Annotated in this window: 46 protein-coding genes, 2 tRNA genes and 1 pseudogene; 8 read left to right on the forward strand and 41 right to left on the reverse strand. The window is 45.0% G+C overall.

What is annotated here, in order from left to right:
* Positions 1–204: 204 nt before the first annotated feature.
* The 8 genes from ACTNEW_RS12835 to tsaE all read right to left on the reverse strand — a co-directional run bounded on the left by ACTNEW_RS12835 (position 205) and on the right by tsaE (position 5,008).
* Positions 205–294: transfer RNA gene (locus tag ACTNEW_RS12835), tRNA-Ser, on the reverse strand.
* 130 nt (positions 295–424) lie between these two features.
* A tRNA-Ser gene (locus ACTNEW_RS12840) sits at positions 425–510 on the reverse strand.
* 137 nt (positions 511–647) lie between these two features.
* Positions 648–1,340: a 2-C-methyl-D-erythritol 4-phosphate cytidylyltransferase gene (ispD, locus tag ACTNEW_RS12845; RefSeq protein ID WP_441061694.1), complete on the reverse strand. Its 693-nt coding sequence runs from the start codon at positions 1,338–1,340 to the stop codon at positions 648–650.
* Positions 1,341–1,354: 14 nt separating this feature from the next.
* Positions 1,355–2,374, reverse strand: coding sequence for a tRNA (adenosine(37)-N6)-threonylcarbamoyltransferase complex transferase subunit TsaD (tsaD, locus tag ACTNEW_RS12850; protein WP_441061697.1), 1,020 nt, complete (start codon positions 2,372–2,374; stop codon positions 1,355–1,357).
* 7 nt (positions 2,375–2,381) lie between these two features.
* On the reverse strand, positions 2,382–3,293 hold the full coding sequence (locus tag ACTNEW_RS12855) for a ribonuclease Z (protein WP_441061699.1): 912 nt from the start codon (positions 3,291–3,293) through the stop codon (positions 2,382–2,384).
* 28 nt (positions 3,294–3,321) lie between these two features.
* Complete coding sequence (rimI, locus tag ACTNEW_RS12860; protein WP_441061702.1) at positions 3,322–3,759, reverse strand: ribosomal protein S18-alanine N-acetyltransferase; 438 nt, start codon at positions 3,757–3,759, stop codon at positions 3,322–3,324.
* Entirely contained in the window at positions 3,756–4,499 is a 744-nt protein-coding gene (gene tsaB / locus ACTNEW_RS12865; protein WP_441061705.1) for a tRNA (adenosine(37)-N6)-threonylcarbamoyltransferase complex dimerization subunit type 1 TsaB, read from the reverse strand. Before tsaB ends, rimI begins: the two co-directional genes overlap by 4 nt.
* A gap of 53 nt (positions 4,500–4,552) precedes the next feature.
* Positions 4,553–5,008: a tRNA (adenosine(37)-N6)-threonylcarbamoyltransferase complex ATPase subunit type 1 TsaE gene (tsaE, locus tag ACTNEW_RS12870; protein WP_441061708.1), complete on the reverse strand. Its 456-nt coding sequence runs from the start codon at positions 5,006–5,008 to the stop codon at positions 4,553–4,555.
* Positions 5,009–5,169: 161 nt separating this feature from the next.
* On the opposite strand from tsaE, the gene ACTNEW_RS12875 reads away from it, so the two are divergent.
* A complete protein-coding gene (locus ACTNEW_RS12875) occupies positions 5,170–5,688 on the forward strand; it encodes a peptidylprolyl isomerase (RefSeq protein ID WP_441061710.1) in 519 nt (172 codons plus the stop codon).
* A gap of 66 nt (positions 5,689–5,754) precedes the next feature.
* Here the strand turns inward: ACTNEW_RS12875 and ACTNEW_RS12880 are convergent, their stop codons facing one another.
* A complete protein-coding gene (locus tag ACTNEW_RS12880) occupies positions 5,755–6,411 on the reverse strand; it encodes a YigZ family protein (RefSeq protein ID WP_441061713.1) in 657 nt (218 codons plus the stop codon).
* A gap of 191 nt (positions 6,412–6,602) precedes the next feature.
* On the opposite strand from ACTNEW_RS12880, the gene ACTNEW_RS12885 reads away from it, so the two are divergent.
* Positions 6,603–9,176: a transglycosylase domain-containing protein gene (locus ACTNEW_RS12885; protein ID WP_441061716.1), complete on the forward strand. Its 2,574-nt coding sequence runs from the start codon at positions 6,603–6,605 to the stop codon at positions 9,174–9,176.
* 282 nt (positions 9,177–9,458) lie between these two features.
* Here the strand turns inward: ACTNEW_RS12885 and ACTNEW_RS12890 are convergent, their stop codons facing one another.
* The 4 genes from ACTNEW_RS12890 to ftsH form a co-directional block, all read right to left on the reverse strand.
* The gene (locus tag ACTNEW_RS12890) at positions 9,459–10,403 is read right to left on the reverse strand and encodes an ROK family glucokinase (protein WP_441061719.1); all 945 of its coding nucleotides are present in this window, start codon (positions 10,401–10,403) and stop codon (positions 9,459–9,461) included.
* Between the two features lie 26 nt (positions 10,404–10,429).
* The gene (hprK, locus tag ACTNEW_RS12895) at positions 10,430–11,362 is read right to left on the reverse strand and encodes an HPr(Ser) kinase/phosphatase (protein WP_441061722.1); all 933 of its coding nucleotides are present in this window, start codon (positions 11,360–11,362) and stop codon (positions 10,430–10,432) included.
* A 233-nt stretch (positions 11,363–11,595) separates the two neighbouring features.
* On the reverse strand, positions 11,596–13,455 hold the full coding sequence (uvrC, locus tag ACTNEW_RS12900; RefSeq protein ID WP_441061725.1) for an excinuclease ABC subunit UvrC: 1,860 nt from the start codon (positions 13,453–13,455) through the stop codon (positions 11,596–11,598).
* A 135-nt stretch (positions 13,456–13,590) separates the two neighbouring features.
* The gene (gene ftsH, locus ACTNEW_RS12905; RefSeq protein ID WP_441061728.1) at positions 13,591–15,723 is read right to left on the reverse strand and encodes an ATP-dependent zinc metalloprotease FtsH; all 2,133 of its coding nucleotides are present in this window, start codon (positions 15,721–15,723) and stop codon (positions 13,591–13,593) included.
* Positions 15,724–15,944: 221 nt separating this feature from the next.
* On the opposite strand from ftsH, the gene ACTNEW_RS12910 reads away from it, so the two are divergent.
* On the forward strand, positions 15,945–17,423 hold the full coding sequence (locus ACTNEW_RS12910; RefSeq protein WP_441061731.1) for a DUF1846 domain-containing protein: 1,479 nt from the start codon (positions 15,945–15,947) through the stop codon (positions 17,421–17,423).
* Here ACTNEW_RS12910 and ACTNEW_RS12915 read toward each other — a convergent pair.
* The 4 genes from ACTNEW_RS12915 to ACTNEW_RS12930 all read right to left on the reverse strand — a co-directional run bounded on the left by ACTNEW_RS12915 (position 17,329) and on the right by ACTNEW_RS12930 (position 19,965).
* Positions 17,329–17,634 carry a DUF6783 domain-containing protein gene (locus tag ACTNEW_RS12915; protein ID WP_441061734.1) on the reverse strand — a complete coding sequence of 102 codons (306 nt, stop codon included), beginning with the start codon at positions 17,632–17,634 and terminating at the stop codon, positions 17,329–17,331. The two genes, ACTNEW_RS12910 and ACTNEW_RS12915, sit on opposite strands and share 95 nt — an antisense overlap.
* Before the next feature lie 7 nt (positions 17,635–17,641).
* Positions 17,642–18,745 (reverse strand): phosphotransferase enzyme family protein, encoded by a 1,104-nt coding sequence (locus ACTNEW_RS12920; RefSeq protein WP_441061737.1) that lies wholly within the window; start codon positions 18,743–18,745, stop codon positions 17,642–17,644.
* A 3-nt stretch (positions 18,746–18,748) separates the two neighbouring features.
* Positions 18,749–19,678 (reverse strand): sugar phosphate nucleotidyltransferase, encoded by a 930-nt coding sequence (locus ACTNEW_RS12925; RefSeq protein ID WP_441061740.1) that lies wholly within the window; start codon positions 19,676–19,678, stop codon positions 18,749–18,751.
* 227 nt (positions 19,679–19,905) lie between these two features.
* Complete coding sequence (locus ACTNEW_RS12930) at positions 19,906–19,965, reverse strand: hypothetical protein (protein ID WP_441061810.1); 60 nt, start codon at positions 19,963–19,965, stop codon at positions 19,906–19,908.
* Positions 19,966–20,010: 45 nt separating this feature from the next.
* Here ACTNEW_RS12930 and ACTNEW_RS12935 point away from each other — a divergent pair, with 45 nt between their 5' ends.
* The gene (locus ACTNEW_RS12935; RefSeq protein WP_441061743.1) at positions 20,011–20,907 is read left to right on the forward strand and encodes an AraC family transcriptional regulator; all 897 of its coding nucleotides are present in this window, start codon (positions 20,011–20,013) and stop codon (positions 20,905–20,907) included.
* 36 nt (positions 20,908–20,943) lie between these two features.
* Here ACTNEW_RS12935 and ACTNEW_RS12940 read toward each other — a convergent pair.
* A pseudogene (locus ACTNEW_RS12940) lies at positions 20,944–21,272 on the reverse strand (YbaK/EbsC family protein).
* A gap of 247 nt (positions 21,273–21,519) precedes the next feature.
* Between ACTNEW_RS12940 and ACTNEW_RS12945 the strand changes: the two are divergent.
* Positions 21,520–22,293, forward strand: coding sequence for a DUF6062 family protein (locus ACTNEW_RS12945; RefSeq protein ID WP_441061746.1), 774 nt, complete (start codon positions 21,520–21,522; stop codon positions 22,291–22,293).
* Positions 22,294–22,469: 176 nt separating this feature from the next.
* On the opposite strand, the gene ACTNEW_RS12950 is transcribed toward ACTNEW_RS12945, so the two are convergent.
* From ACTNEW_RS12950 to yedE, 7 genes are all read right to left on the reverse strand, one after another.
* Positions 22,470–23,801, reverse strand: coding sequence for an ATP-binding protein (locus ACTNEW_RS12950; RefSeq protein WP_441061749.1), 1,332 nt, complete (start codon positions 23,799–23,801; stop codon positions 22,470–22,472).
* A gap of 1 nt (position 23,802) precedes the next feature.
* Entirely contained in the window at positions 23,803–24,474 is a 672-nt protein-coding gene (locus ACTNEW_RS12955; protein ID WP_441061751.1) for a response regulator transcription factor, read from the reverse strand.
* Between the two features lie 61 nt (positions 24,475–24,535).
* Complete coding sequence (locus ACTNEW_RS12960) at positions 24,536–26,305, reverse strand: Na/Pi cotransporter family protein (RefSeq protein ID WP_441061754.1); 1,770 nt, start codon at positions 26,303–26,305, stop codon at positions 24,536–24,538.
* A 239-nt stretch (positions 26,306–26,544) separates the two neighbouring features.
* Positions 26,545–27,045, reverse strand: a complete 501-nt coding sequence (locus ACTNEW_RS12965) for a GreA/GreB family elongation factor (RefSeq protein ID WP_441061756.1) — start codon at positions 27,043–27,045, stop codon at positions 26,545–26,547.
* 240 nt (positions 27,046–27,285) lie between these two features.
* Complete coding sequence (locus ACTNEW_RS12970) at positions 27,286–27,531, reverse strand: DUF3343 domain-containing protein (protein ID WP_441061759.1); 246 nt, start codon at positions 27,529–27,531, stop codon at positions 27,286–27,288.
* Entirely contained in the window at positions 27,528–27,734 is a 207-nt protein-coding gene (locus tag ACTNEW_RS12975) for a sulfurtransferase TusA family protein (RefSeq protein WP_441061761.1), read from the reverse strand. The genes ACTNEW_RS12970 and ACTNEW_RS12975 overlap by 4 nt, the downstream gene beginning before the upstream one ends.
* 94 nt (positions 27,735–27,828) lie before the next feature.
* Positions 27,829–28,908 (reverse strand): YedE family putative selenium transporter, encoded by a 1,080-nt coding sequence (gene yedE, locus ACTNEW_RS12980; RefSeq protein ID WP_441061764.1) that lies wholly within the window; start codon positions 28,906–28,908, stop codon positions 27,829–27,831.
* 265 nt (positions 28,909–29,173) lie between these two features.
* Between yedE and ACTNEW_RS12985 the strand changes: the two genes are divergently transcribed.
* Positions 29,174–30,469 (forward strand): aminotransferase class V-fold PLP-dependent enzyme, encoded by a 1,296-nt coding sequence (locus ACTNEW_RS12985; protein WP_441061767.1) that lies wholly within the window; start codon positions 29,174–29,176, stop codon positions 30,467–30,469.
* Positions 30,459–31,373: a selenium metabolism-associated LysR family transcriptional regulator gene (locus ACTNEW_RS12990; protein WP_441061770.1), complete on the forward strand. Its 915-nt coding sequence runs from the start codon at positions 30,459–30,461 to the stop codon at positions 31,371–31,373. Before ACTNEW_RS12985 ends, ACTNEW_RS12990 begins: the two co-directional genes overlap by 11 nt.
* A gap of 5 nt (positions 31,374–31,378) precedes the next feature.
* Here the strand turns inward: ACTNEW_RS12990 and pyk are convergent, their stop codons facing one another.
* The 16 genes from pyk to ACTNEW_RS13070 form a co-directional block, all read right to left on the reverse strand.
* Positions 31,379–32,791, reverse strand: coding sequence for a pyruvate kinase (pyk, locus tag ACTNEW_RS12995; protein ID WP_441061773.1), 1,413 nt, complete (start codon positions 32,789–32,791; stop codon positions 31,379–31,381).
* A 226-nt stretch (positions 32,792–33,017) separates the two neighbouring features.
* Positions 33,018–34,724 (reverse strand): acetyl-CoA carboxylase carboxyltransferase subunit alpha, encoded by a 1,707-nt coding sequence (locus ACTNEW_RS13000; protein WP_441061813.1) that lies wholly within the window; start codon positions 34,722–34,724, stop codon positions 33,018–33,020.
* A gap of 77 nt (positions 34,725–34,801) precedes the next feature.
* Positions 34,802–36,148, reverse strand: coding sequence for an acetyl-CoA carboxylase biotin carboxylase subunit (locus ACTNEW_RS13005; RefSeq protein ID WP_441061776.1), 1,347 nt, complete (start codon positions 36,146–36,148; stop codon positions 34,802–34,804).
* 10 nt (positions 36,149–36,158) lie between these two features.
* Positions 36,159–36,587, reverse strand: coding sequence for a 3-hydroxyacyl-ACP dehydratase FabZ (fabZ, locus tag ACTNEW_RS13010; RefSeq protein WP_441061779.1), 429 nt, complete (start codon positions 36,585–36,587; stop codon positions 36,159–36,161).
* 20 nt (positions 36,588–36,607) lie between these two features.
* On the reverse strand, positions 36,608–37,078 hold the full coding sequence (accB, locus tag ACTNEW_RS13015) for an acetyl-CoA carboxylase biotin carboxyl carrier protein (RefSeq protein WP_441061782.1): 471 nt from the start codon (positions 37,076–37,078) through the stop codon (positions 36,608–36,610).
* A 59-nt stretch (positions 37,079–37,137) separates the two neighbouring features.
* Positions 37,138–38,376 (reverse strand): beta-ketoacyl-ACP synthase II, encoded by a 1,239-nt coding sequence (gene fabF / locus ACTNEW_RS13020; RefSeq protein WP_441061785.1) that lies wholly within the window; start codon positions 38,374–38,376, stop codon positions 37,138–37,140.
* A gap of 64 nt (positions 38,377–38,440) precedes the next feature.
* Positions 38,441–39,181, reverse strand: coding sequence for a 3-oxoacyl-[acyl-carrier-protein] reductase (fabG, locus tag ACTNEW_RS13025; RefSeq protein WP_441061787.1), 741 nt, complete (start codon positions 39,179–39,181; stop codon positions 38,441–38,443).
* Positions 39,178–40,116: an ACP S-malonyltransferase gene (gene fabD / locus ACTNEW_RS13030; protein ID WP_441061788.1), complete on the reverse strand. Its 939-nt coding sequence runs from the start codon at positions 40,114–40,116 to the stop codon at positions 39,178–39,180. Before fabD ends, fabG begins: the two co-directional genes overlap by 4 nt.
* A complete protein-coding gene (fabK, locus tag ACTNEW_RS13035) occupies positions 40,109–41,080 on the reverse strand; it encodes an enoyl-[acyl-carrier-protein] reductase FabK (RefSeq protein ID WP_441061816.1) in 972 nt (323 codons plus the stop codon). Before fabK ends, fabD begins: the two co-directional genes overlap by 8 nt.
* Before the next feature lie 67 nt (positions 41,081–41,147).
* Positions 41,148–41,372, reverse strand: coding sequence for an acyl carrier protein (gene acpP / locus ACTNEW_RS13040; RefSeq protein ID WP_441061790.1), 225 nt, complete (start codon positions 41,370–41,372; stop codon positions 41,148–41,150).
* Between the two features lie 63 nt (positions 41,373–41,435).
* A complete protein-coding gene (locus tag ACTNEW_RS13045) occupies positions 41,436–42,407 on the reverse strand; it encodes a beta-ketoacyl-ACP synthase III (RefSeq protein WP_441061791.1) in 972 nt (323 codons plus the stop codon).
* Between the two features lie 299 nt (positions 42,408–42,706).
* Positions 42,707–44,458, reverse strand: a complete 1,752-nt coding sequence (gene ilvD, locus ACTNEW_RS13050; RefSeq protein WP_441061793.1) for a dihydroxy-acid dehydratase — start codon at positions 44,456–44,458, stop codon at positions 42,707–42,709.
* Positions 44,459–44,540: 82 nt separating this feature from the next.
* Positions 44,541–45,902 carry a GntP family permease gene (locus ACTNEW_RS13055; protein WP_441061795.1) on the reverse strand — a complete coding sequence of 454 codons (1,362 nt, stop codon included), beginning with the start codon at positions 45,900–45,902 and terminating at the stop codon, positions 44,541–44,543.
* Between the two features lie 269 nt (positions 45,903–46,171).
* Positions 46,172–46,897 carry a FadR/GntR family transcriptional regulator gene (locus ACTNEW_RS13060; RefSeq protein ID WP_441061798.1) on the reverse strand — a complete coding sequence of 242 codons (726 nt, stop codon included), beginning with the start codon at positions 46,895–46,897 and terminating at the stop codon, positions 46,172–46,174.
* Positions 46,898–47,650: 753 nt separating this feature from the next.
* Positions 47,651–48,676: a PfkB family carbohydrate kinase gene (locus ACTNEW_RS13065; protein ID WP_441061801.1), complete on the reverse strand. Its 1,026-nt coding sequence runs from the start codon at positions 48,674–48,676 to the stop codon at positions 47,651–47,653.
* Positions 48,677–48,678: 2 nt separating this feature from the next.
* Positions 48,679–49,320: a bifunctional 4-hydroxy-2-oxoglutarate aldolase/2-dehydro-3-deoxy-phosphogluconate aldolase gene (locus ACTNEW_RS13070; protein WP_441061804.1), complete on the reverse strand. Its 642-nt coding sequence runs from the start codon at positions 49,318–49,320 to the stop codon at positions 48,679–48,681.
* Between the two features lie 435 nt (positions 49,321–49,755).
* Here ACTNEW_RS13070 and ACTNEW_RS13075 point away from each other — a divergent pair, with 435 nt between their 5' ends.
* A complete protein-coding gene (locus tag ACTNEW_RS13075; protein ID WP_441061807.1) occupies positions 49,756–50,523 on the forward strand; it encodes an IclR family transcriptional regulator in 768 nt (255 codons plus the stop codon).
* The last annotated feature ends 173 nt before the right edge of the window (positions 50,524–50,696 follow it).

The following is a 50,696-nucleotide window of genomic DNA, read 5'->3' on the forward strand; positions in this document are numbered from 1 at the left end:
GATAACTACTAGCTATCTCTCGTTTTTACTGTTTTTGGTTCATCGAACCGTTCTTTTGAATGTAAAGAATTTTCGAGAATCGTATGTGTTTCACTGTTTAGTTATCAAGGTTTTCTGTCTTGCGACAGCTTCTAAATGTTACCACATCTTTCGATGTTTGTCAACATCTTTTTTTATTTTTTTCAAGTTTTTCCAAACTCGAAACGGAGAAGGAGGGATTTGAACCCTCGCGCCGCTATTAACGACCTACTCCCTTTCCAGGGGAGCCCCTTCGGCCAGCTTGGGTACTTCTCCAAATTGCCCTACTTACGCAGTTTTGTTTCATTCGTTTTCGCGAACTCAACAGCACTTATTGTAAATCATACATTTTCTTTTGTCAAGCACTTTTTTTGATTTTTTTCAATCTTTTTTCGTACCAGACAAACGGAGAGAGTGGGATTCGAACCCACGCGCCCTTGCGGACAAACGGTTTTCAAGACCGCCTCGTTATGACCACTTCGATATCTCTCCAGATGCGTCTTAAATGTCGCCAAAAAAGCGCATCACTGTCAGTGCAAGAAATATTCTACCATCATTTTTTTGTCATGTCAACAAGATTTTTTCTTTTTTTATATATTTTTCTTTTCAAACACACTCTATTCTAAAAACTATTCCAAAAAGGATTCTGCGACGACAAGATCCTCGGGTGTTGTAATCTTTATATTCTGATAAGAGCCTTCTGCCAGTCTGACACGGACCCCCGTTTCCTGTTCAACAACCATGGCATCGTCTGTAATGGCAGACATATCTTTTTTCCGGATACTTTCATGCGCATCACGAATCAGTCTGTAAGAAAAAATCTGCGGCGTCTGTATCGTCCACACATTTTTCCTGTCCGGTGTTTCTTTTACAAATCCATCCTCATCCGCAATTTTAACGGTATCTTTGGATGGCATTCCAATTACGCAGGCACCAGTTTCCTGCACTCCTGTCAGTCCCCGCTCCAGAATTTCTTCTGATATAAACGGTCTTGCTCCGTCATGGATAAAAACATATTCACATTCTCCACACGCGAGAAGTCCCGCATACACTGAATCATATCGTTCTTTTCCGCCGGCAATGATACCTGTCACTTTGGAAAATCCATATTTTTTAACAATTTCACTTCTGCAATAGGAAACTGCATTTTCTGATGTCACAAGAACAATTTCCCCAATCAGCGGGCTGTCCTGAAAGCATTTCAGAGAATAATAAAGAACCGGATACCCTTTTATCTCCAGAAACTGTTTCTGTATACTGCTGTTCATCCGTTTTCCCTGTCCGGCAGCCAGGACGATCGCCGTACATTTTTTATCTGCCATAGTTTTATCTCCGTTTATCGTTCACCCAATTTCAGATTTGGAACCGCATTCAGATCCCATCCATGCCGGGTACCCTTGATAAATTCATAATAGGCCGCCACGCCGATCATTGCCGCATTATCTGTACAGAAAATCGGTGACGGATGATAAAAATAATATTTCCGTTTCTCACATGCGTTTTTCATAGCTTCCCGAAGTGTTCCGTTCGATGCCACTCCGCCCGCAATTGCAATTTTATTCATTCTGTAATCCTTCGCAGCCATCATCGTATGCTCTACCAGCACATCCACAACCGCTTTCTGGAAAGAGGCAGCCAGATCAGCACGATTCACTTCTTCCCCTTTCATCTTCGCGTTATTCAGGTAATTCAGCACCGCAGACTTCACGCCGCTGAAACTGAAATCATAAGGACAGTCTCCAATCTTTGCCCGTGGAAACTCAATGGCATCCGGATTTCCTTCTTTTGATAATTTATCAATTTTCGGTCCACCGGGATAACCAAGACCAATGGCTCTGGCTACTTTATCAAAAGCCTCCCCCGCAGCATCGTCCCGTGTACGCCCGAGGATTTCAAATTCTCCGTAATCTTTTACAATTACAAGATGTGTATGTCCTCCGGAAACGATCAGACACAAAAACGGAGGTTCCAGATCCGGATTCTCTATATAATTGGCAGATACATGCCCTTCAATATGATGCACACCAACCAGAGGCAGTTTCTTCGCGTATGCAATTGCCTTTGCCTCAGCAACGCCTACAAGAAGCGCCCCTACCAGTCCCGGGCCATAGGTAACTCCGATCGCATCCAGATCATCCAGAGTTACTCCGGCCGTATCCAGTGCTTCCTCGATTACCTGATTAATCTTTTCAATATGTTTGCGCGACGCAATTTCCGGCACAACTCCTCCATATAACTTATGGAGCTCTATCTGAGATGAAATCACATTTGACAAAATCGTCCTTCCATTTTTGACAACAGAAGCAGCTGTTTCATCACAGGAACTCTCAATTGCCAGAATCAAAGTATCCTTCATGTCCGTATCACTCCTCTTCAAAATTCAATTCCACACTCTTTCCGTCTTTTCCGGCATATGCATCAGGAAAAATACTTCTCACACTTTCCATATAGTCATCCGGTCTGATCAGGGAGGGGCTGTAATGCGTAAGCCACATTTCACGCACACCGGCATCCCTCGCAAGTACTGCCGCCTCTTTGAATGTCATATGCTTATAGCCTTTGGCCTTGTCAGCCTTATCCTCTTCTCCATACATTCCTTCACAGATAAAAAGGTCAGACCCTGCTGCGTTGCGAAGAATGGATTCTGTCGGTCTGGTGTCTGTCGAATAAGTGAGTTTGATTCCTTTTCGCTGAGGCCCCAGCACCATATCCGGAGTGTAGACCCGTCCGTCTTCTTCCACTGTCTCTCCTTTCTGCAGCGGGTTCCAGAATTTCAGCGGAATTTCCTGTTCTCTTGCTCTTTCCGGTGAAAATTTCCCTTTGCGCAGAATTTCCAGCGTATATCCATAGCAAAGTACATTGTGATTCACTTTAAACGCTGTAATACGGTAGCCATTCAGTTCCAGAACTTCTTCCGGCTTTGTAATTTCGATAAACTTCAGTTCAAAAGGCAGTTCCGGTGCAATAATACGCAGGGCATTCACCACACGTTCCAGACCTTTTGGTCCCACAAGTGTCAGAGGTTCTGTCCGGTCCGCGTTTCCCATAGAAAGCAGAAGCCCTGGCAGTCCGCTGATATGATCTCCATGATAATGTGTAAAGCAGATCACATCAATCGGCTTAAATGTCCAGCCTTTTTCCCGGATTGCAACCTGTGTTCCTTCTCCGCAGTCAATCAGAAGACTGCTTCCATTGTATCGGGTCATCAATGCCGTCAGCCATCTTCTTGGCAAAGGCATCATGCCCCCTGTTCCCAACAAACAAACATCTAACATACGATTCTGATTCCTCCTGATAGCCTTTTTACTGCGGATGTCTGGTCATAAGAAGCGCATCTTCCACAGGATCCGTATAATAATTCCTGCGAATCCCATCTCTGGCAAATCCATTTCGTTCATACAGACGGATGGCCGTTTCATTACCGGAACGGACTTCCAGATGAATCGTCGTCACTCCCATACCGTCTGCCAGTCTGATCAGGCTTTCCATGAGAAAATTCCCGATTCCTTCTTTCTGCCTGTCCCGGCGAACAGCCACATTGGTCACATCACCTTCATCCAGAACCATCAGCAGCCCGCAATAGGCGAGAATACGGCCTTTTTCTTCCACCACAAGAAACATCGCATCATCTCTTGTAAGAAATGTGAAATATCCTTCTCTGGTCCATGGTACAGCAAACAGATCCTGTTCAATTTCCATCACCTGATCCAGATCGTCTACCACCATTTCCCGAAGTATCATAAAGCAGCCTCCCCGTCACGGTTTCCTGCTGCCTCTGCAGCCTTTTCCCTCTGTGCACGTTCCCGTTCCGCCTGAGATACCCTGAGATAATCCGGACAATGTTCCATCGCAGTCTCTGTTTTTCCTTCTTTATAATATTCCAGACCAAGAGCGGCAACTGCTGCTGCTCTCTGTTTATTCACATGGGCCGGTGCAAATGAAAACGGCACCTGCAGTGTTTCTGAGATCACCTGGCGGAATACAGGCACGCCATCCCCCAGAAATGTCACTGGTTCTCCCATTTCATTCAGCATCTCCAGAAGTTCCGTGACAGCCCCTGCCCACTGGCTTTTCAGAACAGACAGTCTGTGATTCTCAAATCGGTAGATTCCTGTATATACCTGATTTCTCCGGGCATCCATAATGGGACAGATCAGCCCTCCAGCATCATACAGATTATAAGCCAGCGCATCCACTGTCGGTACCGGAATCAACGGTTTCTTAAGAGCAAGCCCCAGTCCCTTGGCTGTAGCAGAACCGATACGCAGGCCTGTAAATGATCCCGGACCGGCTGCAACAGCAATGGCGTCTACTGTATCCATATCAAGTTCTGTCATTTTTACAATCTCATCCAGCATGGGAAGCAGCGTCTGAGAATGTGTTTTTTTGTAATTTACGGTATATTCCGCCAGAAGTGTGTCATCCTCCACAACAGCAACCGATGCCACAATTCCGGAACTGTCCAGTGCTAATATTTTCATTTTTTCCTCTTTCCTGACGCACTTGCTGCGTCAATAATGGTAGATTTGGAAGTTCACTTCCAAACTTGACCTCCAAAATCATCATCCAGACCTTCAATTATAATCCTACGGTAGTCAAACCCCTGTTCCAGATCTTTTTCTATAGTAACCCGTATCAGCTTCTCCGGAAGAATCTCCTCAATCAGATTTGCCCACTCGATCAGACAGATTCCCTCTCCAAAAAAATAATCGTCATAACCGATTTCTTCCATCTCTTCAATATCACCGATACGATATACATCAAAATGATAAAATGGCAGTCTTCCCCCTTCATATACCTGAATAATAGTAAATGTAGGACTGCTGATGGGTTCCGTAATATCGAGACCGGCCGCAACTCCCTGGGTAAAAACAGTCTTTCCCACGCCAAGGTCACCTGTCAATGTATAAATCTGTCCGGGTCTGGCACATCTTCCGACCTTCTCGCCCAATGCAAATGTTTCTTCTGCAGTTCTCGTTTCTATGATCATGTTTTCCCTTTCCTTATATATAAAAGCGTTACTGTTCATCACAAAGCAGACAGCAACCCCAAAACAACATCCTGTTACCTTTTTCTTGCAGAATTGTTCTTCGCATATTATAATAGAGCGAACAGAGAAAAACAATACTTTTTGAAAAGGAGACTGAAAATATGGCAAACCCAATCGTTACAATCACTATGGAAAACGGCGATGTCATCAAGGCAGAACTGTATCCGGAAATTGCCCCAAATACAGTAAATAACTTCATCAGCCTTGTGAACAAAGGCTTTTATAATGGTCTGATCTTCCATCGTGTCATCAATGGCTTCATGATCCAGGGCGGATGCCCGGACGGAACAGGTATGGGCGGTCCGGGATATTCCATCAAGGGTGAATTCTCCAAGAACAGATTCAAAAATGATCTGAAACATACCCCGGGCGTACTTTCCATGGCAAGAGCCATGAATCCGAATTCTGCAGGAAGCCAGTTCTTTATCATGCACAAAGCCGCTCCGCATCTTGACGGAAGCTACGCTGCATTCGGCAAAGTCATCGAAGGTATGGATGTAGTAGACCGCATTGCAGAAGAAGATACTGATTACAGAGACAAACCGCTTGACGAACAGAAAATGAAATCTGTAACTGTAGAAACCTTTGGTACCGAATACCCGGAACCGGAGAAGTGCTGAGTTTCTTCTGGTTTTCTGACATGCACAGAAACATTCAGGGTGCCCTCTTTCCGGAGGGCACCCCTTTTATTTTTCAAATATATGTACTTCCCCGTCAAGAACTGCAAAATACAGATCCTTTTCTTTCTGCATACGCGCCCGGCCGTTCGTACCTTCTGTGATCGCTTTCCGGACAGCTTCTATCTCATCTGCCGGTACAAGAAGCTTCATCACCACTTTATCCGTATATTCAGAATCCAGAACAGGCAGTTTTCGTTCTCCTGCAATGTACTGAATCTTACCGATTCCCGTATAATCTGTCGTAACTTCCAGTGATATTCCGTATTTTTTCTGAATGATCCTGCTGTTTTTCAACCCTTCCTGTACAGCTTTGGAATAAGCACGCACCAGTCCGCCGGTACCAAGAAGAATTCCACCAAAATAACGTGTCACCACAACAGCCACATTATAAATATCTTCTCCAAGAATCACATCGAGCATAGGTCTTCCGGCAGTACCGGACGGTTCTCCGTCGTCACTGCATCTGGTATATTCCCTGTTCATTCCCACAGAGTACACATAACAGTTGTGACGTGCATCCCAGTATTTTTTTTTCATTTCCTCTATAAAAGTCAGCGCCTCTTCTTCCGACTCCACAAGCCTGACTGTTGCGATAAATCTGGATTTTTTTTCTACAATTTCTGCGGTACCGCCTTCCAGTAATGTCTTATAACTTTCCAACATAAACCTCTGCCTCCGGTATCTTTATTTTTCTATTGTACATTTTGCGCATCGCTTCTGTCAATCCCGGATTATTTCCTGGATCATATGAATCACCCCGGATTATTTCCGAAGAATATGTGAAGTTTTTATTTTTTGCTTTATTTACTAATGGAGATTTGTTATAATAGAACGGACTATAAAGGAGGAATATCATGAATTACGGAAAAAAAGCGGTCTCAAAGAAGCGGAACGCCCTCATTTCCAGTTCATCCATGATGGGAAAGCGGGCACATGTTTCGTTTATCAGAGTTTTATTCATATCCCTGATCACCTTATGTGTGGTTGTCGCATGTCTTGGATTTGGCGCACTCCGGGGTGTCATAGATAATGCACCAGACGTGGACGATGTGGACATTATGCCCCTTGGTTACGCAAGCTTCCTGTATGATGATCAGGGCAATCAGATCCGCAAGCTGGCAGCGCCTGATTCCAATCGTCTGCCGGTATCCATTGAACAGATTCCGGTCGATCTGCAGCATGCGGTTGTTGCTATTGAGGACGAAAGGTTTTATGAACATAATGGTATTGATGTCAAGGGTATGCTTCGTGCACTCGTGCGAAACATCTCTTCGGGCGGACTCTCCGAAGGTGCAAGTACCATTACGCAGCAGCTTCTGAAAAACAATGTATTTACCAACTGGACAGAAGAATCCACCTGGCTGGAACGTTTTACCCGTAAAATTCAGGAACAGTATCTTGCCGTCCAGATTGAAGAAAAAATCAATAACAAGGACGTCATCCTTGAGAACTATCTGAATACGATTAACCTTGGTGCCGGGTCCTATGGTGTCCAGGCGGCTGCACGCCAGTACTTCAATAAGGATGTATGGGATCTCACCCTCTCGGAATGTGCTACGCTGGCAGGTATCACCCAGAATCCAAGCCGCTACAATCCGATCGATAATCCCAAGGATAATGCCAAGCGAAGAAAAGAAGTTCTGGATCACATGCTGGAGCAGGGCTATATCACGCAGGCACAGTATGACGAAGCACTGAATGATGATGTTTATACCAGAATCAGTGCTGCCCAGGAGGCAACCTCCAACGAACGGAAACAGGTATATTCCTATTTCGAAGACGAACTGATCGATCAGGTAATCAATGACCTGATGAATATCAAAGGATATACCAAAACTCAGGCACGCAACATGCTCTACAGCGGCGGTCTCAAGATTTACACTACACAGGATCCGTACATCCAGAGTATTCTGGACGAAGAATATGCAAATCCTGATAATTATCCAGCTACTGTACAGTATCTTTTGGATTATGCTCTGACTGTTCATGATGCGGACGGCAACGAAGTCAACTACAGCAAAGAAATGATGAGGCTTTACTTCCAGAACGAAGATCCGTCATTTGATCTTCTTTTCGATTCTCCGGAAGAAGGACAGGCTTATGTTGACCGGTACAAAGAAAATATTCTCGCCAACGGCGGTTCTGTTGTTGCGGAGAATATCAGTTTCGCACCGCAGCCACAGTCTTCCATGAGTGTCATTGATCAGTACACCGGTTATGTAAAAGCAATCATCGGCGGACGCGGTGAGAAAACCGCCAGTCTTACGCTGAACCGTGCTACAGACAGTACACGTCAGCCAGGTTCCACATTCAAGATTCTGTCCACCTATGCACCGGCTCTGAACGAAAAGGGTATGACGCTGGCTACCACATTTGAGGATGAAGAATACTTCTACCCAAGCGGAGCTCCTGTGAACAATGCTTCCAGAACTTATGGAGGAACTACTACCATCCGCAGGGCAATCCAGAATTCCATCAACGTTGTTGCAGTCAAATGTCTCGAACAGGTGACTCCGGAACTTGGTCTTGATTATCTGGACAACTTCGGATTTACCACTCTTGCACATGGAACGGAAGCAGACCGGGATTCTCAGGGAAATGTATGGAGTGATGCAAATCTTCCCACAGCTCTCGGCGGTATCACACATGGTGTAACCAACGTAGAACTCTGTGCTGCCTATGCATCCATTGCCAACGGCGGAAATTATATCAAACCGATTTACTATACCAAGATTCTTGATCATAACGGCAATGTATTGATTGAAAACACGTCAGCAGAACGTTCCGTACTGAAAGATTCTACTGCATGGCTTCTTACAAACGCCATGGAAGATGTTGTAAGATATGGTACCGGTACTGCCTGCCAGCTTGCCAATATGCCGGTTGCAGGTAAAACAGGTACAACGGAAGAATATAACGACCTCTGGTTCGTGGGATATACCCCGTATTATACCTGTGCCGTATGGTCCGGATACGACGATAATGAAAAACTTCCAGATTACGCCCGTGACTTCCATAAGAGCCTCTGGAGAAAAGTCATGACCCGCATTCATGAGGGTCTGGAATATATGGAATTCCCGCAGCCTGCAAGTGTGGAGAGCATCAGTGTCTGCGAAGAAACAGGTCTTCTTCCGAGAGATGGCTGTCCTGTTATCACGGAATATTTCGATATCGGAACAGAACCTTCTGAATATTGTGACCAGCACTTCTACGAAGTAGAGGAGGAATACAATTATGACGAAGAAACGCTGGAACCGACCCCGACACCGGAAGGCGAATATCCAGAGGAAGTAATCGAAAACGGTGATGATGATAACGGCGAAGACACCGGCGGCGATGATTATGAAGGCGGCGACGGATACGATGACTGGAGCGAAGAAACCGGTGAATGGGACGAAGAAACCGGTCAGTATTATTACTACTATTAAAAGAAAGACGTATTTATAAACAAATATTTATAAACAAAAAGATGCTTCTCAAAAATGACATGAATCTTTATCTGCTGGTCATCCAGTAAAAAATGTGTGTCATATGAGAAGCATCTTTTTTATTTCATTTCTTGACTGTCAGAAATGAATTGGTTTCTGACAGTAATCTCACACTGCTATGTATTCTATCTGTTACAGTTATTCCTGTTGCTGCATTTATTTCTGTTGTTACAGTTATTTATGTTATTACATTTATTCCTGTTATTGCAGTCTTTCCCGTATTTATTCATCCTCAAGCACTAAGCGTGCAGATCCGTAAATACCGGCATCATTTCCAAGCTGGGCAATCACGATCGGAGTATCCTTGCAGGCGGTAAATGCATATTTTCTGTAGTATTTCTGGATGCAGTCGATCAGAGGCTGTCCGGCTCTCGATACACCGCCGCCCACAACAATTGTTTCCGGATCAACTACGCAGGAGAAAATAGCAAGCGCACCGCCCAGCTCATCTCCAACCTTTTCCATTACACGGACTGCCAGTGCATCCCCGGCTTTGAATGCATCCAGGACAGTCTTTGCAGAAACATGTTCTCTGCCGCGAAGCACGCTGGCATCACTGGATGCAGCCAGTTCTTTCTGAGCCACACGCACAATACCTGTAGCAGATGCCACCTGTTCCAGACAACCCTTATTGCCGCAGTTGCATGCTTCTGTTTCTTCATGATCCATACATGCATGTCCTACTTCACCGCCGGCACCATGATGTCCGGATACGATTTTTCCATGAACGATGATGCCGCCGCCAACTCCTGTTCCCAGAGTTACCATCACAACATTCTTTGCACCTTCTGCGGCACCCTTCCACGCTTCGCCAAGAGCAGCTACATTGGCGTCATTGCCTGCTTTTGCCTTTAAACCGGTAAGTTCACTGAGCTGTTTTGCAACAGGCGTGAATCCCCAGTAAAGATTGACTGCGCAGATAGCCTCTCCATTTTCATTGATCGGTCCGGGAATACCAATTCCGACACCCTCTACATCGTCTTTTGCAATATTGCGTTCCTGCAGTTTATCCAGAATCGTTTTTGCCACATCCGGAAGGATTTCCTTACCGTTGTCCTCCGTTCTGGTTGGAATCTCCCATTTTTCTACTAATGTTCCTTCTGTACGGAACAGACCGCACTTAACAGTGGTACCTCCTACATCAATTCCAAAGCAATAGGTTTTCATCTTTTTTATTTCCTTTCTGTTTGTATTTACTCTGTACGTTTTCTGGCTATATTCGCCTGTACACGTTTATAAAGCTCTTCTGCCGCATTGTATCCCATCTTCTTCTGTCTGTGATTGACAGCTGCAGACTCAACGATAATAGCCAGGTTTCTGCCCGGACGAATCGGAAGTGAATGGCACACGATCTTATTTCCAAGGTATTCTGTATATTCCTCATGAAGGCCGAGACGGTCATATTCCTTATCCCGATCCCACTCTTCTAGCTTGATCACCAGATCAACAGACTGGGTATCCTTGACACTTTCTACACCGAACAACGTCTTTACATCTATGATACCAATACCTCGCAGTTCAATAAAATGACGGGTAATATCAGGAGCAGAACCAACCAGTGTTACGTCACTTACCTTACGGAGTTCTACAACATCATCACTTACAAGACGATGTCCACGCTTGATCAGCTCCAGTGCGGCCTCACTCTTACCGATACCGCTCTCACCAGTGATCAGAACACCCTCACCGTAAACATCCACAAGAACGCCATGAATAGAAATACACGGCGCCAGCTGAACACCAAGCCAGCGGATAATCTCAGCCATCAGACTGGAAGTCGTTCTGTCTGTCGCAAATGTCGGTACATTATATTTCAGTGCCAGATCAATCATCCCCTGAGAAGGTCTTGTCATTGTACTGAATATTACACAGGGAATTTTGCCGGATATAAAACGCTCATACTTGAATGTCCGCTCTTCTTCACTGAGCTGCATCAAATACGTAAACTCTACATAACCGATGATCTGTACACGTTCATTTGCAAAGTGTTCCAGGTAGCCGGTAAGCTGCAACGCAGGACGGTTGATTTCTGCAGTCATGACGCGCATTCCGCTCAGGTCAATTTCAGGAGTCAGATTCGTAAGGTTCAGCTCCTGCATCATTTTAGTCAATTCTACACCCTTCATATGCATATCTCCTTTATCAATATACGCAGCATGTTTTATCATGCCGGACACATCAGTTTCGAAATAACTGCATCACATCATTTGCAAACCAATATACCGGCAATTATTTTTATTATACCAAATCCCCCTCCAAACTGCAATGAATGAGAAAGATTTTACCTGTTTCCTCTGACACATGGATATTATCCCATTTCTCTTCCGAGCCTATTCCCGCTCTCTCTCTGAAAGAAAAGTTATTCCTCTTCTTTTCTGGAATGAAAGAATTCATAAACCTGTCGGGCACTTGCCGCATTCATGGATTCAGTCTCTGCAAGTTCCTCCAGAGATGCATCACGGATATTTTCCAGAGATTTAAACCGCCGCATCAGTGCCTTCCGTCTCGTATCTCCGATTCCGGGAATATCATCCAGAAGAGAATGCACCTGTTCTTTGCTGCGCAGAGAACGGTGATATTCAATAGCAAAACGGTGCGCTTCATCCTGTATCCTTGTAATCAGACGGAATCCTTCTCCTGAAGTATCAATAGAAATTTCCTCATCCTGAAAATACAGTCCTCTGGTACGGTGATGATCATCTTTTACCATACCGCAGACAGGAATCTGAAGTCCCAGTTTCTCCAGAACACGCAGAGCAACATGAACCTGCCCCTTTCCGCCATCCATCAGAATGAGATCCGGAAGTTTTGCAAAGCTGTCAAATTCTCCATTGCTCTCATGGGTAAAACGTCTGGTCAGAACTTCTTCCATGCTCGCATAGTCATTAGGGCCCTGCACCCATTTAATCTTAAATTTCCGGTAATCACTGCGTTTAGGACGGCCTTTTTCGTAAACCACCATAGAACCGACGGATTCAAATCCGCTGATATTGGAAATATCATAAGCCTCCATTCGTTCAAGCCCCTTCAGGCCCAGCCACTGTTCCACTTCCTTCACTGCCCCGATGGTTCTGCCTTCTTCCCTGCGGATCCGCTCGCGGTCTTTGCTCAGAACCATTTTTGCATTTTCTTCCGCAAGCTCCACAAGCTTTTCTTTCGTTCCTTTTTTGGGTACACGAATATGAACTCTCTGTTTTCTCCGGGTACTCAGCCACTCTTCGATAATCGGAGCATCCTCAATTTCTTTCTGCAGGATAATTTCTCTGGGAATAAACGGTGTTCCCGCATAAAACTGCTTCAGAAAGCTGGAAAGCACCTGTTCTTTCGTATCTCCCCGGGCTACCCGGAGATAAAAATGATCTCTGCCGATCAGTTTGCCATCCCGCACAAAGAAAACCTGTACCACCGCGTCCTGTTCACGCAGATCCAGACTTTCATCCATGGCTGCAGCAATGATATCGCGGTCCTCTTCCCCATAACCGGTAATTTTCTGCTTTTCTCCTATCTTTCGGATGCTCTGGATCAGATTCCGGTATTCGATTGCTTCCTCAAACCGCATATCATCCGAAGCCTGCTGCATTTTTTCCGTCAGCTCATCCACGGTTTCCTTTACATCACCATTGAGAAATCGGATGACGTTTTGAATATTCTTTTTGTACTCTTCACTGGAAATCCGACCCTGACAGGGTGCTGTACACTGTTTCATATGATAATAAAGGCATGGCCGGTCTTTCCCGGTGTCTCTGGGAAGCACACGGTTGCAGGAACGTACCTGATACAGCTTACGCACAAGCTCTATAACATCTTTTACCGCTCCCACACTGGTATAGGGACCAAAATAGCGGTTCTTATCCTTCTTCATTCTTCGCGCAAACAAAACACGGGGAAATGCCTCCTGAACCGTGACTTTGATAAACGGATAACTCTTGTCATCTTTCAGCATCGTATTGTATTTTGGCCGATGTTCTTTGATAAGATTGGATTCCAGAACCAGAGCTTCCAGTTCAGAATCCGTGATAATATATTCAAAACGGGAAATATGGGTGACCATCTGTTCAATTTTCGGTCCCTTGTTGCGGCTCGACTGAAAATACTGACGTACCCGGTTTTTGAGACTGATGGCTTTTCCAACATAAATAATCTCATCCGCTTCATCATGCATGATATACACACCAGGCTTGGCAGGAAGCTTTTTCAGTTCTTCTTCAATGTTGAACATTGCTTGGCTCCTTTCCACAGCTGAAACAATTTCTCACGCAGGAAAATCCGTATATGCAGATATCCTGCAGCAGGAAAATCATCTTTTTCAGCTGCTACAAATGTGCCCCGGAGTATGGTCTCCGGGGCTGATTTATTAATCATGATCCTGTGTTTCTGCTGTTTCCTGTTCCGGCATGGTTTTCTGTATTTCCACAGATTCCTCTCCCGGTAAATAATTCTCCATTTCTGCTGTCTTTTCTTCCACTGAAGTTTCCTGATTCTGTTCCGCGTCCTGGAAATCCTGAATCTTATCAGGAAGAGCCTTTTTCTGCTCTTCTGCCGGATTCTTTTCTTCCATAGCGTTTTCTTCCGGCAGATCCTCAAGATTCTCAGGAACCTCACGTCCGCTTTCTACTGCACGGAATATTTTCATAAATTCCTTGCCGGTGATGGTTTCTTTTCTGATCAGGTATTCCGCAATCTTATCAAGGGAATTGCGATGAGCGGAAAGAAGATTCTTTGCCTCTTCATAAGAGGCATGCAGCAGTTTCATCACTTCGTGATCCACCTCTGTGGCGGTATCGTCTCCGCAATTGAGAACCGCATGTCCGCTGAGATACTGGTCTTCCTGTGTGGCAAGTCCCATCAGTCCGAATTTCTCCGACATACCATACTGCGTGATCATGGCACGGGCAACCTTCGTTGCCTGCTCAATATCATTGGCCGCACCGGTAGTTACTGTGTCAAACACAATCTCCTCAGCCGCTCTTCCGCCCAGATATCCTACCAGCATTGCTTCCAGTTCTTTCTTGGTATTCAAAAATTTCTCTTCTTCCGGAACATGCATGACATAACCAAGCGCACCCATGGTACGGGGAACAATCGTAATTTTCTGGACAGGCTCCGCATCCTTCTGAAGAGCACTGACAAGGGCATGTCCCACTTCATGATAGGAAACGATTCTGCGCTCCTGTGTGCTTAAAATACGGTCTTTTTTCTCTTTGCCCACAAGCACCACTTCCACAGATTCCAGAAGGTCTTTCTGTGATACCGCTTTTCTTCCATTCTTTACCGCCAGAATAGCGGCTTCATTAATCATATTGGCAAGGTCAGATCCAACTGCTCCCGACGTTGCCAGAGCGATGGCATCAAAATCCACGGTATCATCCAGCAGTACATTCTTGGCATGGACTTTCAGAATGTCCACTCGGCCTTTCAGATCCGGTCGGTCTACGATCACGCGGCGGTCAAAACGTCCCGGACGCAGAAGTGCAGGATCAAGAACCTCCGGACGGTTGGTCGCCGCAAGAATCAGAAGTCCCTTGGAGGTATCAAAACCATCCATTTCCGCAAGAAGCTGATTCAGGGTCTGTTCCCGTTCATCGTTGCCGCCTCCGTAGCGGGAATCACGGCTCTTGCCGATTGCATCGATTTCATCAATAAATACGATACATGGCGCGTTTTTCTTGGCTTCCTCAAACAGATCTCTTACACGGGAAGCTCCCACACCGACAAACATCTCCACAAATTCCGAACCGGACAGGGAAAAGAACGGTACATGCGCTTCTCCCGCAACTGCCTTGGCCAGAAGAGTTTTTCCTGTTCCGGGAGGTCCCACAAGAAGCGCACCCTTTGGAAGTTTCGCACCAATTGTGGTATATTTCCCGGGATTGTGGAGAAAATCCACCACTTCCTGAAGAGATTCCTTGGCTTCATCCTGTCCTGCAACATCCTTGAAAGTAATTCCGGTTTCTTTCTGCACGTAAGCCTTGGCACGGCTCTTTCCTACGCCCATCATTCCGCCGCCTTTATTCATTCGGCGCATCAGGAACATCAGCATGACAAAAAGTACCACCGTCGGAAGAAGCACACTTATGATCATTGCCAGGAATTCTCCCATTGCATCCGGCTGCTCGTATTTAAAAACAATATCTTTTCCTTCCAGTCTTTTGGTCAGATCCGACTCGTCTTCCATCTGGTTGGTATAGTAAGTCATATCCGGATAAGCGGAATACTGCGCTCTCGGCACGATAGTCAGTGTACCGGACTGCAGTGTGACTTCCTTAATCTGATCCTTATCCACCATCTCAATAAATTTATCGTAGGTAATCTCGCTGGAGTTGTCCTGCAGCATATTGGTGAACAGGCTCAGGCATACCAGCGTAACCAGAAGGCAGATCAGAAATGCCAGAATGGACTGATGGTTTTTATTGGAACCCTGTCTGTTATTGGGATTCTGATTGTCAGGACGTTTGCCATTCGGTTGGTTGTCCATATGATTATCCATTATTTTCCTCCTCTTGTTATCCATTTCCGGATCATACCGGAAATACTGCACGAATTTCGCGCATAACTATTTCTTATTATAATGAGATTTTTCATATAAATCAACCGCCATATAAAAAAAACAATACCACAACTTCAGATTTTGTAGTATACTAGAAAAATAGTATGTACAATGTTCTAAAACAGCTTATGATTAATGATGAGGGAAAGGAACAATGACAAATGAAAATTGGATTTGATAATGAAAAGTATCTTAAAATGCAGTCTCAGCACATTCGTGAACGCATCAGCCAGTTCGGCAATAAACTTTATCTGGAATTTGGCGGCAAATTATTCGATGATTACCATGCATCCCGCGTACTTCCCGGATTTGAACCGGACAGTAAGCTGCGCATGCTGATGCAGCTCAGTGACCAGGCAGAAATCGTAATCGTGATCAGTGCCTCAGATATTGACAAAAATAAAATGCGCAGTGACCTTGGCATTACTTATGATATGGATGTCCTTCGCCTGATCGATGAATTTACAGAACGCGGACTTTATGTGGGAAGCGTATGTATTACCCGTTATGCGGGACAGGAAAGTGCCGACCTTTTCAAAAACCGTCTGGAAAAAATGGGAATCCGTGTATATCTTCATTATTCCATTCCCGGCTATCCCAGCAACACTTCCCTGATCGTCAGTGATGAAGGTTACGGAAGAAATGAATATATCGAAACTTCGCGTCCTCTGGTCGTGATCACAGCTCCGGGACCGGGAAGCGGAAAGATGGCCACCTGTCTGTCCCAGCTTTATCATGAATACAAACGCGGAATCAGTGCCGGCTATGCAAAATTTGAAACATTCCCCATCTGGAATATTCCGCTGAAACACCCGGTCAACCTGGCATACGAAGCTGCAACCGCAGATCTGAATGACGTCAATATGATTGACCCGTTCCATCTGGAGGCTTACGGAGAAACAACCGTCAATTACAACCGTGATGTAGAGATTTTCCCGGTTCTGCAGGCAATGTTCGAAAAGATCATCGGCGAATGCCCGTACAAATCCCCGACTGATATGGGAGTCAACATGGCCGGCAACTGTATAATCGATGACGAAGCCTGCAGAGAAGCTTCCCGCCAGGAGATCATCCGCAGATACTATAAGAGCATGAATGCTCTCGTTTCCGGCACCGGTACGGAAGAAGAAGCTTACAAAATCGAACTTCTTCTGAAACAGGCTCACGCATCTGTGGAAGACCGTCGTGTTGTTCCGGCATGTCTTGCCAAAGCAGAAGAAACCGGAGCTCCGGCTGCTGCTCTGGAAATGCCTGACAACAGCATTGTCTACGGCAAAACTTCCGAGCTCCTCGGAGCATCTTCCGCCCTGCTTCTGAACGCACTGAAAGAGCTTGCCGGTATCCCTCACGAGCATCATGTCATCTCCCCGGATGCCATCCGCCCGATTCAGGAGCTGAAAACGCAATACCTCGGAAGCAAAAATCCACGCCTGCATTCTGACGAGACCCTGATTGCTCTTTCTGTAAGTGCCGCAAGCAATCCGGAAGCGCGTCTTGCTCTGGAACAGCTTCCCCGCCTGAAGGGCTGCCAGGCACATACTTCTGTCATGCTGTCTTCCGTGGATATTCTGGAATTCCGTAAACTTGGCATTGAACTGACCTGCGAACCCAGATTTGAGAAAGAAAAGAAATACCAGTAAGGAGTTCATAACCACCCGTTAAAAACATGCGCTGCCAAGCGCACTGAAAACAAAAGCTGCTGTAAAATGGTACCGTCTCTTTTTGAAACGTTTTCCATTTACAGCAGCTTTTTGATGCCGTAGAGCGTGTCTGAAAATTGCTTTCTGACAGATGTGCGTCACAATTTGCAGGAAATTTGTGATTCGATGCACTGCCTCCACTAACTGACATCCTGCGGTCAGTTTTTATACTTCTCCACAATTACCTTCATCTGCGGCATTTTTTCTTCCATGTCCTTTACCAGTTTGAACTGTGTTCTGGCGCGGTCCAGATTCTGCCCATCCCTGTGGATTTTGAAATAATGGTCACCTTCCAGATAATCAGCAAGAAAACGCATACCGCACTCAAAAGTCATCATCACAGCACCCATTGGCAGCATCTCAAGTTCCAGATCTGTCAGTACTCCGCCGCATCCCTCAATAAAACCTTTCGTATAAATTTCATAAAGATGCAGATCACAGGAGACTTTGGAAAGATCACGTTCATCCTCCTGCGCGGTACTTGCACCAAATCGGATGGAATCACCGAAATCATTGACAGAAAGTCCTGGCATTACGGTATCCAGATCGATTACACAAATGGCCTTTCCAGTTGCATCATCAATCATGATATTATTTAGTTTTGTATCATTGTGGGTAACTCGAAGAGGAAGCTTCCCACTGTTCTGAAGATCACAGAGAACATGGGTCAGAGATTCCCGTTCCTGCACAAAACGGATTTCTTCCTGTACCTCTGCAGCCCTGCCGCAGACATCCGCCTTTACAGCCGCCTGAAAATTTTTAAACCGATCCGGTGTATTGTGGAAATTCACAATCGTTTCATGAAGAGTTTCCGCCGGATAATCCGCCAGAAGTCTCTGGAAATGTCCAAAAGCCACTGCACTCTGATAAAAATCATTCTCATCCTCCACCATATCAAAACAGGTGGCATTTTCAATAAAATAATAAGCTCTCCAGTATTCGTCTTCGGAATCCACATAATAGGGCTTTCCGTCTTTTGTTTTTATAAGATTCAGCGTCTCTCTTGTCACGTCACCGCCGTTTTCCAGAATTTTCTTTCTCAGCCAGCCAGTCACACCACTGATATTTTCCATCAGTTCCACAGGCTTCGTGAAAATTCTTTTATTCATTCTCTGGAGAATAAACCGGTAGTCTCCTCCTTCTGTATGAAAGGTCAGAAGGTATGTATCATTGATGTGACCGTGTCCGTATGGGATACAATCCATCATAGTTCCCGGGAACTGAAAACTGCCAATGACTTCCTGTAAGATTCCACCTGTCATCTTTTATTTTTCCTCCCATAAATTCTGTGGATACAGTCCTTCATCTTTCAGTTTCTGAATGGCACTGACAACCACAGGCTTATCTTCTTTGTAAGTGACTCCATACCATTTGTCCATGGATTTCAGAACTTTTACTGTTGCTTTCTTTTCGCCCAGAAGTTCATCTACTACAAATGGCAGGAAATATTCGCATTTCAGAGGATTCTGTCTCAGATTCTGATCCAGAAATGCCGAAAAACGATCTTTCAGCTCTTTCAGAATGCTTGCGGAAAATCCCCACATATTCATGGACACGGTACTTCCTTCCGGGATTTCCACCCATGTCGCACCATCGTCTTCCGTATACTGTGCCTTGCCATCCCTTTTTTCGATATGTGTACGCTCGTTGATTTTTACAAGATGGCCTTCCTCATCTGTTACACACACGCCACGGGCCACATGACCATTCTCCGTCAGTGTGTTTTCCAGTTTATAGCCAACCATCATATATTTATAGCAGTTTTCTTCATCATCGTTCTGTGAAAGGAAATCATAAGCCATCTGAAAAGCGTGTCTTCCATAATAATCATCTGCATTGATCACGGCGAAAGCTCCATCGATCTCGTCAATACAGCTCAGTACCGCATGTCCGGTTCCCCATGGTTTCACGCGGCCTTCCGGAACCTCATATCCCTCCGGAAGATTATAAAGATCCTGGAATACATAGGAAACTTCCAGCTGTCTGCTCAAACGGTCGCCGATTGCTTCCTTAAAATCAGCCTCGTTTTCTTTTTTGATAATGAAAATGACTTTTTCAAATCCTGCCTTCACTGCATCATATACAGAAAAATCCATGATAATATGACCTTCTTTGTCCACCGGATCAATCTGCTTGAGTCCTCCGTAACGGCTTCCCATACCTGCTGCCATTACAACTAATACTGGTTTTTTCATAGTACCAAGTACCTCCTTTTCTATTTCCATTCTAACACTTTTCGGGGTTTAGTATTTGCACAATCGTACACTCCTTTTATACAAATGTACAAATTCGATCTTATTCCATTTTACATAAGGGAGCCTGCTGCACGGATCATCAGAAACATTCCCAAATGATTTGTGAATCGATTTACCTGAGCATGTTTGCTCTGGTTTTTTTTTAATCTTTGATATATAATAATGTATTAACCCTTATTTTTCGATGTACCAGAGCGTGTTTGAAAATTCATTCCCGTCATATGCACGCTCTAACCTTTTATTATGATTCAGTTTTTTGCGAGGAAACACCCATGCCATACGAAAGCATATGTCTGGAGAAATCCATTGACATTCATAAACTATATTCCATTCACTATTTTGAATACCGAAATGATTTTCACTTTGCGGGAGAACAGCATGATTTCTGGGAATTCCAGTGTGTAGATAAGGGAGAAGCCCTGGTACAGACCGATGAGGGAACTCACCTTCTGAACCGCGGACAGATTATTTTTCACAAACCAAATGAATTTCATACGCTTCATGCAACCGGCAAAACCGCCCCAAACATCGTGGTGGTTTCTTTTGACTGCCATTCACCGGCCATGAATTTCCTTGAAAACAGGATTTTGACGCTTTCTGATACGGAGCGGACTCTGATGGGAATGCTCATCGCCGAGGCCAGGCGCTGTATTGCCTCCCCTCTCGATGATCCCTATCTCGCAAAAATGAAGAAGCGTTCCGACTGTCTCTTCGGATCTCAGCAGCTGGTAATGGGATATCTGGAACAGCTCCTGATCAGCATGATCCGCAGACTTACTGTTCCGCAGCTTACTGCCCCCGCAAACAGCCTTGGCAGTCCCAAGAGCCATTCCGATCTCTACAACAAAATTATTTGTTATCTGGAAGATCATATCCGGGAATACGTTTCCATTGAGGATATCTGTCACGATAATCTGATCGGGCGTTCCCAGCTCCAAAAACTGTTCCGGGAATATCAGCAGTGCGGCGTGATTGAATTTTTTTCCAAAATGAAAATCGAATACGCCAAACAGCTCATACGGGAAAACCAGATGAATTTCACCCAGATTTCTGACTTTCTGGGTTACTCTTCCATCCACTATTTCTCCCGTCAGTTTAAAAAAATATCCGGGATGACTCCCTCAGAATACGCCTCTTCCATCAAGGCATTATCCGAACGCAAAGAGTGATTTTTCCGGGTGGTTGTGGTTTATACTAGAGGGTGTTTATTCCTCAATGCACCAGTTTTTACACACATCCACCCAGCCAAGACTGCCGGAATATTTCTCCAGTTCTTCCATATTCAGCTCGATCGCGCTGTTGCTGCTGCCTGCGGCCGGAAATACCGTGTCAAAGCGCTTCAGGGAAATATCCAGATATACAGAAACACCGGCTGATCTTCCACTTTAAAGGAAAGTGTCTTGGCGATTCGTGCAGGCTCACATCCCACCGCATGTGCCGCAAGTTCCACGGTCGCGGAAGACTCCTGAAACTCCACAATTCTCTCTTCCATATTGTATTTTCTGAAATATTCTCTTACCTGTACAATTCCCATCTTTTCCTCTTTCCTGACGCACTTGCTGCGTCAATAATGGTAGATTTGGAAGTTCACTTCCAAACTTACTCCTCGTCTCTTTCTCCATAAACAGTAACAAATAGTAACATTATATCATTTGCTTCTCTTTCATGCACTATCTTTTTAAAGCGATTTGTGTTATCCTAATGGTATCATATTACTATTCACAGCAACTCAGGAAGCAGCAATTCCTGCTGCACAGAAATGAAAATCTGGAGGGTTTCAAATGAAAGAAAAACTGTACACCATTCCTCTGATGGATGCGTTTAAAGCAGACGGAGAATGTCCTTTCTGCTACGTAGAACGCAAGCTGGAGGAACATACGCTGGACTTTGTTCTTGGTCCCGGTGCATCCTATATGGAAGATGATGTCCGTGCGGAAACAGACGCTATGGGCTTTTGCCGCACCCATTTCAAAAAGCTGTACGATTATGGCAACCGGCTCGGCACTGGCCTGATTCTGAAAACACATTTCAAAAAACTGAATCAGGAGCTCGACGAACAGATTAAAATGTTTGCTCCATCACGTGTCTCCATCATGGACAAGCTGAAAAAATCCAAAAATACAGAAAATGCCGCCCGCACTTCCATCGGTGCCTGGGCAGCCTCCACAAAAGAAAAATGTTATATCTGTGATTTTTACAAAAAAACTTATCAGCGCTACCTGGATACCTTTTTTGACATGTACCGCAAAAATCCGGAATTCCAGGAGCTGTTCCGAAGCTGCAAAGGATTCTGTATTCCTCATTTCGGAGAACTTGCCGACGAGGCCGACCGTGTGCTTTCTGACAAAGAGAAAAAGCAGTTCTACGAGGTCCTGTTCCCTCTGATGAAGGAAAACATGCAGCGGCTTTACGAGGATCTCGACTGGTTCTGTGATAAGTTTGACTATCGATATAAGGATGCAGACTGGAAAAACTCCAAAGACGCTCTGCCCCGCGGGATGCAGAAGGCTGCAGGTGGTTTTCCTGCCGATCCTCCATACACTTCCGACCGCTGAAATTCCCGGGCAAATTGCCCGGGAATTTATATACTGATATAAAAAGAATCCTGCTTTGCAGGATTCTCCGCCTGCGGCGGATTGCTTTAGCAATATATTTCCTCTCCGCCGCAGTGCAATTCCACCCGGAGGGCTTTTTAATATTATAGGAAAATGCGAAGTATTTTCCTGTAATATTAAAAAATCAATTCCATAATCGTCCCTTGTCCGGGTTCACTGGTAAGCTTTATCTCTGCATGATGCAGTGCAGCTCCGTGCTTCACAATCGATAGTCCAAGCCCTGTACCTCCGGTCTGGCGGGAATGGCTTTTATCCACACGGTAAAATCTCTCAAAAACACGTTTCTGTTCATTCGAAGGAATCCCAATTCCATTATCTTCCACCCGGCAGCATACATGCCCTCTCTTTTTCCCTACAAAGATGTTTACCTTACCACCCTCATTGGTATATCTCACTGCATTATCCGCCACATTATAAATCATCTCGTACAGCACCTGACGCACCCCATTTACCACCTGTGCGTCACCATCCAGACTGATGGAAATCTTCTTTTTATCTGCGGAAGCTTTCAGATGAGAGATCACATCCTCCGCCAGCTCATAAAGATTCACCGTTTCAAAATCCATCTCCGTATTCTTCTCATCCAGCCGGGAAAGCTGAATAATATCAGCTACCATTGAGCTGAGACGGCTGGCTTCATGAAAAATACGCCCGGCAAAATCAGATACCTTCTCCTGGGGAACCATTCCGTTCATCATCAGCTCTGCATAACCGGAAATCGACATCAGAGGTGTCTTCAATTCATGAGATACATTCGCAGAAAACTCTCTGCGCATTGCTTCCGCCTCTTTCAGCTCTTTTACCTGCTGGATAATCTGTTTGTTCTGCTGATCTACACGCACCAGAAGAGGACGCAATTCCTCATAGCATACATTCTTCAGCGGCTGCTCCAGATCCAGTTCATTGATCGGTTTGATCAGCTCTCTGGTCTGTTTCTGCACCAGAAAAAAGGCCAGAACAAGTATCACAACAATCAGAAGTCCCAGCAGTGTAAAACTAGACAGCATTGTATGAAAAACGCTGTCTGTCGTTCTTGCCACTCTCAGAATGCTGCCGTCATCCAGCTGTACTGCATAATAAAATGTCTGTTCCGAAAAGGTATCGGAAAATCTCACCAGTTCCCCGCTACCCTCTTTTTTTGCCTGTATAAATTCAGGACGGTTGCTGTGATTTTCCAGTGAGGACGGAGATTTCACGGAATCAAAAAGGACATTTCCCCCGGAATCTGCCAGTGTAATTCTGGTATCCGTAAAATCCCCAACCTCCTGTGTAAGATAGGCTTCTCCGCATGTTCTGATACCGGCACTGATATAGTCTGCTTCCGACCTCACATCCTGTTTCATACTGCTGTTGAATTTATCATACATAACAAAACTGGCTGCAAAAAAAGTCAGCAGTACAGACAGGATCACAAGAAAACTTCCATAATTCATGATTTTCTGTTTCATGTCATCCTCCTATCCGATAACCCACACCACGCACCGTTTCGATATAATTACCGGCATCTCCCAGCTTTTGCCGCAGAGTCCGTACATGAACATCCACCGTTCTCGTTTCCCCGTCAAAATCATATCCCCAGATGCGGCAGAGAATCTGGTTTCTTGTCATGACCATTCCCTTGTTCTCCAGAAGATACTGCAAAAGTTCAAATTCCTTGCGGGTAAGTTCGATTTTTACATCTTTATAACGTACCTCGTGCCTTCCGATCATCAGGTACAGATCCTGATACTGCAGCATCCTGTCCTCGTTTTTTTTCTGCCCGCATCTGCGCAGAACTGCCTTGACTCTCGCTACAAATTCCATCATACCAAAAGGCTTAGTTATATAATCATCCGCCCCGGCTTCCAGTCCACGGACTTTATCAAATTCCGCTTCTTTTGCAGTCACCATAATAACCGGAATTTCTCTGGTGGAAACATCATTTTTCAGTTTTTCCAGAATGGAATAACCATCCTCACCGGGAAGCATAATGTCCAGAAGAATCAGCTCCGGGGATTCTTTTTTGAGAGAATCCCACAGTTCTTTGCCATCAACGATTCCTTTTGCAGTGAACCCTGTTGTCTCCAATGTATATACCAGCAATTCCCGGATATTTCTCTCGTCTTCCACGCAATAAATCATGATTGTTCTCCTTCCCGGAGCGTATCCATTAACCACTCAGCCTCCTGCAGTCATGCTGCTTTTACGGCAGGACATACTGCTTGCGAACCTCTTCCAGTTCACGATAAAAGTACTCATCCTCCGCACTTTTTACCACATCCAGATGACTGTGTGTGTCATACAGGTCTTCCCTGACCTGAGTAATACATACCCCGATATTGGAACAGTGATCTGCCACTCGTTCCAGATTTGTAGTGATATCTGAAAGAACAAACCCCATCTCAATGGTACAGACTCCATCCTGCAGACGCTGTACATGACGATATTTCAATTCCTTGCACAGTTCATCGATCCGTTCTTCCAGAGGCTCGATTTTCTCTGCCAGTTTTACGTCCTGTCTGTCAAATACATTATAGGTCAGCTGCACAATATCTTCCACCGCCTGAGACAATACACCAAGTTCTTCCATGGCTTTCTGAGAAAAACCCGCACCCTTCTCATACAATTCTCTTGCGGATTCCATAATATTGACCGCATGATCTGATATACGTTCAAAATCTCCGATACAATGGAGCATAATCGCCACACTGTGACTGTCATTTTCGGACAGATCCTTATGGCTTAATTTCACCAGATAGGTACCCAGTTCATCCTCATAACGGTCTACCTTGGACTCCATTTTATCCACCCGTTCCGCCATTTCTTCCTCATAATTTCCCACCAGACTCAAGGCCAGGCGCAGAGACTGATGAGATTCTTTTGCCATGCGTCTTGCTGCATTTCGTCCCTGTTCCACAGCAAAAGCCGGTTTTTCCAGAAAACGGGATTCCAGAATCATGAACTCCTGATCTTCCAGAGACGCTGCCATATCTTCTTTTGAATCACGTATGGTAAGGCAGGCAAGTTTTTCCAGAAGACCGGCAAACGGAAGCCAGATCAGGGTTGCTGTTACATTAAATACACTGTGAATCACTGCCACCTGTGCAGGATTTACCGCTTCATTCAGGAAGTCAAAATGAATGATTCCATTCAGCGTATAGAATACAGCCATAAATACAACTGTGCCAATCAGGTTAAAATACAGATGCACCATTGCGGCACGTTTTGCATTCTTCTTTGCTCCGATGGAGGACAGAAGTGCAGTCACACAAGTACCGATATTCTGACCCATAATGATCGGAAGAGCCACGCTGTACCGCACTGCTCCTGTCACACAAAGTGCCTGCAGAATACCTACGGAAGCGGAAGATGACTGGATTACCGCTGTCAGAATCGTACCTGCCAGCATACCCAGAAGCGGATTGGAAAATTTCAGCAGGATATTGGTAAATTCCGGAACATTTGCCAGTGGTTTTACGGCACCGCTCATGGACTCCATACCAAACATCAGAACCGCAAAGCCAACCAGAATCGTTCCGATATCTTTCTTTCTCGGACTCTTTGTAAACATCAGGAAAATGATACCGATCATTGCCAGAATCGGAGAAAAGGAACTCGGTTTCAAAAGACGCAGAAAGAAATTACTGCTCTCGATTCCCGCAAGACTCAAGATCCAGGAAGTCGCAGTCGTACCGATATTTGCTCCCATAATGATACCAATCGCCTGGGATAGTTTCATGATTCCGGAGTTTACAAATCCGACAACCATAACGGTTGTTGCAGATGACGACTGAATAACAGCGGTCACAGCGGCTCCCAGCAAAACAGCTTTGATGCGGTTAGAGGTGAGGTTCTCCAGAATCCGTTCCAGCTTGCCGCCGGATACTTTGGCGAGTCCGTCTCCCATAATCTGCATTCCATACAGGAACATGGCAAGACCGCCGAACAGGGTCAAAAAACTGAAAAAATCCATGATTTCGCTCCTTTACATATTTTTTCTTATTCATATAATTCATTTTATTCTAGAAAAAGTATGTAAAGTTTTCCCCTGCCCTATGTTAAATCTATGTAAAATCAGGCGAAAATGTCTGATTTTCTTCATTCATATAGGAGCAAAAACATCTGCCCCATGATTTTTTCCGCAAACTATCTTTTTTATATTACAGGAAAATGCAAAGCACATTCCTGTAATATAAAAAAGTCTCTCCCGGATCAGAAGCCCCGGATGTCTTCATCTTCAGAACCAGTCTTATCAATTGCACGGATTTTCAGGTAGTAGCTGTAATGATCGTTTACCTTTACTTCCACCCGGTCACCCACTTTATGTCCTTTCAGCGCTTTGCCGATTGGAGATTCAATACTCACACGGTTTTCCAGGGAATTTCCGCGTATGGATGTTACCAGTTTGTACTTTTCTACTTCTCCATCCTCTTCAAATTCCACTTCCACAATATCGTCCATACCCACCTCTCCTGCTTTGGATGTATCGGCCACGATATCTGCTGTTTTCAGCATTCTCTCCAGATAACGGATACGGCTTTCGTTCTGGTTTTTATGTTTTTTAGCAGCATAGTATTCAAAGTTTTCACTGAGATCCCCCTGTGCGCGGGCTTCTTTTACGGCCTCGATTGCTTCCTTGCGGACGACCAGTTTGCGATATTCGATTTCCTGTTCTATTTTTTCCACATCTTTTTGTGTCAGTTTTTCTCCCATATAGTGATTGCTCCTTCTGTCTTTTCTTCGTTATTTTTCAGTTTGTGGGAAAGCAATTTCCAAACACATTCTAGTCTATATTTTATTCGAAGAAATGTCAATTATTATACATTTGGTTCTACATAGACAACTACAGCTATACATGGAATCCCAAATGTTCTAACAGGAAAATGCGGAGCACTTTCCTGTAATATGAAAAAGAAGCGGGATTACTCTCGCTTCTTTTTCATTCAAATTCTTTCACTCTTCTGCTTCATAGATCTGTACAAAACGGCCGCCTTCTGTGCGGACGATCTGCTCTATTTCCTCGTTTTTCTCCGGAAAATCCTGTTCTCCTGGTGCCTGAAATTTCACACAGGTTCCGCAGGAAGAACTGAGACTTCTGGGAACCGGCATGATCACTGCCGGCAAACCACAGGAAACACATGCTTTTTTGAAACAGACCGCGCCAAAATGCGAATAAAATGTAGCAATATATTCGTTCATTTCTTCAGTTTCAGGAGATAATCTTCTCCCTGTTCTGTCGCATTTACCTGGTAACCCTGGTGGGCTGCAAAGCGTGTGACATTTTCTTTAGCCGTCACATTATCCACCAGTACTTCATATTCTTTCTCACCGGATGCGAGTGCATTTTTTGTCATAATTACCGGTTCCGGACATGAAAGACCTCTTGCATCAATTGTTTTCATAAACATTCTCCTTATGTAACAACTTGTCAAATAACTTCAACAGCAGCGTCTTTTATTCTTTTCTTATGATCTTCTCATGCTATTTTACGTTTTCTCATGCTTCCTTTTTCCCGGAATTCAATGCCGCGATCACACATACCACAACAAAACCGATCACAACTGCAATTTTTCCATTCGCAGTCGGTCCATCTGCGGAAGAAGCAAGACCAAAGTTATGCGCAATAGCTGCACCTGTCATCAGGCCAAATACAGCTACAGCGGAATCCGTATTTCCCTCTCCTGCAAGTACCAGCTGACGAAGAGGACATCCGCCAAGAAGCACGCATCCAAAACCTGCCAGCATCATTCCAAGAGCATTCCATAATCCGTCTGTATGTGCAACTGCCTGTCCGGTAAATCCCAGATGGAAATAGGTATTTCCGGTCACTGCACTCAGAATCAGATTTCCGACAAATGCGCTGATCAGAATTGCTGCAAAACCGATCAGAAGCTTGTATTCTCTGAATAATACGGCATCACGGATACCGCCAACCATACAGAGACGTGTTTTCTGAGCCAATGCTCCTACGATCAGGCCTGCTGCCAGTGAGATCACAATTGCCGCATGTTTCGCACCGGGACCTCCGTCCGGTTCTGTAAAGTGGATAAATGCAGGTGCTGCAAGCAGAAGTACCAACAGCACAATTTCCACAACCGGGAAAAGAGCGCCTTCTGTTTTCTGCATTTTGTAGGAACGTTTCAGCGTATAACCTCTTTTCAGGAAAAATACGCCGGCAAGAATTCCGGCAACGAATCCCACAAGTCCGAAAACTGCATTCAGATCACCGCCGGCAAGGCGAAGAATCATACGGAACGGACAGCCCAAAAACATGAGACAGCCGATCATCACAAACATTCCAAGCACAAAACGTGTGACAGGAGCACTTCCTCCTCTTGGTTTAAATTCTTTGTTTACCAGTGCAAGAATGCAGGATCCCAGTACCAGACCGATAATCTCCGGACGGATGTACTGAACTGCTGCTGCAGAATGCAGTCCAAGTGCACCGGAAGTATCACGCAGGAAACATGCGATGCAGAAGCCCATATTTGCCGGATTTCCAAAAAATACAAGAGCTGCTGCAATCAGTCCGATGACCACACCGGCACCTGCAATGACTGTTTTTTCGTTTTTCATTCGTAACCCTTCCTTTCTCTTAGAAAATACCCGGAAACATTGTCCCGGGACTTTATAGTAATCATATCATTCTGGACCGGATTCTTCCAATAATTTATAGATTATTTTCGATAATATTTATAGATTTTATCAATAAATATTGGTATAATAACTTTTATAACTCGCTTTTGAAACCGATCTAATATTTGGAAACCAGTCATGTATTTATCGTGGGTTATACAAGTATCCTTCGATTATAAATATCACTTAAGAACGGAGCAGCATCATGAAAAAAATTTATCTTGATCAGGCAAGTACTTCTTTTCCCAAGGCACCCTCTGCAGCGGATATGGTTTACCAGTATCTAAGCGGATTTGCTGTAAATGTAAACCGGGGAGGGTATGAAACCGCCTATTCCGTGGAGGAACAGATTTACGATACCAGAGAGCAGCTTTGCCGGCTGTTCCATTTTAAGGACTGCAGAAATGTCATTTTTACCGGTAATATTACCGCCAGTCTGAATATTCTTCTCAAAGGGCTGCTTAAAAACGGAGACCATGTACTGGTATCTGCCATGGAGCACAATGCTGTCATGCGTCCTCTGACACAGCTTCTCTCCCACGGAGTCACGTTTGACCGTATTCCCTGCGGGACTGATGGAAGCATGGATCCGGAATCTGTCGAAAGTCTGATTCGTCCCAACACCAAAGTTCTTGTCTGTCTTCATGCTTCCAATGTGTGCGGCACCATCCTTCCTGTCCGTGAAATCGGACACCTCTGCCGTAAACATGGTATCTTTTTTATTCTTGACACGGCTCAGACTGCAGGAATCCTTCCTGTTGATATGGAGAAAATGAACATTGACGCTCTGGCTTTCACCGGACATAAAGGACTTCGCGGTCCTCAGGGAATCGGCGGTTTTCTGATCCGTCCGGAGCTGGCACAGCTGGTCGAACCTCTGCTCAGCGGAGGAACCGGAAGTATCTCACATACCGAAGAAATTCCCGCTTTTCTGCCTGACCGTTTCGAGCCGGGCACACCGAACATCCCGGGAATCCTTGGACTTCATGCCGCACTAAACGATCTGGAGAACAGTTCCAAGAATGATTTTTTCGAGATTTCCATGGAGAACAATTCTGGAAAAAATCTCTTCCAGCGTTCTATAAAAAACAGTTCCACAGATGATCTTTTCCAGAGTTCTATGGAACAAATTTTCCGGAAAGAAATGCATCTGACACAGTATTTCCTGGACGGAATCACACGCATGGATCCTGAGGAAAAAGAGATAAGAATCATCGGAAAAAAAGATACAAACGGGCGCTGTGCCGTGGTATCTCTGCAGACTCTGAATCTTGATATGGCGCAGGCTGCTTTTGAGCTGGACAGCAATTATGGAATCATGACCAGAGTCGGACTTCACTGCGCACCAAACGCACACAAGACACTGGGGACTTATCCTGCCGGAACCATCCGTTTTTCCTTCGGACAGGACAATACGGAAGAAGAATTGGACACCGCCCTTCATGCCCTGGCAGAAATTACGGGATGTCCGTATAAGGGAGAAAACCATCATGGAATTTAAACAATTGGAAGCATTTGTTGCAGTCGTGGAATACAACAGTTTTTCTGAAGCGGCACGCCATCTTTATCTGACACAGCCCACGATCAGCGCCCATATCCGTTCTCTGGAGACAGAACTCAATTCCCGCCTGATCATCCGCACTACTAAGAAAATTACAGTTACCACAAGAGGATATCAGCTTTATGACTGTGCGATTCAGATGCTGAACATGCGCAATCATCTGGTAGAAGAATTTACCGGAACCCGCAAAAAAATCATTGATATCGGTGTCTCCACAATCCCATCCTCCTACCTGCTTCCAGAGCTTTTGTGTGCCTTCGGGAAGGAGGCAGAGGACGTGTTTTTTCACTCCTGGCAGTCGGACAGCATGGGAGCGATTCAAAAAGTTCTGGACGGAAGTGTGGACCTGAGTCTGGTCGGCCAGGAAATTGACGAAGAATCCTGCTGTTTCATTCCCTTCTGCCAGGATTCTCTTGTCATTGCTACGCCAGTCAATGATCATTTTCTTGCCCGGAAAAACAACGAAATCTCTCTCGACAACCAAACCTTCCTCGAGGAATTTCTGAAGGAGCCTTTTATTCTCCGGGAAAACGGTTCCGGTACCCGCAAGGAAATTGATGTATTTCTGGAAGATCACGGCATTTCTTCTTCTCAGCTGAACGTGGTTGCCCGTATGAACGATCTGGAGTCTATCAAAAAGTCCATTGTCAACGGTCTGGGGATTTCCATCCTTTCTGCCCGTTCCGTTACAGATCTGCAAAAAACAAGGCAGATTCTCGTTTTTCCATTAGGAGAATCTGCCCGAAAGCGTACCTTTTCTATTGTTTACAGCAAAAACAGAATTCTGAAACCGCATGTAAAGCAGTTTATCAAATTCGTACAGGAATTTTACAAAATCCACTGATTTCCTTATATAGTTTCAATCTTGATCGTGTTGGTATTTCCTGTTTTTCCATTAATCTGACCGCCAGTGAGAACGAGACTGTCACCTTTTTTCAGTCCAAAAATCTTCTTTGCGCAGTAAACACCGTGATAGAACATCACATCCTGGGAATTGAACTCTTCGCTGAGGACCGGTGTCACAGCCCAGCTCAGATTCAGTTTGCGCCATACTTTTTCGGAGGTCGTCATGCCCATAATGTCTACCGGACAGCGGAAACGGCTGACCATACGGGCGGTCATACCGCTTAAGGAACTTACCACGATGCATTTGGCATTTACGTCAATTGCCATGGCACAGGTTCCATGGGAAATGGCATCCAGATTGCTGTGAATTTTATACTCATTGGTTCTGAACCACTCGGTGTAATCAATTCGCTGCTCGGTAAATTCTGCAATTTCAGCCATGTTCTTCACTGCTGCTACCGGGTAATCACCTGCAGCAGATTCTCCGGAAAGCATGACTGCGGAGGTTCCATCATAAACCGCGTTGGCAACGTCAGAAATCTCTGCACGGGTAGGACGCGGATTATGGATCATAGACTCCAGCATCTCTGTTGCAGTAATGACGCGCTTGCCCATCATACGGCATTTGCGGATCAGATATTTCTGTACGGAAGGCACTTCCACAAACGGAATCTCCACGCCAAGGTCACCGCGGGCTACCATAATACCATCTGCCAGAGAACAGATATCATCAATATTTTCCACGCCGGAACGGTTCTCGATCTTGGCGATAATATCAATATCTTTGCCTCCGTTTTCATCAAGGAAATCACGGATATCTTTCATATCCTGCTTCGTGGATACAAAAGAAGCGGCAACAAAATCCACATCATTTTCGATACCGAACAGCAGGTCTTCTTTATCCTGTTCACTGAGGAAATCGTTGGTCATCAGACGATTGGGGAAGTTCATACTCTTTCTGTCAGACAGCACACCGCCTGCGATTACCTTGCATACGGCATTGGTTCCTTCCAGGCTCTGTACCTCAAAAATCACCAGTCCATTATTGACCAGGATGGTATCGCCAACCTTCAGATCTTCGATCAGATGTTTATAAGTAACGGAAACCCTTGTCTGATCACCTACGATATCATCTGTCGTAAACGTAAAAGTGTCTCCGTCTGCAAGTTCAATTTTTTTATTTTCAAAAGTTTTAATCCTGTATTCCGGGCCTTTGGTATCCAGCATGATCGCAATCGGAAGATTGAGTTTTTTGCGGACTTTTTTGATCAGGTCGATCTTAATCTGATGCTCCTCATGCGTACCGTGGGAAAAATTCAGTCTGGCAATATTCATACCGGCTTTGCACATTTGTGTCAATGTCTCTTCATTATCACTGGCAGGTCCAATGGTACAGATAATTTTTGTCTTGCGCATATGTTCCCTCCTTGTATTGTTCTGTTTTTATTCTAACACATTTCTGCTTAAATTACAGCAGTATTTTGTCAAGTAAATGTTAAAAACGCTGTAAGTTTTATCCATATTTTTTTCGATGACTACGTCTTCTTATACAGATATCACAAATCAAAAAAATCGTTAAATGATATCACACTATTCCATCAAAAAGGAGCCTCCTGTTCAAAAGAGACTCCAAAAAAATCATTTACATTTTACGAAAACGTTCATATTTGTGCTGTGCCAGAGCTTCGCCGCTCATAGACTGATATTCACTTAAGAATGCCTGAATTCCCAGTTCCAGTTTTTCCGCAGTTTCGACCAGATTCTCCTTTGTCAGAAACTCCTCTTCCCGGATTACCTGTTCTACGATTCCAAGCGACTTCAGATCTGCGGCTGTAAGCTTCATAACTTTTGCCGCTTCTTTGGCTTTTTTGCTGTCTTTCCAAAGAATAGACGCAAATCCTTCCGGAGAAAGAATCGAATAAATCGAATGCTCCATCATCCAGACTTCATCTGCCACAGCCAGCGCAAGGGCACCTCCGCTTCCGCCCTCACCGATGACTACAGAAAGAATCGGAACCTTCAGAGCCGAAAGTTCATAAAGATTTCTGGCAATTGCTTCTCCCTGTCCTCTCTCTTCTGCCTCAAGTCCGCAGAACGCTCCCGGAGTATCCACAAAACAAATCACAGGACGGCCAAATTTTTCAGCCTGCTTCATCAGACGGAGAGATTTACGGTATCCTTCCGGAGAAACCATACCGAAATTATGAGCAATGTTTTCCTTAGTTCCGTGTCCTTTTTCCTGTACGATCACCGTCACAGGCTGCCCCTGAAAGAACGCAATTCCGCCAATCACTGCCCTGTCATCCCCGTAATAACGGTCTCCATGCATCTCCACAAAATCTGTAAAAAGATACTGAATATAATCGCTTCCTGTAGGCCGTTCCTTATCCCTGGCAAGCTGTACATGCTCCCAGGCAGACATTTCCTGCAGCGGTTTTTCCGGCTGAAATGCCTGATCCAGAAGTTCTCTGCATTTCTCGTGCGGCAGTGTATTTACCGTCTTCTTTTGATGCATTTTCAGGACCTTACCAAGGACTTCTCTCTGCTGTTCCCGCTCCACAATTCCGTCAATAAAGCCATGCTCCAGAAGAAATTCTGATCTCTGGAAGCCTTTCGGCAATTTCTGCCCAATCGTCTGCTCAATGACTCTTGGACCTGCAAATCCGATCAGCGCATTCGGCTCTGCCAGAATAATGTCACCAAGCATGGCAAAGCTTGCCGTCACCCCGCCTGTAGTCGGATCTGTAAGAACACTGATGTACAAAAGTCCTGCATCACTGTGACGCTTCAGTGCTGCCGATGTCTTTGCCATCTGCATCAGGGAAACAATCCCTTCCTGCATTCTGGCTCCACCTGAACAGGCATAAAGAATCACCGGAAGTCTTTCCTCTGTGGCTCGTTCCACAGCCCGGGTGATTTTTTCTCCCACAGCCTCTCCCATGCTGGCCATCAGAAAACGTCCGTCACAGATTCCAAGAACAACCGGGATCCCGTTGATCGCAGCTTTTCCCGTAAGGACTGCCTCATTGAGTTTCGTTTTTTCCTGGAGTACTTTCACTTTTTCTTCATATCCGCGAAACTGAAGCGGATTGTCAGACACCACATCACTGTCCCATTCCTGAAAGCTGTTCTGATCTGCGATCATTTCCACTCTGCGGCGGGCATGCACACGGAAATAATTGCAGCAGTGAGGACAAATATAATAATTATTTCTGACCTCTTCCACAAAAACTGCTGCTTTGCAGGCATTACATTTTTTCAGAAGACCATCCGGTACTTCCGGGCGATCGGAATCTCCGGATTTCACCGGCTTTGTCACTGTTTTTTTAAACATATGCTGAAATTTCATTTCCATATACCCCATTCTTCTCATGAACTGTGCAGCCGGATTCTGCATCTGCAGCAGACCGCATTACCGTCATCATCCTACTCTGCAGAAGAGAACCCGCTGAGAAATTCGATGTCAAAATCCCCTGACTGATAGACAGGATCACTGATGATTTCAAACTGAAAATCCACATTGGTATCGATTCCTTCAATGATCACTTCTCCCAGAGCACTCTGCATTTTTGCAATGGCATCTTCTCTGGTATCTCCATGAACAATCAGTTTTGCCACCATGGAATCATAATATGGCGGAATGGTATATCCGGCATAAATATCAGTATCTACACGAATTCCCTGTCCTCCCGGGAAATGCAGTTCACGGATGGTTCCAGGACACGGACGGAAATTTTTCGCCGGATTTTCTGCATTGATACGGCATTCAATCGCATGTCCCCGAATCACTACATCTTCCTGGGTAAGGCTGAGAGGCATCCCTGACGCAATCTTAATCTGCTCTTTGACAAGATCAATGCCGGTTACCCATTCTGTTACCGGATGTTCCACCTGAATCCGGGTATTCATCTCCATAAAGTAGAATTTTTCGTTTTTTTCAAGAAGGAATTCAATGGTTCCCGCATTCACATAGTGAGCGGCTTTTGCAGCCTTTACTGCTGCTTCTCCCATCTTCCTGCGAAGCTCTTCCGATACGGCTATTGACGGAGATTCTTCCACCATTTTCTGATGGTTTCTCTGAATTGAACAGTCTCTTTCTCCCAGATGAATCACATTTCCCTGAGAGTCTGCCAGTATCTGAAATTCAATATGTCTTGGATGTTCCACATAGTGTTCAATATACATGGTGCCATCTCCGAAAGCCATCTGGGCTTCCTTCTGAGCCGTCTGAAATGCAAGAGCAAACTCCTCCGGCTGATAAGCGGTACGCATGCCTTTTCCCCCGCCTCCAAGAGCCGCTTTGACAATGACCGGATAGCCGATCCGCTGTGCTTCCTGCAGTCCTGTTTCCACATCCATCACCGGTTTATCCGTACCTGGAATGACCGGAACTCCTGCTGCCACCATGGTATTTCTTGCAACCTGTTTATTTCCGAGATTCTGGATCACACGGGAATCCGGACCCACAAAAGTCACCCCGCACTGCTCACAGAATTCGGCAAATCTGGCATTTTCCGAAAGAAATCCGAACCCGGGATGAATGGCATCCGCCCCGGAAACCAGAGTCGCACTCATGATACGTTCCATATTCAGATAGCTCTCTGAAGAGGGAGCAGGTCCGATGCAGATTGCTTCATCCGCAAGCTGCGCATGAAGGCTGTCTTTGTCTGCTTCTGAATAGACAGCCACCGTTTCTATTCCCATTTCCCTGCACGCACGGATAATCCGCACGGCAATTTCTCCCCGATTGGCAATCAATAACTTTCGAATCATATCCACACCTTTATCCGATCATAAATGTCAGTTCTGCTTTTACAGCAACTTTTCCGTCAACCGTGGCAATGGCTTCCCCGATGCCCACCGGACCTTTCTGTTTCATGATTTTCGTCTCCAGACGAAGCTTATCCCCTGGCACTACCTTATGTTTAAAACGGCACTTATCAATACCGCCGAAATAAGCGATTTTTCCTTTGTTCTCCTCTTTGGACAGGATAGCAACCGCACCCGTCTGCGCAAGAGCTTCCACGATCAGAACCCCCGGCATCACCGGTTCCTGCGGAAAATGTCCGCGGAAAAAGTCTTCACGAAAGGTCACACATTTATATCCAACGGCGAATTCACCCGGTACATAATCTTCAATATAATCCACCAGCAAAAACGGATGGCGATGAGGAAGAATCTCCTCAATCTGTTTCACATTCAAACTGTTCATTCTGCCGTCCTCCTGTCTCATTATTTAATCCGGAACAGCGGCTGTCCATACTCCACAGCCTGTGCATTCTCCACATAAATTTCTGCCACTTCGCCGTCAAAATCGCTCTCGATTTCATTCATCAGCTTCATAGCTTCCACAATGGCAAGAATCTGTCCTTTTTTTACATGATCTCCCACTTTTACAAAAGGTTCCGCATCCTCAGCCGGAGCTGCATAGAAGGTTCCCACCAATGGAGATTTCACAAGATTCCCCTCTGCTTCCTCTGGTGTTACCGCGGATGCCTGCTGTATTTCTGACGGTGCCGCAATACCGGCTGCCGGTATTACAGAAGCTGCGCTGAGTGCAGACATATCCACACCGCCGGCAATCATTTTTGTTTCCTTTCCACATTTCATGGAAAGTTTTACACTGTCACTTTCGTAATGAAAAGATGTCAGCTTTGAATCCGACACATGGTCGATCAGTTCCAGTATCTGTTCAAATTCCATGTTCTGCTGCCTCCTTTAACCTTCGATGCACATTCTTTTTTTCGCCTGATACCAGACGATCAGTCTTCAAATTTTTTCACCAGAATGGTTCCGTTATGTCCGCCGAATCCCAGAGAATTGCTCATGGCATAACGTACTTCCTGATGTGCCGGTGCACCGATGGTATAATCCAGATCCAGTTCCTCATCACACTGCTCTGTACCTACTGTCTGATGGATAAAACCATCCTGAATACTTTTTACGCACACGATAAATTCCACACCACCGGCAGCGCCAAGCAAATGTCCCACCATGGATTTTGTAGAATTGATCTTCACGTCTTTTGCAGCATCTCCAAACGCTGCTTTGATAGCTCTTGTCTCAAAAAGGTCATTGTGATGCGTAGCGGTACCATGAGCATTGATATAGTCCACATCTGCCGGTGTAATGCCGGCTTCTTTCATAGCATCTGTCATGGCTCTTGCAGCCCCGCTTCCATCTTCGATCGGGGAAGTGATATGGAATGCATCTGCTGTTGCGCCATATCCCACCACTTCCGCAAGAATTCTGGCACCTCTGGCTTTTGCATGTTCCAGTTCCTCCAGAACAACGATTCCGGCGCCCTCACCGATGACAAAACCGTTTCTGTCCTTATCAAAAGGAATAGATGCTCTCGCTGGATCGTCACTGGTACTGAGAGCTGTCAGACTCGTAAATCCCGCTACTGCAACCGGGCAGATGGAGCCTTCTGTTCCACCGGCAAACATCACATCTGCGTCTCCGTACTGAATGGCACGGAACGCATCACCAATACAATGAGTTCCTGTGGCACATGCAGTTACCACGTTGGTACATTTTCCTCTGGCACCTGTCACGATGGAAATATTGCCTGCTGCCATATTGGAGATCATCTTCGGTACGATCAGGGGATCCACCTTGGACGGACCTTTTTCTTCAATACGTTTTACTGCGGATTCCGCAACCTGGAGGCTTCCGATTCCGGAGCCTACGATCACACCCACACGGAACGGATCTTCCTTTTCCATAGCAAGTCCGGAGTTTTTCATCGCTTCCAGAGCGGCAGCAACTGCATACTGGGAAAACAGTTCCATTCTTCTGGATGCCTTGAAATCCATACGCTCTTTTGCCACAAAATCCTTTACTTCGGCTGCCAGTTTTACTTTATAATCTGTGGTATCAAATTTTGTGATCGGACCGATTCCGACCTTTCCGGCTTTCACACCTTCCCAGAAAGATTCCACATCATTTCCGATAGGTGTTACCGCACCGAGTCCTGTTACTACCACTCTACGCTTCATATTTACCTCCCAAATCTGTTCATTTTTCTGCAAAATTTCCTCTGCTGAACAGTCTGATTTCCATTTACATTGCCATTCCGCCATCTACACAAAGCACCTGTCCGGTAATGTAACGGGCACCGTCAGACGCCAGAAAAGCTGCTGCCTTAGCAATATCTTCCGGAGTACCGAATGTTCCCATAGGGATCATTCCCTCCGCGGATTCTTTGACTTTATCAGAAAGAACACTAGTCATATCTGTCTGGATAAATCCCGGTGCAATGGCATTTACCGTAATTCCTCTGGATGCCAGTTCCTTGGCTGCTGATTTCGTCAGACCGATAATGCCTGCTTTTGATGCTGCATAGTTGGCCTGTCCCGCATTTCCGCTGACACCTACCACAGAAGCAAGACTGATAATGCGTCCGCTTCTCTGTTTCAGCATCTGCCGGGAAACATGACGCATGCAGTTAAAGGTACCTTTCAGATTCACATCCACAACTCTGGAAAAATCTTCTTCACTCATACCCATAAGCAGTCCGTCTTTGGTGATTCCGGCATTATTTACCAGAATATCTACTCTTCCATATTCTTTGATCACTGCCTTGAAAAACTCGCCGCAGGCGGTAAAATCAGCCACATTGCACTGATAAACATCGGCTTCTCCGCCTTCTGCCTCGATCTGTTTTCTGGTCTCTTCTGCTTTTTCTGCAGAACCGTTATAATTGATAATGATAAATGCGCCTTCTCTTGCAAGCTCCAGAGCAATGGCTCTTCCGATCCCTTTGGCTGCGCCTGTCACAACTGCTACTTTTTTCTCTGTCATGAATTTGCCTCTGCTTTCCTGCACGCTTCCACTACTGCATACATATCCTCTGCATTCTGAATGTTATATACTTTTACGCTTCTGTCAATCTTACGAAGAAAACCTGCAAGAGTCTTTCCCGGGCCGATCTCCACGAAGGTATCCACACCCTGCGCGATCATATTTTCCATACTCTGCTGCCATCTGACAGAAGAGGAAATCTGCCTTTCCAGGAGAGCTTTTGTTTCTCTGATATCTTCCACATACTGTGCAGTTACATTGGTCACATAAGGGATTTTCAATGGTGAAAGCTCTACGTTTTCCAGAACTTTTCCAAGTTCCTTTCCGGCTTCTGTAAGCATCTGTGAATGGAACGGACCGCTGACATTCAGAGGAAGCACACGCTTTGCACCGGCATTTTTTAACTGCTCGGAAGCCTGCTCAACGGCTTCTTTCACACCGGAGATTACAATCTGACCGGGACAGTTATAATTGGCAATTGTTACCCCTTCAATGGTATCTGTGATCTTTTCGATTTCTTCTGCTTTCATTCCCAGAACAGCAGCCATACTGCCCTTTCCGGCAGGTACCGCCTGTTCCATCAGAATCCCTCGTTTGCGGACTGTGGTAATGGCATCTTTCAGAGTCATGCCTCCTGCGGTTTCCAGCGCACAATATTCGCCAAGACTGAGACCTGCTGTCACATCCGGATGAAGCCCCTGTTCCTCCACAACCTTTGTCATGGCAAGACAGGTGGTCACCATTGCAGCCTGTGTATATTCTGTCAGATCCAGTCTGTCATTTTCCTCAAAACAAAGCTCCTTCATATCCAGGTCCAGCCACTGGGATGCCTGGTCAAATACCTCTTTTGCTGTCTCGAATTTCTCGTAAAAATCTTTTCCCATTCCCGCCTTCTGGGCTCCCTGTCCGGGATATATAAATGCAATCTTACTCATAAAGGGATGTTCCTTTCAGCAAATGTTCCGTCTCTTTTACAAGCTTCTGAATCAGTTCTTCACAGGTCATTTTTTCTTTTACAAGACCTGCGCTCTGTCCTGCCATAACGCTTCCGGTTTTTACATCACCGTCAATGACTGCTTTTCTTAAACCGCCGAGAGTCAGCTGTTCCAGTTCTTCAAAAGATGCTCCTTCTGCTTCTTTTTTCAGATATTCTCCTGTCATCTGGTTGCGGAGCGCACGTACCGGATGACCAGTGGAACGGCCAGTTACTCTTGTATCAATATCTCTTGCCTTAATAACAAGATCTTTGTAATTTTCATGTACCCAGCATTCTTTTGTTACAATGAAATGGGTTCCCATCTGAACTGCCTCGGCACCCAGCATAAATGCTGCTGCAATCCCGCGTCCATCTGCAATTCCTCCGGCTGCGATCACCGGAATCTGCACTGCATCCACCACCTGCGGAACCAGTACCAGAGTCGTTGTCTCACCAATGTGTCCGCCGGACTCTGTTCCCTCTGCCACCACAGCATCTGCACCGCAGCGCTCCATTCTTTTTGCAAGAGCCACTGATGCGACTACAGGGATGACTTTGATACCCGCTTCTTTCCACATTTTCATGTATTTTTCCGGGCTTCCGGCACCTGTGGTAACTACCTTGACACCTTCCTCTGCAACAACCTCTGCAATCTCATCTGCATAAGGACTCATCAGCATAATGTTGACGCCAAATGGCTTATCTGTAAGTTTTTTTGTTTCTCTGATCTGTTCACGGACCCAGTCTGCAGGTGCGTTGGCAGCTCCGATAATACCAAGACCGCCGGCTTCTGATACAGCAGCAGCCAGATGATATTCTGCGACCCATGCCATACCGCCCTGAATGATCGGATATTCAATTCCAAGTAACCGGGTGATTCTCGTTTCCATAAAATGCCTCCTGTTTTGAAAACTTTTATGTATCTGATTTACGGATTTTTATTTCATTTTCTATTGGATTTTTTCCCGTAACTGCGAAGGTACGGAACCCTTACTGAATTTTCTGGATATATGCTTCTACATTGCCGATAGTCTTGATTTCTTCCAGATCTTCTGTCGGAATTTCCACGCTGAATTCTTCTTCCAGTGCCATTACCAGTTCAAAAAGATCCAGAGAATCTGCTCCCAGATCTTCTTTAAAAGAAGTTTCTGCTGTCAGGCTGCTTACCTCAGTTCCTAATGCTTCTGCTGTGATTTCTTTGATTTTTTCTAACATGATTTTGTTCTCCTTTTTCTTCTTTTCTTATTTTTATTATCAAACAATTGGGGATTACTTACTCTATTTCTTCCACTCAATCAGACTTGCGCCATAGGAAAGCCCTGCACCAAATCCGGAAAGAATTATTTTTTCTCCGCTTTTCAATGCACCGGATCTGTTCAGATTGTCCAGAAGAATCGGTATGCTGGCGGAAGAGGTATTTCCATATTCCTCCATATTGATCGGAAACTTCTCCATACTCTGCTTCAGACGTTTTGCCACAGAACGCACAATCCGTTCATTGGCCTGATGAAGCAGGAAATAATCAATCTGCTGTACATCCAACTGTGTTTTTTCCAGCAGCTCATCAATGGCTTCCGGAACCTTGGATACAGCAAATTTAAATACTTCTTTCCCATCCATCTGCATGTATGTCTCAGGGGCTGCTGCACATTTTTCATAAGCAATTCTGTTTCTGCTGGTGCAGGTCAGAACGCCTCCTTTTTCTCCATCGGAATGTGTTACCTGTGCAAAAATCCCTTCATCCTCTGCTCTCAGAACAGCAGCTCCGGCCCCGTCTCCAAACAGGATACAGGTGGAACGGTCCTGCCAGTTTGTCAGGTTGGAAAGGGTCTCTGCTCCGACGATCAGCGCCGTTTTGTACACTCCCTGTCCCAGATATGCCTGTGCTGTATTCAGGGCAAACAGAAAGCCTGTACAGGCAGCATTCAAGTCAAAACAAGTTGCATTTACTGCACCGATATGTTTCTGGATTTCACAGGAGGTGCTTGGCATGATCTGATCCGGCGAAATCGTTGCCGCAATGATCAGTTCCACTTCCTCCGGCTTCATACCGGCATTTTCGAGAGCATTTATGGCCGCCTGTGACGCAAGATATGCCGTAGTTTCTTCCCCACCGGCAATATGGCGTCTGTCCACTCCTGTCCTCTCTCTGATCCATTCATCGCTGGTCTCCACCATTCCGGCGAGCTTCTGATTATCCCATACCTCCACCGGCACGCAGGAACCAGTTCCGCAAATTTTTCCTATCATAGTCCTTTTCCTATTTGTTTTGGTTTTAAAGTATTTTGATTATCAAAATAAATGATTCTTTAGTATTTGTCAAGAGGAAATTACAAATTTGTTAAAAAAACACTTCAAATGACGATAACGGATAAACCCAACAGCTGAAATCAGAGATATATAAAAATGAGCTGCGAAATCAACATAGATGATTCCGCAGCTCATCTTCTCTGACATAAGAACTGTGTTCTTTACTAAAATTTGTTTGCAAATTGCTTTCCGACAGATGTGCGTCACAATTTGCAAACACGTTCTAATCTCAGTACCGGTCAGTCTTCAAAATCCAGATAAGCCCCTTTCATCGGACTTACCGCATGTTCACTGAACAGACGCAGCACACCTTTCTTATATTTACGCTCTCTCGGCTTCCAGTTTTTCCTGCGTTCAGCCAGAACTGCATCCACTTCCTCCGGAGTTTTCTTCGCTCCCTGGATTCCGATGATATTCAGTCTGCGTTCCATTACATCGATCTCGATCAGGTCGCCTTCTTCTACCAGAGCAATCGGACCGCCATCAGAAGCCTCCGGGCTGCAGTGACCGATTACAGGACCTGTGGATGCCCCGGAAAAACGTCCATCTGTGATCAGTGCGATACTTCTTCCCAGTTCTTTATCACTGCTGATTGCTTCCGAAGTATAGAACATTTCCGGCATACCGCTGCCTTTTGGTCCCTCATAACGGATAAATACCGCATCGCCTTTCTGTACCTTGTGCTTCAGAACCGCATCCAGACATTCTTCTTCACTGTCAAATGGTCTTGCATGCAAAACTGCCCGGAACATTTCCTTCGGGCAGGCGGTGTGTTTGATCACCGCGCCTTCCGGTGCCAGATTTCCTCTCAGGATTGCAATACTTCCGTCTGTGCCGATTGCCTGGTCATACGGACGGATAATATCTTCTCTGGTCACAGACACTCCATAACGGGCATTAAAATCCTGCAGCCATTTGTTGCATCTTTCATAAAAACCATTGTTCTTCAGTTCTTCCAGATTTTCTCCAAGCGTTTTTCCTGTTACTGTTTTTACATTCAAATGAAGATGCTCTTTGATTTCTTCCATGATTGCAGGTACACCACCGGCATAATAGAACACTTCTGCCGGCCATCTTCCTGCCGGACGGACATCCAGAAGATAGCGTGCATTTCTGTGCAGTCTGTCAAAGGTATCACCTGTAATCTCAATGCCGAACTCATGCGCAATCGCAGGCAAATGCAGTAGACAGTTGGTACTTCCGGAAACAGCAGCATGAACCAGAATGGCATTTTCAAAGCTTTCCAGAGTCACGATCTCACTGGGCTTCATTCCCGGTTCTTTTGCCATTTCTACCGCACGTTTTCCTGCCTGTCTGGCAAAGGCCAGAAGATCCGGACTGGTTGCAGGCATGAGTGCACTTCCCGGCAAAGCCAGTCCAAGCGCTTCTGCCATAATCTGCATGGTAGAAGCAGTTCCGATAAAAGAACATGCACCGCAGCTTGGACATGCATTGCATTTTGCCCAGTTCAGCTTCTCTTCGTCTATCTCGCCTCTCTGATATTTGGCGCTGTACATTCCAAGCTGTTCCAGAGTCAGCATCTCCGGACCGGCATTCATCGTACCGCCAGGAACAACGATCGAGGGAATATCCACTCTTGCAAGGCCCATAAGATTTCCCGGAAGTCCTTTGTCGCAGCTTGCCAGATAAACACCTGCGTCAAAAGGTGTGGCATTTGCATGAATCTCAATCATATTTGCAATCATCTCACGGCTTGCAAGACTATAATTGATTCCGTCTGTTCCCTGACTTTCTCCGTCACAGATATCGGTACAGTGATATCTTGCCCCATGGCCGCCAGCTTCCTCTGCACCTTTTCGTACTTCCTCCACCAGGATATCCAGATGACCGCTTCCCGGATGGCTGTCTCCAAAAGTGCTTTCAATAAAAATCTGCGGTTTTGCCAGGTCTTCCGGTTTCCAGCCGGTTCCAATACGAAGCGGGTCCAGTTCCGGTGCCAGTTCCCGCATTTTCTGACTTACTAATTCCATAACATTTCGTCCTTTCCATTTTTTATGTCTGTGCACATATTAGTTTTTTATTACTTGCAAAACACAGTTTCTGTCTATCTTTTTATGCGAAAAAAGAAATGATCAAAGCCACCACAAATCCGGTTCCGCCTACAAGCGTCTCCATAATCGTCCATGTTTTCAGTGTTGTTTTCTCATCCATTCCTACGAGCGATTTTACCAGCCAGAAACCGGAGTCATTGAAATGAGAACAAACCGTTGCGCCGCCGGCAATTGCTGCTGTCGTACATGCAAGATACAGCGGAGAAAGACTCGCGATTTCCGGCATTGCTGCAATAATTCCGGCTGCCATAGTCATCGCTACTGTGGAAGATCCCACACAGATTCTTACAAGGGCAGCTACAATAAACGCAACTACCACAATGGGAAGGTTTGCAGAAGAAACAGCATTTCCAATGACATCACCCAGACCGGAATACTGCAGCATATACCGAAGAACACCGCCACAGGCAGTTACCAGAAGAATCAGACCGGTAGGCTCCAGCGATTTTGTCATAATTTTTTCCAGTTCATCCATTTTATATCCGTGTTTGATACCAAGAATCAGCATTGCTGCAATCGTTGCAATCAAAAGTGCCACAAACGGCTCTCCAAGGAATCCAAGAATCGGGCGAACCGGTTCCAGCGCATCCACCACACCGGCAATAGAATCCAGAATGATCAGTACCAGCGGAATCAGGATAATCCCCACAATCGTCCAGAAATTCGGAAGCTTTGATTCATCAAAATCCTGCTGATTGGCCACATGCTGAGGTACTGGTATCATATATTTTTTTCCGCAGATAGAGCCCCATACAGGTCCTGCCACGATCATGGCAACCACACCGCAGGCAATTCCTACCATGATTACCCATCCAAGTTCCACATTCAGCATCGTACTTACAAGAACCGGACCAGGAGTCGGCGGAATGAACGCATGTCCTACAGCCAGTCCGGCAAGCAGCGGAATGGCATAAAACAGAGAAGAACGGTTTGTTTTCTTTGCCAGAGAAAAAGCCAGTGGAATCAGAATGATCAATCCTGCATCAAAGAATACCGGCATTGCAATTACGAGACCGGTGATTCCCAGAGCCCATGCAGCTTTTTTATCACCAAACCATCTCACCATGGTAACTGCCAGGGTCTGGGCGCCTCCTGACGCCTCCAGAATAGCACCGAACATAGAACCAAGACCTACCAGCAGAGCAATTCCCTTCAGTGTATTTCCGATACCGTCATTTACCGCGCTGATAATATCTTCAAACGACATTCCGGCACCCAGTCCAATTACAAGAGCTCCGATCAGAATGGCGACCATCGCCTGGACTTTACATTTAATAATCAATACAAGCAAAATCACAAGACCTATCAATGCAGCAATGACCAATCTGGTCGGATTCAAAACAACAGCTGTATCTGCAGCCATAAATAATATACCTCCTTCAACTTATCCCCTCAATTTCATCTTCCACACTCCAGCATCCTCTTATGACATCTGATGAAACCGAATTAATTTTTGTTATTTTCCTTTTTAACATATGACGTCTTATGTTATCTTGGTTTAATTATATTTTTTCTTCCTTATAAAGTCAATACATCTGATGTCTTTTATTCCTTTTCTACTTTTTCACCAAAAAAAGAAGCGGATTATGTATAAATAACCCGCTGTTTTTGTTTATTATTGCCAAAGGCATCTTATCTGTCCGATTTCTGTTGCTTCTCTGCATGCTCCTCCAACCGTTTCATAAGAATCTGGCGGTTATACGTCAGATGCATGATCATTGCACATTTTGCTCCCAGAGAATCTCCCTTCGTGACCGCTTCTGTAATCGCCCGGTGGGTATCTATCGTTTCCTGAAATAATGTTCGATGTGTCAGATTCGCAAATGTCATCACTGCTGTATTGATGACCGGAATCAGTGTTTCCACTACCCGGTTTTTGCTGCATTTTGCAATAAATGTATGAAATTCGATATCTTTGGGAATATGATTCTTTCCGGACCGGTAAAGATTCTCCACCTCATCGCAGAGCGCTTTCAGCTGCTCACGCTCCCTGGAATCGGCATATTCCGCTGCCATAGAGGCTATTTCCGGCTCCAGCATCAGACGTACCTCAAACAATTCCAGTGCCAGCTTATATTTATCCTGAAATCTGGACAAACCCAGGGGATCATCCTCCAGTGTGCTGGTACTGATCACATAAGTCCCGGAACCTCTGCGCACCTCCAGAATTCCTTTGGAAACCAGAGCCTTCACAGCTTCCCTTATGGTACTTCTTCCTACTCCGAATTTCTCCGCCAGTTCAAATTCATTCGGAATCTTCTGACCAATTTCCAACGGCTCCTCCAGGATAAAATTCATCAGCTCATCTTCTACCTGAGAGCCTAATAACTTTTTATTAACTTTTTCAAACTGATACATCATTCTCTCCGTTTTTCCACGCTGAATCTGCCTTCTGTACAGAATCTGCCTTTTACATATTTTTCTTTTGTATTTTTATTCTTCGTAAGATACACTAAGTATAGCGTTTTATAAATATCTGAACAAGTATAAATTTCATTATTTTTTAATTATCGGCAGACCTCGGGCTTTACTCTTTTCTCCGGGAGTAGTATACTGACCTTACTATAAATGCTCCGAATCTTGAACTGGCTGTCAACGAATGTATACAACATGGTATTCTTGCAGATTATCTGTTAAGAAAGAGCAGTGAGGTGATAAATATGTTAATGGCTGAATATGATTACGAAACAGATATTGCTGTACAACGACAGGAAGCAGCAGAAAAGCAACAAAAATAGCTGACAATAAACGCTTTGTTGAGGACATCGAAAAAATATCAAAAAATTTTCGCATTTCCATACAGGAAGCCTGTGAAAAATTAGATAGTTCCTATGAGAAATATCTTGAGAGTAAAAACAGTTAAATATGTGATAAACACATTCAACGCAAAAGAGGACGCCTTCCCCATGGGAATCGTCCTCTTTTGCGTCATGTAAAATGTAGGTGTCTGTAACTGATGTGCATTCAGCTACGAATGGGTTATCAGAAATTCCGGAGATACAGCCGGAGGAACCGTATCACCGGAAAAGAATCAGGCATTTTCCAATTGTTTATTCTGTTCTCAGAAGTAAACATCCCTTTGATTAATCTTTTCTTTTTAAATGTCTCTGATTATCTCTGAACACGTCCGGAAGCATCGCCGCCGGCAAGTTTTGCAACTTCGTCCATAGATACCATGTTGTAGTCACCTTCGATAGAATGTTTCAGGCAGGATGCTGCAACTGCGAATTCGATGGTAGACTGAGCATCATAGCCGCTTAATGTAGCTGCGATCAGACCGCCGCCAAAGCTGTCACCGCCGCCTACACGGTCAACAATGTGCATTTTGTATTTCTTGCTGAAATAGAAGTCATTGCCGTCATAAAGCATTGCAGACCAGTTGTTGTCATTTGCAGAGAGAGACTCACGAAGAGTAATGGCAACTTTTTCGAATCCGAAACGGTCAGCAAGCTGTTTTGCAACATCCTTATATCCTTCATGGTTTACAGTACCGGCAGTAACATCGGTATTTGCAGCTTTGATGCCGAATACATCAGCAGCATCTTCCTCATTGGCAATGCAGACATCTACATATTTGCAGAGTTCACCCATCACCTGTCCTGCTTTTTCCTTGCTCCAGAGTTTATTTCTGTAATTCAGGTCACAGGAAACTTTTACGCCAAGTTCTTTGGCTGCTTTGCAGGCTTCCAGACAGATTGCTGCCACATTGTCATTGAGAGCCGGAGTAATTCCGGTAAAATGGAACCATTCAGCGCCGTCCAGAATTTCTTTCCAGTTGAAATCTTCTGAAGATGCAGTATAGATGGAGGAACCTGCACGGTCATAGATTACTTTGGAAGGTCTCTGGGATGCACCTTTTTCGAGGAAATAAATACCTACACGGTCACCGCCGCGGGCGATTCTGGATGTATCTACTCCATATCTTCTCAGCGAGTTTACAGCTGCCTGACCGATTTCGTGGGTCGGAAGCTTGGTTACAAAAGATGCATCAAAGCCATAGTTGGCAAGTGAAACCGCAACGTTAGCTTCGCCGCCGCCGAAGGTTGCTCCTAATTTATCCACCTGCACGAAACGATAATATCCTTCCGGTGCAAGTCTTAACATCAGTTCTCCGAAGGTAACTACTTTTTTACTCATGATTATTTTCCTCTGCTTTCTTTAACAATTTCTACTGCTTCCTGCGCTAATTCTCTGATTTTATCAAATTCTCCTGCCTCTACAAGGCTTCCTTTTACCATCCAGCTTCCGCCGCATGCGAGGATTCTGTCATATGCCAGGTATTCTCTTACATTCTTCGGGTTAATTCCACCGGTAGGCATGAATTTCATTCCCACATACGGAGCCGCCATAGCTTTGATCATATTCAGACCGCCTGCCGGTTCTGCCGGGAAAAATTTCACAACATCCAGACCAAGTTCAATGGCCTGCTCTACTTCACTTGGAGTACATACACCAGGTGTTACCGGTACGCCTTTTTCTATACAATATTTTACAACTTTCGGATTCAGACCCGGGCTTACGATAAATTTCGCACCTGCATCTACTGCACGGTCAACCTGTTCCGTAGTAAGAACAGTACCTGCGCCTACGAACATCTCCGGAAATTCTCTGCTCATGATACGGATGGATTCTTCTGCTGCTTCTGTACGGAAAGTAACTTCCGCACATGGAAGGCCGCCTTCACAAAGAGCCTTTGCCAGTGGAGCTGCATCCTTGGCATCGTTTAAAACTACTACCGGGATAATTCCGGTTTCCTGGATTTTCTTTAATACTTCATTCATGTTTTTGTCCCCTGCTTTCCTTCTTATTCTGCTGCCATTCTCAACTGTCGGTCCCCAATGATTTTTTAGCGGTTTTGGTTTGTGTTACATTTCAGCTAATAGTCAATCTTCTCTGAAGCCTTTTTATTGTTTCATATTATGAAACTATATTTCATATTATGAACTTCTTATGTTTCTGATTATACTCACTTTCCCACTATTGTCAAGACGTTCCAATACTTTTTTATTCATTTTTTTGTTCTTTTAAAAATACATTCCTTAAACTATTTTAACCTCTTTTCCTCTTTTTCATGCTGATGTATTTTCCCATTTGCCCTTCTCTGATAATCGTGCTACAATAGCCACTGAAACAATCTACTATTTTCGTATCTGTTCAGCACACAGAAGCTTATTTTCTGAACAGTTGCTTATTTTCACAAACAGGAGTGTCACTTCATGGAAGAAAAAAACCCGATACAGGTATCAGAACGTATCTTCAGCGCAATCGAATGCCTTGCTCAGAATGGTCCCATGGGTCTTCTGGAACTGAGCAAAGAATTGAATCTGAATAAAACTACCGTCCACAGGATTCTCAATTCTCTGATCTGCATGGACTATGCAAGACAGGATCCGGAATCTCTGAAATACAGTCTTACCTTTAAATTCTGCGGCATTTCCAACCAGATTCTTGCCCAGAACAATATGATCGACCTTGCACGTCCATACCTCAAAGAACTTGCCGAACAGACCGGTGAAACAGTTCATCTGGTGGAAATTGACGGTGGTCAGGCAGTCTATATTGATAAAGTGGAAGCCTCCCGCGGTTCTGTCCGCCTTGTTTCCATGGTGGGTAAATCCATCCCTCTGTATTGTTCCGGAGTTGGCAAAGCCATGCTGGCTGATATGAGTGATGACAGAATTAAAGCCATCTGGGAATCCAGCAATATCCGCAGGCTGACTGATTATACGATTACTGATTATTCACAGTTTATGAAACTGATCCAGCAAATCCGAAACAATGGTTATGCGCTTGATAATGAGGAAAATGAACTCGGCGTCCGCTGCATTGCGGTTTCCATTAAAAACTACAAAGGGAAACCCACATATGCGCTCAGTGTTTCTGCACCCAAAGACCGGATGAGCGATGAGCGGATTGAGGAAATCCGCAGTCTCATCCTGGCTGCCAAAGAAAATATCCAAAAAGAAATGGGAGTCTCAGGATAATATGAGGCTTCTTTTTTATATCGTTATGCTCCAATAAGTTTTTCATTCAATAAACGAAAGCTTGCTTTAGTTCAGCAACTGTATGTGAGAATTCTTCGAGTTTTACTATGCGTATGGTTTTCTCCGGAACTTTGGTTCAGTGCGAAACACTGTGAAGTGTGATGTGAAAAACC

It is taken from the genome of Blautia sp. HCP3S3_G3 (assembly GCF_052063365.1).
GTDB lineage: Bacteria > Bacillota > Clostridia > Lachnospirales > Lachnospiraceae > Blautia_A.

Bases quoted from the DNA above. Each gene is read 5' to 3' on its own strand.
- ispD (WP_441061694.1), bottom strand. From the start codon at position 1,340: ATGGCAGATAAAAAATGTACGGCGATCGTCCTGGCTGCCGGACAGGGA.
- tsaD (WP_441061697.1), bottom strand. From the start codon at position 2,374: ATGAAGGATACTTTGATTCTGGCAATTGAGAGTTCCTGTGATGAAACA.
- ACTNEW_RS12855 (WP_441061699.1), bottom strand. From the start codon at position 3,293: ATGTTAGATGTTTGTTTGTTGGGAACAGGGGGCATGATGCCTTTGCCA.
- rimI (WP_441061702.1), bottom strand. From the start codon at position 3,759: ATGATACTTCGGGAAATGGTGGTAGACGATCTGGATCAGGTGATGGAA.
- tsaB (WP_441061705.1), bottom strand. From the start codon at position 4,499: ATGAAAATATTAGCACTGGACAGTTCCGGAATTGTGGCATCGGTTGCT.
- tsaE (WP_441061708.1), bottom strand. From the start codon at position 5,008: ATGATCATAGAAACGAGAACTGCAGAAGAAACATTTGCATTGGGCGAG.
- ACTNEW_RS12875 (WP_441061710.1), top strand. From the start codon at position 5,170: ATGGCAAACCCAATCGTTACAATCACTATGGAAAACGGCGATGTCATC.
- ACTNEW_RS12880 (WP_441061713.1), bottom strand. From the start codon at position 6,411: ATGTTGGAAAGTTATAAGACATTACTGGAAGGCGGTACCGCAGAAATT.
- ACTNEW_RS12885 (WP_441061716.1), top strand. From the start codon at position 6,603: ATGAATTACGGAAAAAAAGCGGTCTCAAAGAAGCGGAACGCCCTCATT.
- ACTNEW_RS12890 (WP_441061719.1), bottom strand. From the start codon at position 10,403: ATGAAAACCTATTGCTTTGGAATTGATGTAGGAGGTACCACTGTTAAG.
- hprK (WP_441061722.1), bottom strand. From the start codon at position 11,362: ATGAAGGGTGTAGAATTGACTAAAATGATGCAGGAGCTGAACCTTACG.
- uvrC (WP_441061725.1), bottom strand. From the start codon at position 13,455: ATGTTCAACATTGAAGAAGAACTGAAAAAGCTTCCTGCCAAGCCTGGT.
- ftsH (WP_441061728.1), bottom strand. From the start codon at position 15,723: ATGGATAATCATATGGACAACCAACCGAATGGCAAACGTCCTGACAAT.
- ACTNEW_RS12910 (WP_441061731.1), top strand. From the start codon at position 15,945: ATGAAAATTGGATTTGATAATGAAAAGTATCTTAAAATGCAGTCTCAG.
- ACTNEW_RS12915 (WP_441061734.1), bottom strand. From the start codon at position 17,634: ATGTCAGTTAGTGGAGGCAGTGCATCGAATCACAAATTTCCTGCAAAT.
- ACTNEW_RS12920 (WP_441061737.1), bottom strand. From the start codon at position 18,745: ATGACAGGTGGAATCTTACAGGAAGTCATTGGCAGTTTTCAGTTCCCG.
- ACTNEW_RS12925 (WP_441061740.1), bottom strand. From the start codon at position 19,678: ATGAAAAAACCAGTATTAGTTGTAATGGCAGCAGGTATGGGAAGCCGT.
- ACTNEW_RS12935 (WP_441061743.1), top strand. From the start codon at position 20,011: ATGCCATACGAAAGCATATGTCTGGAGAAATCCATTGACATTCATAAA.
- ACTNEW_RS12945 (WP_441061746.1), top strand. From the start codon at position 21,520: ATGAAAGAAAAACTGTACACCATTCCTCTGATGGATGCGTTTAAAGCA.
- ACTNEW_RS12950 (WP_441061749.1), bottom strand. From the start codon at position 23,801: ATGAAACAGAAAATCATGAATTATGGAAGTTTTCTTGTGATCCTGTCT.
- ACTNEW_RS12955 (WP_441061751.1), bottom strand. From the start codon at position 24,474: ATGATTTATTGCGTGGAAGACGAGAGAAATATCCGGGAATTGCTGGTA.
- ACTNEW_RS12960 (WP_441061754.1), bottom strand. From the start codon at position 26,305: ATGGATTTTTTCAGTTTTTTGACCCTGTTCGGCGGTCTTGCCATGTTC.
- ACTNEW_RS12965 (WP_441061756.1), bottom strand. From the start codon at position 27,045: ATGGGAGAAAAACTGACACAAAAAGATGTGGAAAAAATAGAACAGGAA.
- ACTNEW_RS12970 (WP_441061759.1), bottom strand. From the start codon at position 27,531: ATGAACGAATATATTGCTACATTTTATTCGCATTTTGGCGCGGTCTGT.
- ACTNEW_RS12975 (WP_441061761.1), bottom strand. From the start codon at position 27,734: ATGAAAACAATTGATGCAAGAGGTCTTTCATGTCCGGAACCGGTAATT.
- yedE (WP_441061764.1), bottom strand. From the start codon at position 28,908: ATGAAAAACGAAAAAACAGTCATTGCAGGTGCCGGTGTGGTCATCGGA.
- ACTNEW_RS12985 (WP_441061767.1), top strand. From the start codon at position 29,174: ATGAAAAAAATTTATCTTGATCAGGCAAGTACTTCTTTTCCCAAGGCA.
- ACTNEW_RS12990 (WP_441061770.1), top strand. From the start codon at position 30,459: ATGGAATTTAAACAATTGGAAGCATTTGTTGCAGTCGTGGAATACAAC.
- pyk (WP_441061773.1), bottom strand. From the start codon at position 32,791: ATGCGCAAGACAAAAATTATCTGTACCATTGGACCTGCCAGTGATAAT.
- ACTNEW_RS13000 (WP_441061813.1), bottom strand. From the start codon at position 34,724: ATGAAATTTCAGCATATGTTTAAAAAAACAGTGACAAAGCCGGTGAAA.
- ACTNEW_RS13005 (WP_441061776.1), bottom strand. From the start codon at position 36,148: ATGATTCGAAAGTTATTGATTGCCAATCGGGGAGAAATTGCCGTGCGG.
- fabZ (WP_441061779.1), bottom strand. From the start codon at position 36,587: ATGAACAGTTTGAATGTGAAACAGATTGAGGAGATTCTTCCTCATCGC.
- accB (WP_441061782.1), bottom strand. From the start codon at position 37,078: ATGGAATTTGAACAGATACTGGAACTGATCGACCATGTGTCGGATTCA.
- fabF (WP_441061785.1), bottom strand. From the start codon at position 38,376: ATGAAGCGTAGAGTGGTAGTAACAGGACTCGGTGCGGTAACACCTATC.
- fabG (WP_441061787.1), bottom strand. From the start codon at position 39,181: ATGACAGAGAAAAAAGTAGCAGTTGTGACAGGCGCAGCCAAAGGGATC.
- fabD (WP_441061788.1), bottom strand. From the start codon at position 40,116: ATGAGTAAGATTGCATTTATATATCCCGGACAGGGAGCCCAGAAGGCG.
- acpP (WP_441061790.1), bottom strand. From the start codon at position 41,372: ATGTTAGAAAAAATCAAAGAAATCACAGCAGAAGCATTAGGAACTGAG.
- ACTNEW_RS13045 (WP_441061791.1), bottom strand. From the start codon at position 42,407: ATGATAGGAAAAATTTGCGGAACTGGTTCCTGCGTGCCGGTGGAGGTA.
- ilvD (WP_441061793.1), bottom strand. From the start codon at position 44,458: ATGGAATTAGTAAGTCAGAAAATGCGGGAACTGGCACCGGAACTGGAC.
- ACTNEW_RS13055 (WP_441061795.1), bottom strand. From the start codon at position 45,902: ATGGCTGCAGATACAGCTGTTGTTTTGAATCCGACCAGATTGGTCATT.
- ACTNEW_RS13060 (WP_441061798.1), bottom strand. From the start codon at position 46,897: ATGTATCAGTTTGAAAAAGTTAATAAAAAGTTATTAGGCTCTCAGGTA.
- ACTNEW_RS13065 (WP_441061801.1), bottom strand. From the start codon at position 48,676: ATGAGTAAAAAAGTAGTTACCTTCGGAGAACTGATGTTAAGACTTGCA.
- ACTNEW_RS13070 (WP_441061804.1), bottom strand. From the start codon at position 49,320: ATGAATGAAGTATTAAAGAAAATCCAGGAAACCGGAATTATCCCGGTA.
- ACTNEW_RS13075 (WP_441061807.1), top strand. From the start codon at position 49,756: ATGGAAGAAAAAAACCCGATACAGGTATCAGAACGTATCTTCAGCGCA.